General features: G+C 71.5%; 52 protein-coding genes and 1 tRNA gene (2 of these 53 cut by a window edge). 20 read left to right on the top strand and 33 right to left on the bottom strand.

The genetic code is table 11. The annotated features are described in order from the left end of the window. Positions 1 to 541, bottom strand: the start of a protein-coding gene (locus tag ACFC8N_RS03360; RefSeq protein ID WP_376285909.1) for a hypothetical protein. 968 nt of this gene lie to the left of the window's left edge; 541 of the gene's 1,509 nt are visible here — the first part of the coding sequence; it begins with the start codon at positions 539 to 541; the stop codon falls past the left edge of the window. Between the two features lie 209 nt (positions 542 to 750). Between ACFC8N_RS03360 and ACFC8N_RS03355 the strand changes: the two genes are divergently transcribed. Together ACFC8N_RS03355 and ACFC8N_RS03350 are read left to right on the top strand one after the other, a co-directional pair. Further along, positions 751 to 1,155: a hypothetical protein gene (locus tag ACFC8N_RS03355; protein ID WP_356037671.1), complete on the top strand. Its 405-nt coding sequence runs from the start codon at positions 751 to 753 to the stop codon at positions 1,153 to 1,155. Between the two features lie 34 nt (positions 1,156 to 1,189). After that, positions 1,190 to 2,080, top strand: coding sequence for a spermidine synthase (locus ACFC8N_RS03350; protein ID WP_376285906.1), 891 nt, complete (start codon positions 1,190 to 1,192; stop codon positions 2,078 to 2,080). 203 nt (positions 2,081 to 2,283) lie between these two features. Here the strand turns inward: ACFC8N_RS03350 and ACFC8N_RS03345 are convergent, their stop codons facing one another. Then, positions 2,284 to 2,790: a hypothetical protein gene (locus ACFC8N_RS03345; protein ID WP_376285903.1), complete on the bottom strand. Its 507-nt coding sequence runs from the start codon at positions 2,788 to 2,790 to the stop codon at positions 2,284 to 2,286. 100 nt (positions 2,791 to 2,890) lie between these two features. On the opposite strand from ACFC8N_RS03345, the gene ACFC8N_RS03340 reads away from it, so the two are divergent. From ACFC8N_RS03340 to ACFC8N_RS03330, 3 genes are all read left to right on the top strand, one after another. Then, positions 2,891 to 3,628, top strand: coding sequence for a response regulator transcription factor (locus ACFC8N_RS03340; RefSeq protein ID WP_376285900.1), 738 nt, complete (start codon positions 2,891 to 2,893; stop codon positions 3,626 to 3,628). After that, entirely contained in the window at positions 3,625 to 5,010 is a 1,386-nt protein-coding gene (locus ACFC8N_RS03335) for a HAMP domain-containing sensor histidine kinase (RefSeq protein ID WP_356037679.1), read from the top strand. The genes ACFC8N_RS03340 and ACFC8N_RS03335 overlap by 4 nt, the downstream gene beginning before the upstream one ends. A 132-nt stretch (positions 5,011 to 5,142) precedes the next feature. Continuing rightward, on the top strand, positions 5,143 to 6,609 hold the full coding sequence (locus tag ACFC8N_RS03330) for a cellulose binding domain-containing protein (RefSeq protein WP_376285896.1): 1,467 nt from the start codon (positions 5,143 to 5,145) through the stop codon (positions 6,607 to 6,609). Positions 6,610 to 6,669: 60 nt separating this feature from the next. On the opposite strand, the gene ACFC8N_RS03325 is transcribed toward ACFC8N_RS03330, so the two are convergent. The 4 genes from ACFC8N_RS03325 to ACFC8N_RS03310 form a co-directional block, all read right to left on the bottom strand. Beyond that, positions 6,670 to 8,109 carry a GH1 family beta-glucosidase gene (locus ACFC8N_RS03325; protein ID WP_362821228.1) on the bottom strand — a complete coding sequence of 480 codons (1,440 nt, stop codon included), beginning with the start codon at positions 8,107 to 8,109 and terminating at the stop codon, positions 6,670 to 6,672. Positions 8,110 to 8,213: 104 nt separating this feature from the next. Continuing rightward, the gene (locus ACFC8N_RS03320) at positions 8,214 to 9,116 is read right to left on the bottom strand and encodes a carbohydrate ABC transporter permease (protein ID WP_356037688.1); all 903 of its coding nucleotides are present in this window, start codon (positions 9,114 to 9,116) and stop codon (positions 8,214 to 8,216) included. Positions 9,117 to 9,126: 10 nt separating this feature from the next. Further along, a complete protein-coding gene (locus ACFC8N_RS03315; protein ID WP_356037721.1) occupies positions 9,127 to 10,131 on the bottom strand; it encodes a sugar ABC transporter permease in 1,005 nt (334 codons plus the stop codon). Positions 10,132 to 10,136: 5 nt separating this feature from the next. Beyond that, on the bottom strand, positions 10,137 to 11,462 hold the full coding sequence (locus tag ACFC8N_RS03310; RefSeq protein WP_356037691.1) for an extracellular solute-binding protein: 1,326 nt from the start codon (positions 11,460 to 11,462) through the stop codon (positions 10,137 to 10,139). A 313-nt stretch (positions 11,463 to 11,775) separates the two neighbouring features. Between ACFC8N_RS03310 and ACFC8N_RS03305 the strand changes: the two genes are divergently transcribed. Continuing rightward, on the top strand, positions 11,776 to 12,831 hold the full coding sequence (locus tag ACFC8N_RS03305; protein ID WP_356037694.1) for a LacI family DNA-binding transcriptional regulator: 1,056 nt from the start codon (positions 11,776 to 11,778) through the stop codon (positions 12,829 to 12,831). A gap of 20 nt (positions 12,832 to 12,851) precedes the next feature. On the opposite strand, the gene ACFC8N_RS03300 is transcribed toward ACFC8N_RS03305, so the two are convergent. Beyond that, positions 12,852 to 13,217, bottom strand: a complete 366-nt coding sequence (locus ACFC8N_RS03300; RefSeq protein WP_356037696.1) for a DoxX family protein — start codon at positions 13,215 to 13,217, stop codon at positions 12,852 to 12,854. An 89-nt stretch (positions 13,218 to 13,306) separates the two neighbouring features. On the opposite strand from ACFC8N_RS03300, the gene sigJ reads away from it, so the two are divergent. After that, entirely contained in the window at positions 13,307 to 14,272 is a 966-nt protein-coding gene (gene sigJ / locus ACFC8N_RS03295) for an RNA polymerase sigma factor SigJ (RefSeq protein ID WP_356037699.1), read from the top strand. Here the strand turns inward: sigJ and ACFC8N_RS03290 are convergent. Both ACFC8N_RS03290 and ACFC8N_RS03285 read right to left on the bottom strand, forming a co-directional pair. Continuing rightward, positions 14,260 to 15,273, bottom strand: coding sequence for an SDR family NAD(P)-dependent oxidoreductase (locus ACFC8N_RS03290; protein WP_356037701.1), 1,014 nt, complete (start codon positions 15,271 to 15,273; stop codon positions 14,260 to 14,262). The two genes, sigJ and ACFC8N_RS03290, sit on opposite strands and share 13 nt — an antisense overlap. Positions 15,274 to 15,286: 13 nt before the next feature. Beyond that, the gene (locus ACFC8N_RS03285) at positions 15,287 to 16,453 is read right to left on the bottom strand and encodes a glycosyltransferase (RefSeq protein WP_376285888.1); all 1,167 of its coding nucleotides are present in this window, start codon (positions 16,451 to 16,453) and stop codon (positions 15,287 to 15,289) included. Positions 16,454 to 16,516: 63 nt separating this feature from the next. On the opposite strand from ACFC8N_RS03285, the gene ACFC8N_RS03280 reads away from it, so the two are divergent. Together ACFC8N_RS03280 and ACFC8N_RS03275 are read left to right on the top strand one after the other, a co-directional pair. Beyond that, positions 16,517 to 17,236, top strand: coding sequence for a response regulator transcription factor (locus tag ACFC8N_RS03280; RefSeq protein ID WP_362821226.1), 720 nt, complete (start codon positions 16,517 to 16,519; stop codon positions 17,234 to 17,236). After that, the gene (locus ACFC8N_RS03275; protein ID WP_356037709.1) at positions 17,233 to 18,666 is read left to right on the top strand and encodes a HAMP domain-containing sensor histidine kinase; all 1,434 of its coding nucleotides are present in this window, start codon (positions 17,233 to 17,235) and stop codon (positions 18,664 to 18,666) included. The genes ACFC8N_RS03280 and ACFC8N_RS03275 overlap by 4 nt, the downstream gene beginning before the upstream one ends. Before the next feature lie 36 nt (positions 18,667 to 18,702). Here the strand turns inward: ACFC8N_RS03275 and ACFC8N_RS03270 are convergent. The 4 genes from ACFC8N_RS03270 to ACFC8N_RS03255 all read right to left on the bottom strand — a co-directional run bounded on the left by ACFC8N_RS03270 (position 18,703) and on the right by ACFC8N_RS03255 (position 21,509). Then, a tRNA-His gene (locus ACFC8N_RS03270) sits at positions 18,703 to 18,775 on the bottom strand. Positions 18,776 to 18,880: 105 nt separating this feature from the next. Beyond that, positions 18,881 to 19,483, bottom strand: a complete 603-nt coding sequence (gene orn / locus ACFC8N_RS03265) for an oligoribonuclease (protein ID WP_356037712.1) — start codon at positions 19,481 to 19,483, stop codon at positions 18,881 to 18,883. Between the two features lie 153 nt (positions 19,484 to 19,636). After that, on the bottom strand, positions 19,637 to 20,845 hold the full coding sequence (locus ACFC8N_RS03260; RefSeq protein WP_356023261.1) for a helix-turn-helix domain-containing protein: 1,209 nt from the start codon (positions 20,843 to 20,845) through the stop codon (positions 19,637 to 19,639). A 379-nt stretch (positions 20,846 to 21,224) separates the two neighbouring features. Continuing rightward, positions 21,225 to 21,509, bottom strand: coding sequence for a hypothetical protein (locus tag ACFC8N_RS03255; protein WP_376285883.1), 285 nt, complete (start codon positions 21,507 to 21,509; stop codon positions 21,225 to 21,227). Positions 21,510 to 21,885: 376 nt separating this feature from the next. On the opposite strand from ACFC8N_RS03255, the gene ACFC8N_RS03250 reads away from it, so the two are divergent. Continuing rightward, complete coding sequence (locus ACFC8N_RS03250; protein ID WP_356023257.1) at positions 21,886 to 22,413, top strand: universal stress protein; 528 nt, start codon at positions 21,886 to 21,888, stop codon at positions 22,411 to 22,413. 115 nt (positions 22,414 to 22,528) lie between these two features. Beyond that, positions 22,529 to 23,071, top strand: a complete 543-nt coding sequence (locus tag ACFC8N_RS03245) for a GPR1/FUN34/YaaH family transporter (RefSeq protein WP_356023255.1) — start codon at positions 22,529 to 22,531, stop codon at positions 23,069 to 23,071. A 68-nt stretch (positions 23,072 to 23,139) separates the two neighbouring features. On the opposite strand, the gene glmS is transcribed toward ACFC8N_RS03245, so the two are convergent. Next, positions 23,140 to 24,957: a glutamine--fructose-6-phosphate transaminase (isomerizing) gene (glmS, locus tag ACFC8N_RS03240; protein ID WP_362819719.1), complete on the bottom strand. Its 1,818-nt coding sequence runs from the start codon at positions 24,955 to 24,957 to the stop codon at positions 23,140 to 23,142. Between the two features lie 12 nt (positions 24,958 to 24,969). Beyond that, positions 24,970 to 25,227 carry a hypothetical protein gene (locus tag ACFC8N_RS03235; RefSeq protein ID WP_071372151.1) on the bottom strand — a complete coding sequence of 86 codons (258 nt, stop codon included), beginning with the start codon at positions 25,225 to 25,227 and terminating at the stop codon, positions 24,970 to 24,972. 166 nt (positions 25,228 to 25,393) lie between these two features. Between ACFC8N_RS03235 and ACFC8N_RS03230 the strand changes: the two genes are divergently transcribed. Then, on the top strand, positions 25,394 to 26,983 hold the full coding sequence (locus ACFC8N_RS03230; RefSeq protein ID WP_356023251.1) for a metallophosphoesterase family protein: 1,590 nt from the start codon (positions 25,394 to 25,396) through the stop codon (positions 26,981 to 26,983). 40 nt (positions 26,984 to 27,023) lie between these two features. Here the strand turns inward: ACFC8N_RS03230 and ACFC8N_RS03225 are convergent, their stop codons facing one another. Next, positions 27,024 to 27,902: a DUF4429 domain-containing protein gene (locus ACFC8N_RS03225; RefSeq protein ID WP_356023248.1), complete on the bottom strand. Its 879-nt coding sequence runs from the start codon at positions 27,900 to 27,902 to the stop codon at positions 27,024 to 27,026. A 63-nt stretch (positions 27,903 to 27,965) separates the two neighbouring features. Between ACFC8N_RS03225 and ACFC8N_RS03220 the strand changes: the two genes are divergently transcribed. Continuing rightward, the gene (locus ACFC8N_RS03220; protein ID WP_376285878.1) at positions 27,966 to 29,588 is read left to right on the top strand and encodes a beta-N-acetylhexosaminidase; all 1,623 of its coding nucleotides are present in this window, start codon (positions 27,966 to 27,968) and stop codon (positions 29,586 to 29,588) included. A 65-nt stretch (positions 29,589 to 29,653) separates the two neighbouring features. Here the strand turns inward: ACFC8N_RS03220 and ACFC8N_RS03215 are convergent, their stop codons facing one another. The 6 genes from ACFC8N_RS03215 to ACFC8N_RS03190 form a co-directional block, all read right to left on the bottom strand. Beyond that, positions 29,654 to 31,426 carry an IucA/IucC family protein gene (locus ACFC8N_RS03215; protein WP_376285875.1) on the bottom strand — a complete coding sequence of 591 codons (1,773 nt, stop codon included), beginning with the start codon at positions 31,424 to 31,426 and terminating at the stop codon, positions 29,654 to 29,656. Continuing rightward, positions 31,423 to 31,947, bottom strand: a complete 525-nt coding sequence (locus ACFC8N_RS03210) for a GNAT family N-acetyltransferase (RefSeq protein WP_356023241.1) — start codon at positions 31,945 to 31,947, stop codon at positions 31,423 to 31,425. Before ACFC8N_RS03210 ends, ACFC8N_RS03215 begins: the two co-directional genes overlap by 4 nt. Further along, entirely contained in the window at positions 31,944 to 33,227 is a 1,284-nt protein-coding gene (locus ACFC8N_RS03205; RefSeq protein ID WP_376285872.1) for a lysine N(6)-hydroxylase/L-ornithine N(5)-oxygenase family protein, read from the bottom strand. The genes ACFC8N_RS03210 and ACFC8N_RS03205 overlap by 4 nt, the downstream gene beginning before the upstream one ends. Next, the gene (desA, locus tag ACFC8N_RS03200) at positions 33,211 to 34,653 is read right to left on the bottom strand and encodes a lysine decarboxylase DesA (RefSeq protein WP_356023237.1); all 1,443 of its coding nucleotides are present in this window, start codon (positions 34,651 to 34,653) and stop codon (positions 33,211 to 33,213) included. Before desA ends, ACFC8N_RS03205 begins: the two co-directional genes overlap by 17 nt. Positions 34,654 to 34,767: 114 nt before the next feature. Further along, positions 34,768 to 35,589, bottom strand: coding sequence for a siderophore-interacting protein (locus ACFC8N_RS03195; protein ID WP_376285869.1), 822 nt, complete (start codon positions 35,587 to 35,589; stop codon positions 34,768 to 34,770). A 42-nt stretch (positions 35,590 to 35,631) separates the two neighbouring features. Then, a complete protein-coding gene (locus ACFC8N_RS03190) occupies positions 35,632 to 36,678 on the bottom strand; it encodes an ABC transporter substrate-binding protein (RefSeq protein WP_376285866.1) in 1,047 nt (348 codons plus the stop codon). 398 nt (positions 36,679 to 37,076) lie between these two features. Between ACFC8N_RS03190 and ACFC8N_RS03185 the strand changes: the two genes are divergently transcribed. Further along, a complete protein-coding gene (locus ACFC8N_RS03185; protein ID WP_356023230.1) occupies positions 37,077 to 37,259 on the top strand; it encodes a hypothetical protein in 183 nt (60 codons plus the stop codon). A 274-nt stretch (positions 37,260 to 37,533) separates the two neighbouring features. Here ACFC8N_RS03185 and ACFC8N_RS03180 read toward each other — a convergent pair whose 3' ends face one another. The 5 genes from ACFC8N_RS03180 to ACFC8N_RS03160 all read right to left on the bottom strand — a co-directional run bounded on the left by ACFC8N_RS03180 (position 37,534) and on the right by ACFC8N_RS03160 (position 43,729). Beyond that, entirely contained in the window at positions 37,534 to 37,950 is a 417-nt protein-coding gene (locus ACFC8N_RS03180; RefSeq protein WP_376285863.1) for a hypothetical protein, read from the bottom strand. A 109-nt stretch (positions 37,951 to 38,059) separates the two neighbouring features. Beyond that, positions 38,060 to 39,220 (bottom strand): acyl-CoA dehydrogenase family protein, encoded by a 1,161-nt coding sequence (locus tag ACFC8N_RS03175; protein ID WP_356023226.1) that lies wholly within the window; start codon positions 39,218 to 39,220, stop codon positions 38,060 to 38,062. Between the two features lie 5 nt (positions 39,221 to 39,225). Next, on the bottom strand, positions 39,226 to 40,170 hold the full coding sequence (locus ACFC8N_RS03170) for a hydroxymethylglutaryl-CoA lyase (protein ID WP_376285860.1): 945 nt from the start codon (positions 40,168 to 40,170) through the stop codon (positions 39,226 to 39,228). Then, positions 40,167 to 42,101 carry a biotin carboxylase N-terminal domain-containing protein gene (locus tag ACFC8N_RS03165; protein WP_376285857.1) on the bottom strand — a complete coding sequence of 645 codons (1,935 nt, stop codon included), beginning with the start codon at positions 42,099 to 42,101 and terminating at the stop codon, positions 40,167 to 40,169. Before ACFC8N_RS03165 ends, ACFC8N_RS03170 begins: the two co-directional genes overlap by 4 nt. A gap of 11 nt (positions 42,102 to 42,112) precedes the next feature. Next, positions 42,113 to 43,729 carry a carboxyl transferase domain-containing protein gene (locus ACFC8N_RS03160; protein WP_362819708.1) on the bottom strand — a complete coding sequence of 539 codons (1,617 nt, stop codon included), beginning with the start codon at positions 43,727 to 43,729 and terminating at the stop codon, positions 42,113 to 42,115. A 106-nt stretch (positions 43,730 to 43,835) separates the two neighbouring features. Here ACFC8N_RS03160 and ACFC8N_RS03155 point away from each other — a divergent pair, with 106 nt between their 5' ends. The 4 genes from ACFC8N_RS03155 (at position 43,836) to ACFC8N_RS03140 (ending at position 47,212) form a co-directional block, all read left to right on the top strand. Beyond that, a complete protein-coding gene (locus ACFC8N_RS03155) occupies positions 43,836 to 44,441 on the top strand; it encodes a TetR/AcrR family transcriptional regulator (RefSeq protein WP_356023216.1) in 606 nt (201 codons plus the stop codon). A gap of 94 nt (positions 44,442 to 44,535) precedes the next feature. Next, positions 44,536 to 45,693 (top strand): acyl-CoA dehydrogenase family protein, encoded by a 1,158-nt coding sequence (locus ACFC8N_RS03150; protein WP_356023214.1) that lies wholly within the window; start codon positions 44,536 to 44,538, stop codon positions 45,691 to 45,693. 46 nt (positions 45,694 to 45,739) lie between these two features. Next, the gene (gene tesB / locus ACFC8N_RS03145) at positions 45,740 to 46,609 is read left to right on the top strand and encodes an acyl-CoA thioesterase II (RefSeq protein WP_376285853.1); all 870 of its coding nucleotides are present in this window, start codon (positions 45,740 to 45,742) and stop codon (positions 46,607 to 46,609) included. 261 nt (positions 46,610 to 46,870) lie between these two features. Further along, positions 46,871 to 47,212, top strand: a complete 342-nt coding sequence (locus ACFC8N_RS03140; protein WP_362819705.1) for a hypothetical protein — start codon at positions 46,871 to 46,873, stop codon at positions 47,210 to 47,212. Between the two features lie 74 nt (positions 47,213 to 47,286). On the opposite strand, the gene ACFC8N_RS03135 is transcribed toward ACFC8N_RS03140, so the two are convergent. Continuing rightward, a complete protein-coding gene (locus ACFC8N_RS03135; RefSeq protein ID WP_376285850.1) occupies positions 47,287 to 48,081 on the bottom strand; it encodes a phosphatase in 795 nt (264 codons plus the stop codon). Positions 48,082 to 48,152: 71 nt separating this feature from the next. Between ACFC8N_RS03135 and ACFC8N_RS03130 the strand changes: the two genes are divergently transcribed. Further along, positions 48,153 to 48,917, top strand: a complete 765-nt coding sequence (locus tag ACFC8N_RS03130) for an alpha/beta hydrolase (RefSeq protein WP_356023204.1) — start codon at positions 48,153 to 48,155, stop codon at positions 48,915 to 48,917. Between the two features lie 12 nt (positions 48,918 to 48,929). Here the strand turns inward: ACFC8N_RS03130 and ACFC8N_RS03125 are convergent, their stop codons facing one another. From ACFC8N_RS03125 to ACFC8N_RS03105, 5 genes are all read right to left on the bottom strand, one after another. After that, positions 48,930 to 49,913 (bottom strand): carbohydrate kinase family protein, encoded by a 984-nt coding sequence (locus tag ACFC8N_RS03125; RefSeq protein ID WP_376285847.1) that lies wholly within the window; start codon positions 49,911 to 49,913, stop codon positions 48,930 to 48,932. Between the two features lie 163 nt (positions 49,914 to 50,076). Further along, entirely contained in the window at positions 50,077 to 51,303 is a 1,227-nt protein-coding gene (gene metK, locus ACFC8N_RS03120) for a methionine adenosyltransferase (protein WP_376285844.1), read from the bottom strand. Positions 51,304 to 51,378: 75 nt separating this feature from the next. Continuing rightward, the gene (locus ACFC8N_RS03115) at positions 51,379 to 52,026 is read right to left on the bottom strand and encodes a class I SAM-dependent DNA methyltransferase (protein WP_376285841.1); all 648 of its coding nucleotides are present in this window, start codon (positions 52,024 to 52,026) and stop codon (positions 51,379 to 51,381) included. Continuing rightward, positions 52,023 to 53,012, bottom strand: coding sequence for a DMT family transporter (locus ACFC8N_RS03110; RefSeq protein ID WP_356023194.1), 990 nt, complete (start codon positions 53,010 to 53,012; stop codon positions 52,023 to 52,025). Before ACFC8N_RS03110 ends, ACFC8N_RS03115 begins: the two co-directional genes overlap by 4 nt. A 28-nt stretch (positions 53,013 to 53,040) precedes the next feature. Then, positions 53,041 to 54,042, bottom strand: a complete 1,002-nt coding sequence (locus tag ACFC8N_RS03105; protein WP_376285838.1) for a class I SAM-dependent methyltransferase — start codon at positions 54,040 to 54,042, stop codon at positions 53,041 to 53,043. Positions 54,043 to 54,566: 524 nt separating this feature from the next. Here ACFC8N_RS03105 and ACFC8N_RS03100 point away from each other — a divergent pair. Continuing rightward, positions 54,567 to 55,115 carry the 5' portion of a class II aldolase/adducin family protein gene (locus ACFC8N_RS03100; protein ID WP_356023189.1) on the top strand. The gene runs 123 nt beyond the window's last position, so only the first 549 of its 672 coding nucleotides appear in the window; the start codon lies at positions 54,567 to 54,569; its stop codon lies off the right edge, out of view.

Here is a 55,115-nt window from a genome sequence, read left to right as displayed (position 1 = left end):
TGACGGCGGCCATCGTGGCGCCGCCGCCGGTCATGAATGCGCGACGCAGCACGTCGCTCTCCTCGTGGTTCAGGTGGTGGTTCTCGTACGGCTCGCGCGGGGCATACGGCTCGTGCGGGTCGTACGGGTGGTGCGGGTCGTGCCGGTCGTGCTGGTCCTGCGGGTCGCACGCGTCGTGCGGGTCCTGCGTGTCATACGGCCCGGAGGCCGCCCGCGACTCACCGAGCCCGTCCGCGGCGGGGCGCGCCGCCCGCCCGCGCACGGACGAACGCGGCGCGAAGCCGAGGTCGGTGAGCGTGCGGCCGGGGAACATGTGCAGGAACACCCGCTCGTACGCGTAGTTCGGGCAGCGGATCTCACCCGCCTCGACCCTGCCGATGTACCGCGCGTCACAGCTCACCCGCTCACCGATCTCGCGCGCGGCACGCCGTACGAGCGCCGCGAACTCGGCCGGTGAGCGCCTGCCGCGCAACTGCCGGAAGGCGAGGTTGGGCCGTGGTGGCTGTTCGGACTGTGACGAGGTCACGGTTGACGACGCCATGGCCGGGTCCTCTCGTGCGAACCGTCGAACCGGGCATGAACGTACCTGCTGTGACGGACCCGCCACGCGGTGTTTAGCTACAAACCGGATATCTCATCCACGATCTGCCATGAAGTGCCATCCTTTGCGGCGCACTTGCGCCGTAGCCGTTGACGCCCTCGCGCGTTGGAAAGGTTGGACCGCAACAGTGCTGTGTGGTGGAGGCCGGCATGGAGACCAGCCAGAGCAACGAACCGTGTACGTCGTCGCCGTCGGGCGCGGCTGACGAGGCGGTGTGCGACCTCGTGACGGTGCCCGCCCGGCAGGGGCTGGAGGCGGTCGACATCCTGCGGCGCGGCTCCGGCGACGCGATGGGGCCCGTGCTCCACGACGGCGGCTGCGACACTCTCGGCTTCCTGGTCCCGGCCGGCACCGCGGCCTGCTGGGACGTGCCGGGCAGCACCTGCACCGGGACCGACGGGCGCGGTATGCGCCTGGCCCCCGAGCCGCCGGTGGAGGGCTCCGACTGGCTGCTGCCGCCCGGCGGTGCCGACCTCGCCACCGACCCGGTGGTGCTGCGCGAGGCGCTCGGCGAGGCCGCCCGGCTGATCGAGGCGGCCGACAGCTGCCGGTGAGGCACCCGGCCCCGGCACCTGCGAAAATGGGTCGGTGGGCAGGTCGAGGAGTACGAGAGACACGGGGCACACCGGGCGGCGCAGGCCGGCCGCCGCACAGCCCGTGGTGGAGGCGGTCGACGGCGGGCTCGCCGAGCTGGTCCCGGACCCCGACCACGGCCGGGCCTGGACGCTGCTGATCGACGGCGCCCCGCAGTCGCACGTCGACCTGGACGACCCCGCGTACCTCTCCTTCGAGTACCAGCGCCGCCTCGGCCATGTCATCGACCTCGTCGCCCCGCCCGGCAAGCCCGTACAGGCGGTGCACCTCGGCGGCGGCGCGTTCACCCTCGCCCGGTACGTCGCCGCCACCCGGCCCCGCGCCACCCAGCAGGTCGTCGAGCGGGACGCGAGCCTGGTGCAACTGGTGCGCCGGGAACTGCCGCTGGACCAGGGCGCCCGGATCAGGGTCCGTTCGGCGGACGCGCGCGTGGGACTCGCCAAAGTCCCCGACGGCTGGGCGGACTTGATCATCGCCGACGTGTTCAGCGGCGCCCGCACCCCGGCCCACCTCACCTCCACCGAGTTCCTGGACGAGGTTCGCCGGGCGCTGGGGCCCTTCGGGGTCTACGCCGCGAATCTCGCCGACGGCCCGCCGCTCGCGCATCTGCGCGGCCAGATCGCCACCGCCGCCGCCCGGTTCGCCGAACTCGCGCTGATCGCCGACGCGGCCGTCCTGCGCGGCAAGCGCTTCGGCAACGCGATCCTCGTGGCCTCGAACGCCCCGCTCCCGCTCGCCGAACTCACCCGGCGCGCCGCCTCCGACCCGCACCCCGCCCGCGTCGAACACGGCAAGCCGCTCACCGACTTCACCGGCGGGGCCGTACCCGTGACGGACGCGGCGGCCGTGGCCTCCCCGGCGCCACCGCCCTCCGTCTTCCGCTGAGGGCTAGGGGGTGTCGTTTGAATCATCCCGGCGTCGCGGGGTCTGGCACGCGCTCCCCCAGAGGGGGCACCCCCAGCGGCGTCGTCGTCACTCGCCGACTCCCCCACTCTCGGCTTTGCTCGAACGGGAGGGGCCCCACGACCCCGCTCGGGTCGGCCGGCCCGCACTGCTCATCACGGGCGGCCCGATCCAAACGGCACCCCCTAGTAGTTCCCGACCTCGACATGTGGCGGCCCGTCGTGCCAGGTGCAGAACACCGACACGCGGTCCGTGCCCCGGCTGAACTCCACCCGGATCCAGGTGTCGGTCTTCCACACCTGCATCGACCAGCCGGTCCCCGGCGTCGCCGAGACGAGCGTGGCGTCCGCCGCGCCCAGGTCGAACACCGCCCGGCCGCCGCCGGTGTCGTACGCCCTGACCTGGCCGGAGGCGGTCGCGGAGGCGGATGGGCCAGGAGTGCGGACCGGGGTCCGGGCGGGGGTCGGGGTCGGGCTCGGTGAGGGGGTGCGCACAGGGCCTGCGGAGGCGGACGGCGGCGGGGGCGCGGGCGTCGAGGACCGGTCCCGCGCGTCGGCCGCCGTGATCGGCAGGGCGCGCGGCGGGTCGTAGGCCGTCCCCGCCATGACCGTGTGCACACCCCACCACGACAGCGTGACCGCCGCTCCCGTCGCGAGCAGCCACGCCATCACCGGTACGAGTCCTTTGCGCATCGCGGGCCATACTGCCTCAGGACCCGCACGGGTTGTCCACAGGGCTGGAGTTGTCCACAGGCCCGGACCGGGTCCCACCGCATGGCGTACGGTGCGGCGCATGGCAAGTGTGCTCGTGGTCGAGGACGACCAGTTCGTACGCTCGGCGCTCATCCGGCATCTGACCGACGCCGCGCACACCGTGCGCAGTGTCGGTACGGCGCTGGAGGCGCTGCGCGAGGTCGCCCATTTCCGTTTCGACGTGGTCATCCTGGACCTCGGACTGCCGGACCTGGACGGCTCCGAGGCCCTGAAGATGCTGCGCGGCATCACGGACGTGCCGGTCATCATCGCCACCGCCCGGGACGACGAGACGGAGGTCGTCCGGCTGCTGAACGCCGGGGCGGACGACTATCTGACCAAGCCGTTCTCGGTCGACCACCTCTCCGCCCGGATCGCGGCCGTGCTGCGCCGGGCCCGCTCCGCGGGCGGGGAGGCCCCGCCCTCGCCGGTGCTCCGGGTCGGCGGGCTGAGCGTCGACCCGCTGCGCCGGCAGGCCGAGCTGGACGGCGTCCGCCTCGACCTCACCCGCCGCGAGTTCGACCTGCTCGCCTTCCTGGCCGGCCGGCCCGGTGTCGTCGTCCCGCGCAAGGAACTCCTCGCCGAGGTCTGGCAGCAGTCCTACGGCGACGACCAGACCATCGACGTCCATCTGTCCTGGTTGCGCCGGAAACTGGGGGAGACAGCCGCTCGGCCCCGCTATCTGCACACCCTGCGCGGCGTCGGCGTGAAGATCGAACCTCCCGTCGAAGGCGGAGCGGGCGGGGCGGACGGGCCCGGCGGGGGGCCGGCGCGATGAGGTGGGCCCTGGTCAGGGTCTGCCTGGCGGTCACCACGATGGTCGTGGTCGCCTTCGCCGTCCCGCTCGGGCTGGTCGTCCGGGAGATGGCCCGCGACCGGGCGTTCTCGAACGCCGAGCGGGAGGCCGCCGCCGTCGCGCCCGCGCTGTCCATCACCACCGACCGGGACAAGCTGGAGCGGGTGGTGGCCTCGGCCGGCGCCGACTCCGGGATGGCCGTGCACCTGCCCGCCGCCGACGGCCGCTCCGCGCTCGACCTGGGCAGACAGCGCGCCGCCGACCGCGACATCGAGGCCGTCCGCAGCATGGGCCGGGCCTCGACGACGACCGTCTCCGGCGGCTCCACGCTGCTCCAGCCGGTCGCGCTCGGCTCCGGCACCATCGCGGTCGTCGAGGTCTACGTCCCCGAGTCCGAGGTGACCCATGGCGTCGGCACGGCCTGGGCGGTGCTCGCGGGCGTCGGCCTGGCGCTGATCGTCGGCTCGGTCGCCGTCGCCGACCGGCTCGGGGTGCGCATGGTGGGGCCCGCGCAGCGGCTGGTGCGGGGCGCGCGCGAACTGGGCGAGGGCAGGCTGGGCTCCCGGGTGCCGGAGGACGGCCCGACCGAACTCAGACTCGCCGCCGTCGCGTTCAACTCCATGGCCGACCAGGTCGTCCAACTCCTCGCCAACGAGCGGGAACTGGCGGCCGACCTCTCCCACCGGCTGCGTACGCCGCTCACGGTGCTCCGGCTCAACGCGGCCTCCCTCGGCGCCGGTCCGGCCGCCGAGCAGACCCGGGCGGCCGTCGCCCAGCTGGAGCGCGAGGTCGACACCATCATCCGTACGGCCCGGGAGGCCAAGCCGCAGACGGCCATGGCCACGGCCGGGACCGGCGCCGGGTGCGACGCGGCCTCGGTGGTCCGTGAGCGCATGGAGTTCTGGTCCGCGCTCGCCGAGGACGAGGGACGCAAGTGGCGGGTGGCCGGCGTCGACGGTCCGGTGCGCATACCCGTGGCCCGCGCCGATCTGGCCGCGGCGCTCGACGCCCTGCTCGGCAACGTCTTCCGGCACACCGCCGAGGGCACCGCCTTCGCGGTCGACGTGCACAACGGCGAGGACGCGGTGATCGTGCTGGTCTCGGACGCGGGTCCCGGCATATCCGACCCGGAGTCGGCCATGGCCCGGGGAAGCGGCTCCGGGAGCGCCGGTTCGACCGGACTGGGCCTCGACATCGTGCGCCGGCTCGCCGAGTCCACGGGCGGCGACGTGCGCATCGGCTCCTCGGTGCTGGGCGGCACCGAGGTGCGGATCTGGTTCCAGCTGGACGGACGGCGGCCGGCGCGGGGGCGGGTGCACCGGCGCCGAACGCGCAAACCGGTCGCGACTGGTCTCGACCATTAACCGTCCCCGATCCCTTCCTTAAGCGCACCCTAAGGTCTTCAACCACCGTCCCGATCACTCGGTTTGTCCGATTCCGGATCGCTAGCGTGCTGCCGCACCCCACCCCCGTGAACATCGAAGGCAGGCATGCGCATGAGCACGCACCGGCGCAGGATCAGTGGCAGGAACAAGGCGATCGGCGGCCTCGTGGCCGCGGCCGCCGTCGGCGGCGGCGCGGTCCTGCTCACCGGCACCGCGAACGCGGCGAGCGTGAACGCCGCGTACACGAGGACCAGCGACTGGTCGACCGGCTACACCGCCCAGTACGTCGTCACCAACACCAGCGGCGCACCGGAGAAGACCTGGACGCTGGAGTTCGACCTCCCGGCGGGCGCCAGGCTGGGCTCGCTGTGGAACGGCGAGTCGAGTGTGAGCGGTTCGCACGTCACCGTGAAGCCGGCGAAGTGGGACACCGAGGGCCTCGCCCCGGGCAGGTCGGTGACCGTCGGCTTCGTGGTCGAGGGCGCCGGCGCCCCGACCGGCTGCCGTATCGACGACTCCCCGTGCTCGGCGGACAGCGGCCCCACCCCCGAGCCCAGCGGCCGCCCCACCGGGACCCCGTCCCCGGCTCCGACCCCGACGGCCACCAGGACCTCCACCCCCACCCAGAGCGCGACCCCGACCCCGACGCCGACCGCCTCCGGGACGACGGGCAGCGGCACCGCCGCCTCCGCCGGCTTCTCGCCGTACGTCGACACCTCCCTCTACCCGGCCTTCGACCTGGTCGGCGTGGCGAACGCGACCGGGGTGAAGAACTACAACCTGGCCTTCATCACCGACGGCGGCGGCTGCACCCCCAAGTGGGGCGGCGTGACCGACCTGACCGGCGACGCCGTCGCCCAGCAGATCGGCGCGCTGCGCGCCAAGGGCGGTGACGTCCGGGTCTCCTTCGGCGGCGCCTCCGGCTCCGAGCTGGCCACCACCTGCTCCTCCGCCGACGCGCTGGCGGCGGCGTACGGCAAGGCGATCGACGCGTTCAAGCTCACCAAGGTCGACTTCGACGTCGAGGGCGGCGCGCTGCCGAACACGGCGGCCAACACCCTGCGGGCCAAGGCGATAGCGAAGCTCCAGGCGCAACACCCGGGCCTGGATGTCTCCTTCACCCTCCCGGTGATGCCCGAGGGCCTCACCCAGGACGGCGTGAACCTCCTGTCCGACGCCAAGTCCAACGGCGCGAGGATCAGCACCGTCAACATCATGGCGATGGACTACGGCTCCTCCTACAGCGGCGACATGGGCGACTACGCCCAGCAGGCCGCCACCGCCACCCAGGCCCAGATCAAGGGCGTCCTCGGGCTGTCGGACGCCGCCGCCTGGAAGGCCGTCGCCGTCACCCCGATGATCGGCGTCAACGACGTCTCCTCCGAGACCTTCAAGGTCGACGACGCCACCCAGCTGGTGAACTTCGCCAGGTCCAAGGGCCTCGGCGGCCTGTCGATGTGGTCCGCGGCCCGCGACAAGCAGTGCCCCGGCGGCGCGAAGAACTCCGCCGACCCCACGTGCAGCTCGATCGTCCAGTCCCCGTTCGCCTTCTCGAAGGCCTTCGGCGCCGTCAACTGAACCCCGCGACACGGCGGACCGGGCGCGGCACCCCCAGGGTGCCGCGCCCCCGCCGCCTCGTCAGGCGGCGGAGTCCACCGGCGGCAGCGTCCCCGTCCGTGCCACCTCGCCGTACCAGCGGGCGCTCGACTTCGGGGTGCGCTCCAGCGTCGAGTAGTCCACGTACACCGCGCCGAACCGCTTGCCGTAGCCGTACGCCCACTCGAAGTTGTCCATCAGGGACCACAGGTAGTAGCCGCGCACGTCGGCGCCGTCGGTGATCGCGCGGCGCACGGCCGACAGGTGGCCGTGCAGATAGGCGATGCGCTCGGGGTCGTGGACGCGGCCCTCGGGGTCGGGCTTGTCGTCGTAGGCCGCGCCGTTCTCGGTGATGTACAGCGGCAGGCCCGGGGCCTCGTGCGCGTAGCGCGTGATCAGGTCGTACAGGCCCGTCGGGTCGATGGTCCAGCCCATCTCCGTGCGCTCGCCCGGCGTCTGGTGGAAGAGCACGTCGTCGGCGCCCGGCCAGGGGGAGTGCTCGCTCGCGCCGTGGCCGTCCGCCCGGGGGCCCGCGACCGCGCCGGACATGGCCGAGACCAGCGCCGGGGTGTAGTAGTTCAGGCCCAGCGCGTCCAGTTTCGCGCCCGCCGTGCGCACATCGCCGTCGAGGACGTACGACCAGTCGGTGACCGACGCCGTCGCGGCGAACAGCGACTCGGGGTAGGCGCCGTGCAGCATCGGGCCGTGGAAGATCCCGTTGGCGAGGTCGTCGATCCGGCGGGCCGCGGCCAGGTCGGCCGGGTCCTGCGAACGCGGCCGGACCACAGAAGAGTTGAGGCTGACCGCGATCCGGTTGCGGGCCGGCATCACCGAGCGCAGCGCCGAAGCCGCCAGCCCGTGCGCCAGGTTGAGGTGATGGGCGGCACGCAGCGAGGCCTCCGGGTCGGTACGGCCGGGCGCGTGCACCCCGGAGCCGTAGCCCAGGAAGGCGCTGCACCAGGGCTCGTTGAGGGTGGTCCACAGCTCCACCCGGTCGCCCAGCGCCTCGCCGACCAGCCGCGCGTACTCGGCGAAGCGCAGCGCGGTGTCCCGCTCCGGCCAGCCGCCCGCGTCCTCCAGCTCCTGCGGCAGATCCCAGTGGTAGAGGGTGAGCGACGGCTTGATGCCGTGCGCCAGCAGCTCGTCCACCAGCCGGCGGTAGAAGTCCAGGCCCCGCTGCACCGCCGGGCCCCGGCCGGTCGGCTGCACCCGGGGCCAGGAGACCGAGAAGCGGTACGCGCTCAGGCCCAGCTCCGCCATCAGCGCCACGTCGTCGCGGTAGCGGTGGTAGTGGTCGACCGCGATGTCACCGGTCTCGCCGCCGGCCGTCCGGCCCGGCGTATGGCTGAAGGTGTCCCAGATCGAGGGGGTACGGCCGTCCTCCCGCACCGCCCCCTCGATCTGGTACGCCGAGGTCGCCGCGCCCCACAGGAAGGCCGGCGGGAACGTCACGGAGGGGACGGAGGAGACAGACTCAAGCATGGAAGCGCTCCCATATGGGGTCGTAGGAGACCGACGGAACAAAGAAGTGAGGGGGCAGGGGGCGGGGCGGCGGTGCCCCGGCCCCCTTCGGCGGACGCGGGCGCTCAGCCCTTGACCGCGCCCTGCATGATCCCGCCCACGATCTGCTTGCCGAAGACCGCGAACACGAGCAGCAGCGGCAGCGTGCCGAGCAGCGCGCCCGCCATGATCAGGGACTGGTCGGGGGTGTAGCCGCGGCCCAGCGCCGAGACCGCGACCTGCACGGTCGGGTTGCCGTTCTGGGTGAGCACCAGGAACGGCCACAGGAAGTCGTTCCAGGTCTGCACGAACATCAGCATCCCCAGCACCGCCATCGCCGGGCGGGCCGCCGGGAACACGATGTGCCACACCACCCGCCAGCTGCTCGCGCCGTCCACCCGGGCGGCCTCGATCAGCTCGTCCGGCAGCGCCTGCATCAGGTACTGCCGCATGAAGAACACGCCGAACGCGCTGACCAGCGACGGCAGGATCACGGCCTGCAACTGGTCGGTCCAGTCGAGCCTGGCGACCATCATGTACAGCGGGATGACGCTCAGCTGCGGCGGCACCATCATCGTGCCGATCACGATCAGCATCAGGGCACTCCGGCCCTTGAACCGCAGCTTGGCGAAGGCGAACCCGGCGATCGTCGAGAGGAAGACGATGGTCGCCGCCGAGACGCCCGCCACGAACGTGGTGTTGAGGAAGGCCTTGCCCAGATTGGCGTCGTTCCAGGCGACGTTCAGGTTGTGCGCCAGGTTCGAGCCGAACCAGAACGGCGGCGGCGTCTCGGCCAGCCGGTTGTTGTCGCGCGACGCGGCGATCGCCGTCCACACCAGCGGGAACAGCGAGCCGAGCGAGAACAGGATCAGCACCGCGTAGGCGAGGGGGCCCGCGTGCAGCGTCCCGCCGGCCCGCGCCGACTTCGGCCGCCGCGTCCGCCGGGGCTCCTTCGCGGTCGCGTCGGTCGGGGTCAGGGTCGTCGTCACGGCCGTACTCCTAACTACTCTCGCGCAGGCGGCGCGAGATGACGTAGTTGACGATCCCGATCACGATGAGGATCAGGAACATCGTCCAGGCGATCGCGGAGGCGCGGCCCAGGTGCTGGTTCACCCAGCCCTGCTCGTACAGGTACAGGCCGAGTGTCTGGAACTGGTGCTCGGCGCCGCCGGAGGCGCCCTTGTTGGCGTCGAACATCAGCGGCTCGCCGAAGAGCTGGGAGGCCCCGATGGTCGACACGACACAGGTGAACAGGATCGTCGGGCGCAGCTGCGGCAGCGTGACGTGGAAGAACTGCTGCCAGCGGTTGGCGCCGTCCAGCGCCGCCGACTCGTACAGGTCCTGCGGGACGGCCTGCATCGCCGCCAGGTAGATCAGCGCGTTGTAGCCGGTCCAGCGCCAGACGACGATCGAGGAGACCGCGATCTGCGAGGGCCACTTGTCGTTCTGCCAGTCGACGTGACCGCCGCCGACGAAGTGCAGCGCCCAGTTGATCATGCCGTAGTCGCGGCCGAAGAGCAGCACGAAGACCAGCGAGGCGGCGGCGATCGACGTCGCGTACGGCGCCAGCATCACGACGCGGAAGAACGTCGACGCGCGCAGCTTGTAGTTGAGGATGTGGGCGAGCCCCATCGCCATCGCCAGCTGCGGGACGGTCGAGATGATGCCGATGGTCAGGGTGTTCTTCGCCGCGTTCCAGAAGAAGTCGTCGTCGAAGATCCGGGTGTAGTTGTGCAGCCCCGCCCACTGCATGTCGGTCGGCGCGGTCAGCTCCACCGTGTGCAGCGAGGCCCAGCCCGTGTAGATCAGCGGGAAGAGGCCGAACGCCACGAAGAGGAGGAAGAAGGGGGAGACGAAGGCGTACGGGCTCCAGCGGATGTCGCGCTGCCAGCGCCGGGACAGCCGCGCCCGCCGCCGCTCGTCCGTCGTCCGTACCACTTCGGGGCGGGCCGGGGCCGCGCCCCCCTTCGCGGGGGGCGCGGCGGTGTCGTGCCGGGTGGCCATGCCGGTCACTTCTCCAGGTTGTTGTCGATGGTCTTGACGGCCGTGGACCAGGCCTCGTCAGCGGACTTGCCCTTCGTCACCAGGATGACGCCGTTGTCCGTCAGGCCCTGCTGGATGATCTGGTCCTTCGGCCCGATCGGCTGGTTCGGGATGGACTTGGCGGCCTGCGCGAAGATCGCGCCGATCGGGGCGTCCCCGGTCATCTGGTTCTTCGCGCCGGTGACCTGGGACATGGCGTACGCGGGCGGCGCGCTCGGGAAGCTGCCCTGGACGGCGAAGAGCTTGGCCTGCTGGGCGGGCGCGGTCAGCCAGGCGACGAACTTCTCGGCCTCGGTGACGTGCTTGCCGGACTTGGGCACGGCGAGGAAGGTGCCGCCCCAGTTGCCGGCCTGCGGCGCCTGGGCCACGTCCCACTGACCGGCGGCGTCCGCCTTCGACTTGCCCTTGATGTAGCCGAGCATCCACGGCGGGCAGGCCACGGAGGCGAACTTGCTGTTGGAGATCAACTGGTCCCAGCCCGGCTGGAACTGCGGCTGCGACTGCACCAGTCCGTCCTTTGCGGCCTGTGCCGTCAGGTTGAAGGCGCTCTTCACGGCCGGGTTCGTCTTGTAGACGACCTTGCCGGAGGAGTCGTAGAACTTCTGGCTCGCGCTGCTGAGGATCGCGTTGAGCAGACCGCCGGGGGAGTCCATGAAGGTGCTGCCCTTGGGGGCCTTCTTCTGGTACTGCTCGCCGGCGGTGACGAGCTTGCTCCAGTCGCCGGCCCACAGCTTGGACACCTGGTCGCGGTCGGTGGGCAGGCCGGCCGCCTTGAACATGTCCTTGCGGTAGCAGATCGCCATCGGGCCGATGTCGGTGCCGAGGCCGACCGTCTGCCCGTCCTTGGTGGTGGCCTGCTGCCACTTCCAGTCCAGCCAGTTGCCCTTGTCCACGCCCGCGACCTTGGAGAGGTCCTCCAGCTTGGCCGCCTGGGTCTGCACGACCTCGGCGATGTTGCCGACTTCGACCGCCTGGACGTCCTGGAGGCCGCTGTTGGTGGTGAGGTGGTTGACCAGGGCCGGGTAGTAGTTCTCGTTCTTCTCGATCACGTTCTCCTGGATCGAGATGTCGGGGTGGAGCTTCTCGTAGTCGGTGTAGAGCCCGGCCTCCTTGAAGCCCATGGCGCCGAACAGGCCCAGGGTGATCGTGGTCTTGCCCTTGCCGCCGCCACCGCCCGAGGTGTCCGACGAACCGCCGCTGTCCTTGGCGCAGCCGGCCAGCAGTCCCGTGGTCAGCGCGGCCACGGCCGCGAGGGCCCCCAGCCTGCGGGACCGGCGGATGCTCGTGCGCATTGCGTCCTCCTGTTGCCTGACGTGCCGACCCCCCGGCCAACTGCACTGTTGGGCCCGTCTGTCACTCGCTGCGGCTCGGGCGGGGAACGTGCGGGATGTGTATGTGTCAGGTGGTGTGGGAGCGCTCCCACACGTGATGGGTTGAAGAGTCGTCGCTCGGGGGCGGGGTGTCAAGGGAGCGGACACGCGGGAGTGCCTTCGGTTATCGGAGCGTTAGCCGGGGTGGGTCGGCAGCTCCCAGGGGCAGCTGCCGCGGTGAAGGGTGCCTGTTACATTCGGCCAGCACAGACGATGCTGCGGAAAGGCGGAGCCCATGGCAAGCCACGGAGCGCGGGGCCGGAGCGGTGGGCGGCCCACGCTCGAAGAGGTCGCCGCACGGGCCGGGGTCGGCCGGGGCACGGTCTCGCGGGTGATCAACGGCTCGCCCCGGGTCAGCGACGCCACCCGCGCCGCGGTCGAGGCCGCCGTCGCCGAACTGGGTTACGTCCCCAACACCGCGGCCCGCGCCCTCGCGGCCAACCGCACCGACGCGATCGCCCTCGTCGTCCCCGAGCCCGAGACCCGCTTCTTCGCCGAGCCCTACTTCTCGGACATGCTGCGCGGTGTCGGCGCCGAACTCGCCGACACCGAGATGCAGTTGCTGCTGACCTTCGCGGGCAACGCCCGGGGGCGCCGGCGCCTCGCCCAGTACCTCGCGGCGCACCGCGTGGACGGCGTCCTGCTGGTCTCGGTGCACGCCGACGACCCGCTGCCCGATCTGCTGGCCCAGCTGGAGATCCCGGCCGTGATCAGCGGCCCGCGCTCGGCCGGCGAGACGCTCACCTCGGTGGACTCCGACAACTACGGCGGCGCCCGCTCGGCCGTCGAGCACCTGCTGGCCCGGGGGCGCACCGAGATCGCGCACATCACCGGCCGCCTCGACGTCTACGGCGCCCAGCGCCGCGTCGACGGCTACCGCGACGCCCTGCGCGACGCGGGCCGCGAGACGGACGAACTCCTCGTCGAGCCGGGGGACTTCACGGAAGAGGGCGGCAGGCGGGCCATGTCCGTCCTGCTGGAGCGGCACCCCGGCCTGGACGCGGTCTTCGCCGGTTCGGACGTGACGGCGGCGGGCGCCCGCCAGGTGCTGCGCGAGGCGGGCCGCCGTATCCCGGACGACGTGGCGCTGATCGGCTACGACGACTCCGCCATCGCCCGCCACATGGACCCGCCGCTGACCAGCGTCCGCCAGCCCATCGAGGAGATGGGCCGCGCGATGATCGACCTGCTGCTCGCCGAGATCGCCGACCGGCGCCCGGCCGCCTCCCGGGAGCTGGAGCGACGGCATGCGGTGCTGCCGACGGAGCTGGTGGTGCGGGCGTCGTCGTAACGGACTCCGAGGCCATGGCGTCAGAAGCGGCCCCAGGCCACGAACGCGGCCAGCGCGATGTAGGCCAGGTCCACCGCCACCAGGCGGTACTCGTGCCGTCGGGCGCGGGTGAGCGCGGCACCGGTCATCAGCAGCACCAGACCGAGGGCGGCCAGCGGGACCAGCACCGGTGCGATGCCGAGGGCGGCGGGCAGGACCAGGCCCGCCGCGGCCAGGACCTCCAGGACTCCGATGGCCTTCACGGCGCCGGCGCCGAAGTCGTCGACCCAGCGGCCACTGGCCCCGGCGGCGGCGATCTTCTCCTTCGGGGTGATCACCTTGTAGCCGCCGCCCGCCAGGTAGGCGGCGGCCAGCAGTCCGGCGACGATCCACAGGGCGACGTTCATGGTTCTCTCCTCGCGGGGTGGTTGCGCGTGCTGTGCTGTCGCCCCTCTGAGACAGGACACCCGGGCACGCTGTGAAGGAGGAGGATGTGATGTGCGTCTCCGCAGAGACGTCCGCAGGGACGGACGCGTACGCGTACCGGCCGCTGCTGTTCTCCGTCGCCTACGGGATGACGGGCTCCGTGGGCGACGCCGAGGACCTCGTGCAGGACGCCTTCCTCGGGCTGACCCGGGCGCGCCGGGCGGGCACCGTGATCGCCGACCTGAAGGCGTACCTGACCACGGCGGTGACCCGGCTCGCCATCAACCACCTGAAGTCGGCGCGGGTACGACGCGAGACCTACGTGGGCGACTGGCTGCCCGAGCCGGTCGTGGTCGCCGCCGACGGGTCCGGGCCGGCCGAGCACGCCGAGCTGTCCGACGCGCTGTCGATGGCGTTCCTCGTGCTGCTGGAGGTCCTCTCGCCGGTGGAACGCGCGGTGTTCGTGCTGCGCGAGGTCTTCGGGTACGGCTACCCGGACGTGGCGCGGATCACCGGCAAGTCCGAGGCGAACTGCCGGCAGATCTTCGCCCGCGCCAGGAAACGCGTCGCCCCCGGCGCGCGGCCGGCTGGCCCCGTGCCGCTCCCGGTGCGGCGGGCGGAGGGCGCGCGGCTGGCCGACCGGTTCTTCGCGGCCGCCGACAGCGGTGACCTAGACGCCCTGCTCGGCATGCTCGCTCCCGACGTGGTGTTCCAGGGCGACGGCGGCGGCAAGGCGCAGGCGCTCGGGGCGTCGGTGACCGAGCCGCGGCGGATCGTCCACCTGCTCGTCGGCGGCTTCCGCCGGGTCCGGAAGCTCGGTGCCGTCCTCGAACCGGCCTGGGTCAACGGCCGCCCGGGTGGGGTCACTTACGACGCCGAGGGCCGCGTGGCCAGCGTGGTCGTGCTCGACATCGCCGACGGCGCGGTCCGGGCGATCCACGCCGTGTCCAACCCCGACAAGCTCGCTCACCTCGGACCGGTGTCCGGCATCGGGCTGCTGCCGGGACCGCGACCCACCGGGGGTCAGACCGCGTAGCGGCCGGGCGCGAACAGGTGGAGGTTGCCGCGGATCCAGTCCGAGGTGCGGCGCAGGCCCTCGTCGAGGGAGACCTCCGGCTTCCACGAAGCCCAGGCGCGGGCCCGGGAGTTGTCCGACAGCAGGCGGTGCACCTCGCTGCCGGCCGGGCGCAGCCGCGCCTCGTCCACGACGATCTCCGCGTCCCGCCCGGAGACGGCGATCAGCTTGCGGGCCAGGTCGCCGATGGCGATCTCCTCGCCGGTGCCGAGGTTGACGACGTCACCGAGCGCCCGGTCGCACTGCGCGACGGCGAGGAAGCCGCGCGCGGTGTCGGTGACGTAGGTGAAGTCACGGGTCGGGGTCAGCGAGCCGAGGCGTATCTCGTGGGCGCCGGCGTGCAGTTGGGCGAGGATCGTGGGGATCACGGCGCGGGCGGACTGGCGGGGGCCGTAGGTGTTGAAGGGCCGCACGACCGTCACGGGCAGGTCGAAGGCGTGGTGGTGGGAGAGGACCATCATGTCGGCGCCGATCTTCGAGGCCGAGTACGGCGACTGCGGCTGCAGCGGGTGGTCCTCGCCGATCGGGACGGTCAGGGCGGTGCCGTAGACCTCGCTGGTGGAGGTGTGCACCAGCCGGCGCACCCGGTGCCGGCGGCAGGCCTCGGCGATGTGCTCGGTGCCGGTGACGTTGACGGCGACGTAGGCGCCCGGGGAGTCGTAGCTGTAGGGGATGCCGATGAGGGCGGCGAGGTGGAAGACGGTGTCGCAGCCGGCCACGGCGTCCGTCACCCGGCCCGGATCGCGCACGTCCCCCGCGATCAGCTCCACCTGCGGGTGGTCCTGGAGACGGGCGAGGTTGCCCTTCTCGGCGTACGGCTTGTAGTGGACGAGGGCGCGGACGGTGGCGCCCTCGCGGACGAGCAGGTCGACCAGCGTGGAGCCGATGAAGCCCTCGGCTCCGGTGACGAGGACGGTACGGCCGTGGAAGAAGCCGGTCGTGGGGTGGGCGGTCGCGTTCATGGCGGGGCCTTTCTCAGCGGGAGTGGGAAACAGGGGCGGGCAGCGGGTGACCCGCGAGCCGGAGGACCTTGCGGGCCAGCCGGTCGGCCGCGTCCCGGTGCAGCGCGCCGACGCCGGCCGCGGCCGCGGCACGGGACATGGCGTCCAGCCGGCGCGGGTCGTCGAGCAGGGGGCCGGCGAGGGCGTCGAGGGACGCGGCCGTGGTCGCCTCGTCCCGCAGCAGCACCCCCGCGCCGATGCCGGTGAGGGTGCGGGCGTTGTGCGTCTGGTGGTCACCGGGGGCGTGCGGGTACGGCACGAGGACGGCGGGCAGGCCGATGGTGGCCAGCTCGGCGACGGTCGCCGAGCCCGCCCGGCACACCAGCAGATCGGCGGCGGCGTACGTCCGGTCGATGCGGTCCAGGTAGGCCACGGCCTCGGCGACCCGGTCGGCTCCGGCGGCGCGCAGCCGGGCGCGGGCCTCCGCCAGCGCCGCGGGCCCGGTCTTGATCAGCAGCCGTACGTCGGTGCGCTCCCGCCAGCGCTCGGCGAGCCCGAGGGCCGCCTCGGTGAGCCGGGCCGCGCCCAGGCTGCCGCCGTTGACGAGGAGCAGCCGGGTGTGCGCGCCGACGCCCAGTTCCCGGCGGGCGGCCTCGCGCGCGCCCGCCCGGTCGAGGGCGGCCAGCGGGCCGGACAGCGGCATGCCGACCAGCTCGGGCCGGCCGGACGCGGGCAGCCGGTCGCCGCCCGCCTCGAAGGCGAGCGCGATGTGCGGGGTGAGCCGGGCGGCGAAGGCGTTGGCCCGGCCGGGCACCGCGTTGGACTCGTGGATGACGCTCGGCAGCGAGGCGAGGCGGGCGCCGAGGATGACGGGGGCGCTCGGATAGCCGCCCATGCCGACGGCGACCCGCGCGCCCTGTTCCCGCAGGATGGCCCGGCACTGTCCGGCCGACTTCAGCAGCGCGGCGGGCAGGGTGAAGCGTTTCGCGCCGAGGGAGCGGTCGAAGGGAATCATGTCGACCGTGTGCAGCCGGTACCCGGCCTCGGGGATGAGCCGGGTCTCCAGGCCGCGCTCGGTGCCGACGAAGGAGATCACCGCGTCGGGCACCCGGCGGCGCAGCGCGTCGGCCAGCGCGAGCCCGGGGTAGATGTGGCCGCCGGTGCCCCCGGCACCGATCACGACGGAGAGCGGAGTGTCCATGCCCGGCACGCTCGCGAGCCGTTCTAAGAGGCTTATAAGAGAGCGGTTTGGCACGCTGGGGCCATGAACGACGCAGCGTACGCCCCGTCCCCCGGCGCCTTCGGGCGGGTCCTGGTGGTGGACGACGACCCGGAGGTGCGGGCCGCCCTGGAGGACGGACTGACGCTGGAGGGCTTCACCGTGCGCGGCGCGGCGGACGGCCACGCGGCGCTCGCGGCGGTGGTGGACTGGGAGCCGGACGCCCTGGTGCTGGACGTGATGATGCCGGTGGTGGACGGGCTGGCCGTGTGCCGGCAGCTGCGGGCGCTGGGCGACCGTACCCCGATCCTGGTGCTCACCGCGCTCGACGCGGTCAGCGACCGGGTGGACGGTCTGGACGCGGGCGCGGACGACTATCTGGTCAAGCCGTTCGCGCTGGACGAGCTGGCGGCCCGGCTGCGCGCCCTGCTGCGCCGCGCCGGCCCCGGCGAGCTGCCGCAGCCGGACGCGCCGCGCTTCGCCGACCTGCTCCTGGACCCCGAGAGCCGCTCGGCGGTGCGCGCGGGCCGGCGGCTGGAGTTCACCCGCACCGAGTGGGCCCTGCTGGACCTGCTGCTGCGCCACCCGGGACAGGTCCTGGAGCGGGAGACGATCATGCGCTGGGTGTGGGGCCGCGACCTCGGCCCCGACTCCAACTCCCTTGCCGTGTACGTCGGTTATCTGCGCCGCAAGCTGGAGGCGGGCGGCGCCCCGCGTCTCGTGCACACCGTGTACGGCGTCGGCTACGTCCTGGACGAGCGATGACCCGCACCCGACCCCGCCTTCGGCCCCGACCCCGCCGGCACCGCCGCCCCCCGCTGCGCCGCCGGCTGGCGCTCACCGCCTCCGCCGCCGTCGCCGGCGTGGCGCTGGCGGTGTGCGCGGGCGCGTACGCCGTCACCGTCTACACCCTGAACCGGCAGTTCGACCTCCAGCTCACCCAGGCGGCGACGCTGGCGATCCAGCAGCACCAGCAGAACGGGCCCGGCGTGCAGGCCGGCGAGTGCCGCTATCTGGCCGCGCCCGCGTGCGCCCAGCTCGTGCCCGCGTCGGCCGCCGACGACCCGAAGGAGAGCTATCTGCTGCCCGTCACCGGCGCCGTGCGCCAGGTCGCGGGCCGGGACCGGGCGCCGTACTTCAGCACCGCCTCGGTGGCCGGTCACCCGGTGCGGGTGCTGACCACGCCCGCGGGCAAGGGCCTGGCCATGCAGGTGGCGCTGCGCTCCGACGGGGTACGGCGGGCCGAGCGGCAGGTCGCCGGGCTGCTGGCGGTGATCGGCGGGGCCGGGGTGCCGGTGGCCGCGCTGCTCGGCTACTGGGTGTCCCGCTCGGGCCTGGCCCCGGTGGCCCGGCTGACCTCGACGGCGGAGCGGATCACCGCCACGCGCGACGCCGGGCACCGCATCGAGCTGCCGCCCGGGCCGTCCGGTCCGCGCGGCCGGGAGGACGAGATCACCCGGCTCGCGGTGAGCTTCAACACCATGCTCGACGCCCTGGAGGAGTCTCTGGCCGCCCAGCGGCGCCTGGTCGCCGACGCCTCGCACGAGCTGCGCACCCCGCTGACCGCCCTGCGCGCCAACGCGGAGATCCTGCTCCGGGCGGACCGGCTGACCCCGCGCCAGCGGGAGCGCGCGACGGGCGCCCTCACCCGCCAGCTGCGGGAGGTCACGAACCTGGTCAACGACCTGATCGACCTGGCCCGCGACGAGGAGCCGCAGCAGGCGCTGGAGGTGGTGCCGCCGACGGCCCTGCTGGAGCATGCAGTGGCCGCCGCCCGGGACCACTGGCCGCACATCGGGTTCGCCCTGGAGACCGACCCCTCGGCCGCCGCCACCCTGACGGCTGCCGTCCCCAGCCGTCTGACCAGGCTGTTCTCCAACCTCTTGGACAACGCGGCGAAGTTCTCCCCGGCGGGCGGCCGCGTCGAGGTGGCCGCGCTGCACTCACCGCGGGACGGCCGGCTGGAGATCACCGTCCGCGACCACGGCCCCGGCATCGACGCCGCCGACCTGCCCCATGTCTTCGACCGCTTCTACCGCTCCCGCACCGCCCGCGCCCTGCCCGGCTCCGGGCTGGGCCTGGCCATGGCCCGGCAGATCGCCCACACCCACGGCGCCGAGCTGACGGCCCACCAGGCTCCGGGTGGCGGCGCCCTGTTCCGGCTGCGGCTGCCGGCGAACGAAAACAGCCGGTGACCCGTCTCGCGACGGAGTCACCGGCTGATCGATGAGGGTGAGTGACGGGACTCGAACCCGCGACATCCTGGACCACAACCAGGTGCTCTACCAGCTGAGCTACACCCACCACGACCGGTGGTGGAACTTGTCGTTTCCCCGACCGGCCGAGAAGAAGTCTACAGGGTCCGCAGGGGTGCTCGCGCACATGTTTTCGCGAGCACCGGTCCCGGGGCTACTGCGCGGGCAGGACGTACTTGGCGGCGATCGACTTCGCCGTGTCGGAGTCCGGGCCGGGCTGCGGGACGAAGACGGCCTCGCGGTAGTAGCGCAGCTCGGCGATCGACTCGCGGATGTCGGCGAGGGCCCGGTGGTTGCCGTTCTTCTCCGGGCTGTTGAAGTACGCCCTCGGGTACCAGCGGCGGGCCAGCTCCTTGATGGAGGACACGTCCACGATCCGGTAGTGGAGGTAGTCCTCCAGGGTCGGCATGTCGCGCAGCAGGAAGCCGCGGTCGGTGCCGACGGAGTTGCCGCACAGCGGGGCCTTGCCGGGCTCCTTCACGTGCTCCCGCACATACGCGAGGACCTGCTCCTCGGCGTCCTTCAGCGTCGTGCCGTTCGGGAGCTCGTCGAGCAGCCCGGACGCGGTGTGCATCTGACGCACCACCTCCGGCATCGTCTCCAGCGCCCGCTCCGGCGGGCGGATGACGATGTCCACCCCCTCGCCGAGTACGTTCAGCTCGGAGTCGGTGACGAGGGCGGCAACCTCGATGAGAGCGTCGTCGGACAGCGAGAGGCCGGTCATCTCGCAGTCGATCCACACCATGCGATCGTTCATGCGACCACCCTAAATCGGGCTGGTGATTTTCGGTCCCCCCGTGCCGAGTGCTCCGCAGGAGCGCCGGGGACGGCCGTCGGGAGTCCGCGGCTTCGTCGTGGCCGGTCGCGCAGTTCCCCGCGCCCCTGTCGGGGCGCGGGGAACTCGACTCGCTCAGCTGCCGTGCCTGGGCCCCGGCAGCAGACCGACCGCGCCCGCCGCCTGCCGGCGGCTCTGCATCGGGACGCCGCTCTCCGGGTGGAGGAGGGCGGGGACCGGGCCGGTCACCGGGCCCGGTCCGGGCAGGCCGGTCGGGGCACCGGGCTGGGGCAGCGCGGGCTCCGCCTCACCCGGCCGGTCGCCCTGCGGCCGACGGGCGCGGTAGGCGGCCCGGTAGGCGGCGGGGGACGAGCCGAGCTGACGGCGGAAGTGCCCGCGCAGCGCGACGGGGGAGCGGAAGCCGCAGCGGCCCGCCACCTCGTCCACGCTGTAGTCCGACGTCTCCAGCAGCCGCTGCGCCTGGAGCACCCGCTGCGTGATCAGCCACTGCAGCGGCGCGCTCCCGGTCAGCGAGCGGAACCGGCGGTCGAACGTACGGCGGCTCATGTAGGCGCGTGCCGCCAGCGTCTCCACGTCGAACTGCTCGTGGAGGTGTTCCAGCGCCCAGGCGACGACCTCGGCCAGCGGGTCGGCGCCGATCTCCTCTGGTAAAGAGCGGTCCAGGTAGCGCTCCTGGCCTCCTGTCCGGCGCGGTGGGACGACCAGGCGGCGGGCCAGCGCGCCGGCCGCCTCGTTGCCGTGGTCCGTCCGCACGATGTGGAGACAGAGATCGATTCCGGCCGCCGTACCCGCCGACGTGAGCACGTCGCCGTCGTCCACGAAGAGCTCTCGCGGATCGACGTGCACCGACGGATAGCGCTTGGCCAGCGTCGGCGCGTACATCCAGTGGGTCGTCGCGGGACGGCCGTCCAGCAGGCCCGCCGCCGCGAGGACGAAGGCGCCGGTGCACAGCCCGACGATGCGGGCGCCCTCCTCGTGTGCCCGGCGCAGGGCGTCCAGCGCCTCCTCCGGTGGCGGCGAGGTGATCGAACGCCAGGCCGGTACGACGACCGTCCCGGCGCGTGAGATCGCCTCCAGGCCATGCGGTGCGGTCAGTTCCAGGCCCCCTGTGGTCCGCAGTGGACCTTCTTCGCCGGCGCACACCAGCAGTCGGTAGCGCGGCACGCCGGCGTCCTGGCGGTCGATCCCGAACACCGACAGCGGAATGGAACTCTCGAAGATGGGGCCGCCGCTGAACAGCAGCACCGCGACGATCTCCTTGCGGCGGCGCCCGGAGAGTTTCCGGGCCGCGGCTTCCGGCGCGGCAGTGGAGTCGTGGCTCATACTGCTAAGCCCCCCTCGGTGGTCGCGGCTCCTCGGTTGTGTCGCTCCTGCACGTTTCCCCTCGGTCCTGCACGAGTCCCCCGCCGTAAAGACAGTCAAGATCGAATCTACTGGCTACCGCGGTCTCACGGTGGCCGGTTCGACACGCCGGACATTGTCGACATGACAACTTGGCGTGAAGCATTCGATCACGAAGCGTTGCACTCGCGGGGGGTGTAGGGAAGTGCGCCTTGTCGCGGTGGCCGAACCGCGTAGGGTGCGCAGCCGCCGATGGACCCTTTCCGTGCAGGTCAAACGGGGGTTGGGGGGTGGTTGCGACCCCCCTGGGTCGACATTGAGAAGTTGGCTGAAAAGAAACCTTCGGGGGTACGGAAACAGGTCAGTTGACCGGTGTCCGTCCCCGGGGGCGACGTCTGCCGCTTTGCGGGCCGGAACGGTCGGCGTACCGCGCGGCGCACCGCTCCGATCGCCGCAGCAGCACCCGGCACACGGCCGTGACGGCGGCCAGCCCCAGCGCGGCCCCCACGGCGCCGGCCAGCGAGGTGCCGTACCAGACCAGGACGACGGGGACGAGGACGCAGCTGAAGGCGGCCCAGCGGATCACCTCGCCCGCGCCGTCCGGCGGCGCCGGACGTGGCCGTGCGGCGGATCGCGGTCCGGGCATCTCGTACTCCCCTTCGTACTCCCCGGGTGTACTCCTTGGGGGTACGTCCGGGGTGGTGGCTCGCCCGGTTCAACGCCCGTTCGGCCACTCGGTCACCGGTCGATCACGACTCGCGCGGGTGTTAACCGTGTGCAAACCGCCTGTACGGGGCAGCAACCATTGCGTTACGGGCGCGGCTCGTGCATGCTCCGGTGAACCCACTCCCCGACGTCGGGGGACCGCTTACGGAGCGTGCGCGGGATCTGGGCCCGGGAGGCGTGCCGCCGTACCCTTGGGGGTATGGGGTTGGGAAGATGTTTCCCGGACACAGCTCCGTGCCTGCTCCGACGCGCAACTGTCGTCCCCGCCCGTAAAGGATCAAGACGCCGAGACAGCCATGGCCGGTCACGAATTCTTCGACCCAGCGGACCGCAAGCGGCCCGTCGCCGATCCCACGGCGTCCGAGCCCCTGGCGGCGGAAGAGCCACGCCCCTCCTGCGACCCAGCCTTCCGGCACGGAGTCGTCGTCGGCTTCGACGGCTCCACCTCCAGCGAGCGTGCCCTCGCCTACGCCATCGGCATGGCCCACCGCTCCCACGCCGGCCTGATCATCGTGCACGTCGCCAACCGGCTGCCGACGACCGTGTGGGCCGGCTGCGAGCCACCGGTCTTCGTCGACGTGCCGGACCACCGCACCGAGGTCCTCGGGCTCGAACTGGCCTGTGCGGACTATCTGTCCGAGGTGCCCTGGATCCTGGTCGAGCGCGGCGGGGACATCTGCCACGAACTCGAAGAGGTCGGGCGGGAGTACGAGGCGGACGCGATCGTCGTGGGCTCCACGCACGGCATCGTCGGCCGCATCTTCGGCTCGGTCGCCGGGCGGCTCGCCAAGCGGGCGCAGCGGCCCGTGATCGTCATTCCCTGAGTACGCCAACTCCCTTTGTGCAGCGCGAAACTACTCGCGCGTAGAGGTGGTTTGTGCCCTTGTGAAGGGCATATATCGGTCACCCCGCAACGGCACAGCATGAAGGGAGCCCGCCGTGGACAACGGAAGTACTACGGTGGTCGGCCGACTCGCCCTGGGAATCACCCTGTTGGCGTTCGGTCTCGGTACGACAGGCGTGATCCACGGCGTGGCCGCGTCCGACGCCGTGTCAGTGGCCCACTATGTGGGCGGAGTTGCCCTGTTCCTCGTCGGCCTGCTGGCCTTCCGTGGTGGCGACGGCGTTTCCGGTACGGGCTTCGCGGCCCTCGGCGCGCTGTGGTTCACCTGGGCGGTCGGCGGTCACTCCTCCGCCGACGCGGCCGGGCTCTTCCTCCTCCTGTTCGCCCTCGTGGCGCTCACCCTGACCCTCGCGGGCGGGGACAGTCTGGGGCAGGTCATGCACGGGCTGCTGTTCCTGGCGATGCTGGTGCTGGCCGTCGCGGCCTTCGCCGACAGTTCCTCTCTCGCCAAGGTCGGGGGCTGGGTCGCCGCTGTGTCCGGCGCGGTGGCCTGGTACGCGGCGACGGCCGCGCTGGCTCACTGGCCGACGGCTCTTCCCGGTCGTGCCGCGGGCCGGGGGGTGACGGCCGCCGGCTGATCCGAGCAGCACTGAACGGACCCCCACGTGAAGGTGGCCACGTGGGGGTCCGTTCTGCTGTCGCGGAACTACTCCACCGTCACCGACTTCGCCAGGTTCCGCGGCTTGTCGATGTCCCGGCCGAGCGCCTTGGCCGTGTGGTAGGCCAGCAGCTGGAGGGGGATGCCCATCAGGATCGGGTCCAGTTCGTCCTCGTTCTTCGGGACGACGATCGTCTGGTCCGCCTTCTCCTGGTGCTGGTGGGCCACCGCGAGGATCTTGCCGCTGCGGGCCTTGATCTCCTCCAGGGCGGCGCGGTTCTTCTCCAGCAGGTCGTCGTCGGGGACGATCGCGACCGTCGGCAGGGCCGGCTCGATCAGGGCCAGCGGGCCGTGCTTCAGCTCGGAGGCGGGGTAGGCCTCGGCGTGGATGTAGGAGACCTCCTTCAGCTTCAGGGAGGCCTCGCGGGCCACCGGGTAGCCCCGGACGCGGCCGATGAAGAGCATCGAGCGGGCGTCGGCGTACAGCTCGGCCAGCTCCTTGATCTGCTCCTCCTGCTTGAGGATCTCGGTGATCTGGTCCGGCAGCCTGCGCAGGCCCTCGATGATCCGCTTGCCGTCACGGACCGACAGGTCACGGGTGCGGCCGAGGTGCAGGGCGAGGAGGGCGAAGGCCACGGTCATGTTCGTGAAGCACTTCGTCGAGACCACGCAGACCTCGGGGCCGGCGTGGACGTAGATCCCGGCGTCGGCCTCGCGCGCGATCGCCGAGCCGACGACGTTGACGACGCCGAAGACCCTGGCGCCCTTGCGCTTCAGCTCCTGCACGGCGGCGAGGACGTCGTACGTCTCACCGGACTGGGAGACCGCGACGTACAGGGTGTCGGGGTCGACGACCGCGTTGCGGTAGCGGAACTCGGAGGCCGGCTCGGCGTCGGCGGGGATGCGGGCCAGCTCCTCGATCATCTGGGCGCCGATCATGCCCGCGTGGTACGAGGTGCCGCAGCCGAGGATCTTCACACGGCGGATCTGCCGGGCCTCGCGGGCGTCCAGGTTGAGGCCGCCGAGGTGCACGGTGGAGAAGCGGTCGTCGATGCGGCCGCGCAGCACGCGGTCCACGGCGTCGGCCTGCTCGAAGATCTCCTTGTGCATGTAGGTGTCGTGGCCGCCCATGTCGTACGACTCGGCCTCCCACTCCACGGTCGTGGGCTCGGCGGTGGTGCGCGTGCCCTCGGTGGTGTAGGTGCGGAAGTCGTCGGCCTTCAGGGTGGCCATCTCGCCGTCGTCGAGGGTCACTATCTGGCGCGTGTGCATGACCAGGGCGGCGATGTCGGAGGCGACGAACATCTCCTTCTCGCCGATGCCGAGCACGACCGGGGAGCCGTTGCGGGCCACCACGATCCGGTCGGGGAAGTCGGCGTGCACGACCGCGATGCCGTACGTGCCCTCGATCGCCCGGACCGCCTGGCGGACCTTGTCCTCCAGCTTCTCGGCGGCGGAGCGGGCGATGAGGTGGGTGAGGACCTCGGTGTCGGTCTCGGAGAGGAACTCGACGCCGTCCGCCTCCAGCTTGCGGCGCAGGTCGGCGGCGTTGTCGATGATGCCGTTGTGGACGACGGCGACCTTGCCGTCGGCCGACATGTGCGGGTGGGCGTTGACGTCGGAGGGGGCGCCGTGGGTGGCCCAGCGGGTGTGGGCGATGCCGGTGGTGCCCTTGAAGCGCGCCGGGACCTTGGCCTCCAGGTCGCGCACCCGGCCCTTGGCCTTGACCATCTTCAGACCGGGCGTCTTCGGAGAGGAGACGACGATGCCAGCGGAGTCGTAGCCGCGGTACTCCAGCCGCTGCAGCCCTTCGAGCAGCAGCGGGGCGACGTCACGCTTTCCGATGTATCCGACAATTCCGCACATGTATGGGTATTCCTAGCCGTAGACGATGCGGCGCAGCTGCCTGAGCGTCAGCTCGGGCGGTGCCACCGCTCTATACCTGAGGTCCGCCGCGATCCGTTCGAAGATCTCCGCGTTCACCAGGCCCTGTGCCTGCAGCTCGCGGTGGCGGCGACGGACGTAGTCCTCCGTCGACTCGTCGAAGTAGGCGAGCACGTCCTGGACCACCCGCAGCGCCTCGCCCCTGTTCAGGGTCGTGGAACGCGTCAGATGATCAACAAGTTCGTCGTGCACCCGGTAGATCCTGGAGTACGGGGCGCGGTTTCGCAAGAAACGTGCCCGATTTCGGGCAGGGCCCTCCTCCGGACCCTGTTGGATCTCTGTTCCCCGGGCGTCCACCCCGTGTCGTGCGTCTCGTTGCCCGGACCGGCGAGTTTCGGGCGCCATGGACATTCCTCGTATGGGAGTACCCGACCGGCTCGCCGAGCGCATGAGCATGGCCGAGCAGCATGAGTACCTGCGCGCGAGATTCTCGCGCCGGAACCTGATCAGAGGCGGCGCCGTCACGCTGGGCGCCGTCACGGGTGGCGCGTACGTGACGGGTGCCACCGCCCAGGCCGCCGTACCGACCCTGGGGGTACCTCCCACGCAGTGGGGGAGCACCGCCCCGGCCACCGAGCACGTCGACGGCGCCCTCGTCGCCCCCTTCGGCCGGCACCTCGCCTACGGCGCCGACCCGCGCACCGAGATGACCGTCTCCTGGCAGGTCCCGGTCGCCGTGAAGAAGCCGTTCATCCGCATCGGCGCCCGCCCCTGGGACCTCTCCCGCCGGATCGACGCCGAGGTCCGCACCCTCTACACCCCGGCCGGCGTCGGCGCGAGCGGCGACCACACGCAGTACTACCTGCACGCCCGGCTCACCCACCTGCGCCCCGGAAAGACGTACTACTACGGCGTCGGCCACGAGGGCTTCGACCCCGCCGAGCCGCACCTGCTGGGCACCCTGGGCACCTTCACCACCGCCCCCGCCCGCCGGGAGCCGTTCACCTTCACGGCCTTCGGCGACCAGGGCGTCAGCTACCACGCCCTCGCCAACGACAGCCTGATCCTCGGCCAGAACCCGGCCTTCCACCTGCACGCGGGCGACATCGCCTACGGCGACCCGGCCGGCCAGGGCAAGTCCACCGACACGGGCTTCGACTCGCGCACCTGGGACCAGTTCCTCCACCAGACCGAGTCGGTCGCCAAGCAGATCCCGTGGATGGTCTCGTACGGCAACCACGACATGGAGGCCTGGTACTCGCCGAACGGCTACGGCGGCGAAGAGGCCCGCTGGACCATGCCGGACAACGGACCGGACGCCGCGCACCTGCCCGGCGTCTACTCCTTCGTGCACGGCAACACGGCGATCGTCTCGCTGGACCCCAACGACGTCTCCTTCGAGATCCCGGCGAACCTGGGCATTTCCGGAGGTACACAGACCAAGTGGTTCGAGAGTCAGCTGAAGCGGTTCCGGGCCCGTGACGACATCGACTTCGTCGTCGTCTTCTTCCACCACTGCGCGTACTGCACGTCCACGGCGCACGCCTCGGAGGGGGGCGTGCGCCAGGAGTGGGTGCCGCTGTTCGAGAAGTACCAGGTGGACCTGGTCATCAACGGCCACAACCACCAGTACGAGCGCACCGACGTGATCAAGGACAACAAGGTCACCAAGAAGCTTCCGATCGGCGGCACCGCCTACCCCGAGACCGAGGGCGTCGTCTACGTCACCGCCGGCGCCGCGGGCCGCAGCCTGTACGCGTTCACCGCCCCCGACTCCTACGAGGGCCACGAGCACGAGGTCGACTCGGTCGCGTCCTTCGTCAACACCAAGGACGGCAAGGTCAACGAGACCGTCACCTGGTCCCGGGTGCGCTACCTCGACTACTCCTTCCTGCGCGTCGACGTCACCCCCGCACCGCGCGGCCGGCAGACCACGCTGACGGTGTCGGGCATCGCCGAGACCGGTGAGCGCATCGACCGCTTCACGGTGTCCCGCCGGGCGAAGTAACGCCCCGGGCCCGCCGTCGGGCGGTCCTGCGCACGCGCCCTCACAAGCGCTTCAGGACCGCCTGCTTGGCCAGGGCGAACTCCTCGTCCGTCAGCACCCCGTCCCGGCGCAGCTCGCCGAGCTCGCGCAGCCGCCGCAGCAGCGCGTCGTGGTCCTCGCCCCCGGCCGGCTCCTCGGCGGGCGCCGGCCGCTGCGGCGGTACGGCGGCCGGGGCGGGGGCCGCGGGATGCGGCAGCCGGGCCTGTACGGCGGCGGCCACCAGTGCCATCAGCGGGTCCTTCTTGAAGCCCCACAACTCGACCGCGTTCGGGTCGTACTTGGGCGGGGCCGTGATCGGCGCGCCGCGCACCAGGAACCGCAGATGCCCGTTCTCCAGCCCGGCCGCCGGCTGCCACTCCACGCCCGTGATCTCCGCCAGGGGAAGCGTCCGGGGCCCGGCGGCGGCCTTGGCGTCCTCCGTCTTCCAGTTCCACTCCAGCCGCACCTGGTCCCCGTCGAAGCTCGCCGTGCCGTCCCCGGCGGAGGCGGACACCGGCAGCGCCGGGCCCGGCAGCAGGTACCCGTCGGCCGGCTCCGGCGGGACCTGCTCCAACAGCAGCGCGGTGCGCACCTCGTCCGCGACGTACTCGGCGACGCCGTACCGGTCGGTCTGCACCGCCAGCTGATACGGGTCGTCCGCCTCGGCGAGCCGTCCGCCGGTCGCCTGCGTCAACGGGTCGGCGCCGTCGCGCAGCCGCAGCCTCAGCCGCCCCGACCTGCGCCCCTGCTCGAAGGAGACACCGGCCAACGCCCCGATCGGCACGACGAGTTCGCCCAGCTCACGGCGGAGCGGGCTCACGTTCTTGTCCCGGCCCGGGGTGAGCCGCAGGGCGTCGCCGTCGAAGGCCCAGGTGCCGTCCTTCTGGATGATTTCCGCCATGGAGGGATTGTTTCACCGGATCTGCGGGAGAGTGGTCTCGACCACATTTGGAAGGGAGCGCATGTGAGACGCAACCACAGCACGACTCCCCGAACCCCCCGACTGCCCAGGTCCTCCCGTGTGTTCGGGTCCCTGGTCCTCGTGGCGGCGGCCGGTGTCTTCACCCTGGGGGCCGCGCCCTCCGCACGGGCGGCCGTGCCCCCCACCCCGCTCGACCGGGTGATCCCGGCCCCCGCCTCCGTCCAGCCCGGCGGCACCGCGTACCGCCTCGCCCGCGGTACCTCCGTCCGGGTCGACGCCACCCCCGAGGTCCGCCGTGTCGGCGCCTACCTCGCCGGCATCCTGCGGCCCTCCACCGGCTACCCGCTGCCGCTCACCGAGTCCGGCACCGGAGGCATCCGGCTCCACCTGGCGAAGGGCGACTACGGCGCCGAGGGCTACCGGCTGCACAGCGGTGCCGACGGCCTCAACCTCACCGCGAGCACCCCCGCCGGCCTCTTCCACGGCGTGCAGACGCTGCGTCAGCTCCTGCCCGCCGCCGTGGAGAAGCGGACCGTCCAGCCCGGCCCCTGGCAGATCGCCGGCGGCACCGTCACCGACCGCCCCCGCTACGCCTACCGCGGCGCCATGCTCGACGTCTCCCGGCACTTCTTCACCGTGGCCCAGGTCGAGCGCTACATCGACGAACTCGCCCTCTACAAGGTCAACGAGCTGCATCTGCACCTCAGCGACGACCAGGGCTGGCGCATCGCCATAAACTCCTGGCCGCGCCTCGCGACGTACGGCGGCTCCACCGAGGTCGGCGGCGGCAAGGGCGGCTACTACACCAAGGCGGAGTACCGCGAGATCGTCCGGTACGCGGCCTCCCGCTATCTGGAGGTCGTCCCCGAGATCGACATGCCCGGCCACACCAACGCGGCCCTCGCCTCCTACGCCGCCCTCAACTGCAACGGCCAGGCGCCCCCGCTCTACACCGGCACCAAGGTCGGCTTCAGCTCGCTGTGCGCGGCCAAACAGGTGACGTACGACTTCGCGAACGACGTCCTGCGCGAACTGGCCGCGCTCACCCCCGGCCGCTACCTCCACATCGGCGGTGACGAGGCGCACTCCACCAGCCACGCCGACTACGTGACCATCATGGACCGCGTCCAGCCCCTCGTCGGGAAGTACGGCAAGACGGTCATCGGCTGGCACCAGCTCACCGGTGCCCACCCGGTCAAGGGCGCCGTCGCCCAGTACTGGGGCCTGGACACCACCAGCGCCGCAGACAAGGACCAGGTCGCCCAGGCCGCCCGGAACGGCACCGGGCTGATCCTCTCCCCGGCCGACCGGGTCTACCTCGACATGAAGTACACCAAGGACACCAAGCTGGGCCTCGACTGGGCGGGCCTGGTGGAGGTGCGGCGGTCGTACGACTGGGACCCGGGCAGCTACCTCGCGGGTGCCCCGAGTTCCGCGGTCAAGGGCGTGGAGGCACCCCTGTGGTCCGAGACGCTGAAGACGTCCGCCGACCTCGACTACATGGCGTTCCCGAGGCTTCCGGGCGCGGCCGAGCTGGGCTGGTCCCCGGCGGCCACGCACGACTGGGACGCGTACAAGGTGCGCCTCGCCGCGCAGGCCCCGCGCTGGGACGCGCTCGGGATCGGCTACTACCGCTCCCCGCAGGTGCCGTGGCCGGCCGGCTGAGCTGACCGGGCACCCCGGAGGACCGTACTCCGGGGTGCCCGTGTCCCACTGTCGGGATCCCGCGGTCAGCGCCCCGCGAGGGGGTTCTCCAGGGTCCCGACGAGCTGGAGCGCGCCGGACGGGTCGGCGAGGTCCACCATCTGCCGGTTGTCGCGCAGCTGGAGCCGGTTCAGGCAGGAGCGCGCGAACTCGGGGGCGAACATGTCGTACTGCCGGAACCTGTCGGCCAGTTCGGGGTTCGCGTGCTGGTACTCGCGGGTGACCTCGGCGACCGTGCGCCAGAAGCCGTCCTCCGCCAGGATCCCCTCGGCGGCCAGGTGCGCGGCGAGGAAGCGGAAGAAGCAGTCGAAGACGTCGGTGAAGATCGACAGCAGCTTCTTGTCCTCGGGGACCTCGACCGCGATCCGCCGCACCTCCGGCGGCAGTACGGCGTCCGGGTCCATCACCGCGATCTCCTCGGCGATGTCCTTGTAGACCGCCCGCCGTACGACACCGTCCTCCAGCACCAGGATGACGTTCTCGCCGTGCGGCATGAAGACCAGGTCGTAGGCGTAGAAGCTGTGCAGCAGCGGGGTGTAGTACGCCCGCAGGTACCGCCGCAGCCACTCGGTGGGCGCGAGGCCGGACCGCTCGATCAGCGCGCCCGCGAAGGAGGCGCCAGCGTGGTCGACGTGCAGCAGCGAGGCCATGGTCGCGAGGGACTCGCCGCCTTGCAGGGAGGGCACCGGGCTCTCCCGCCACAGCGCGGCCAGCATCTTGCGGTACGGCGAGTAGCGGTCGGTGGCCCGCTCGTACTCCTGGTGCCGGTAGCCGACGGCCGCCCGCTCCCGGATGATGCTCAGGCCCGTCGCCTTCAGCACCGGGTCGTTCTCGATCAGCTGGGCCAGCCAGTCGTTGATCGCCGGGGTGGCCTCCATGTAGGCGGCCGAAAGACCGCGCATGAAGCCCATGTTGATGACGGACAGGGCCGTCTTCACATAGTGCTTGTGCGGGGCGCTGCTGTTGAAGAACGTCCGGATGGACTGCTGGGCCAGGTACTCGTCGTCGCCCTCCCCGAGGCAGACCAGGTGCCGCCGGGCCACCTCGGCGGCGAAGGTGACGGACAGCTTGTTCCACCACTGCCAGGGGTGGACCGGGATGAGGAGGTAGTCGGCGGGGTCGAGGCCCTGCCCGGCGAGGGTCTTCGCGAACCGCTCGACGGTGTCCGCCCCCAGCTCCTGCCGGATGAACTCCTCGTACTCGATGCCCACGCCCGCCGTGAACGCGGCCCGCGAGCGGTGCGCGGCCAGCCACACCAGCCGGACCGGGTTCGCGGTCTCCGGGGCGTACGACAGGTACTCGTGGACGCCGAACCCGAGCCGCCCGTTGTTCGCGACGAAGCACGGGTGTCCCTCGGTCATCCCGGTCTCGATCGCCTGGAAACCGCTCGTGGCCAGCTCCGCGGAGGTGACGCGGGGCTTGGTCAGCTTGTAGCAGGTGCCGGAGAGGGTGGAGGAGATCTCCTCCAGGTAGACCGGCAGGATCTCGTCGGACAGGCCCAGGGACTCCCTCAGCTCGATGAAGAAGTCCAGGGCGGCGAGCGGGAGTTCGTCGTCGCCGCGGTGCCGGGTGATGGAGGCGGCGTCGACCTGCCAGTGGTCGAGGGCGCGGCGGACGGCGCGGAAGCGGTAGGCGGTGAGCCCGTCGTCGCTGCGGACGGCGTACCGGCCGCCGTCCAGGGCCTCGGGGGTGATCAGGCGCTCGTGCGCGAACTCGGCGAGCGCCTTGCGTATCAGCAGCCGGTTGGCGGTGTCCCAGCGTTCGGGGGACAGGTGGGCCACGGCGTCGGTGAGGCTCATGCGGCCACCGCCTGCTCGAAGCGCTCACGCGTGCAGAAGCTCAACAACGCCCTTTTCTCCGGTTTCTCGATCTCCCGCTCGGGCACGAACCCGACGGCCTCGTTCAGGGCGTGCACGGCCGTGTTGCGCACGTCCGGTTCGACGACGACCCGCGCCACGGCCGGGTCCTCGAAGAGCCGGGCCACCACGGCGGTGATGACGGCCCTGGTGAACCCGTGCACGGGCGTGTCGGCCGGCGGGGTCAGGAAGTGCATGCCGATGTCGCCGGGCCGCGCCTCGTACAGACCGGCCAGCTCGCGGTGGGCGGGGTCGTACGTCTCCATGAGGAAGACGGGCTCCCCGTCGCGCAGCCCGAGCAGTGCCTGATGGTGCTCGTCCGCCGCGATCTCCATGTACGCGCGTTCGACGTCCTCCAGCCTCGCGTCCTGCATCATCCAGAAGGCCGCCTTGGGATGGGTGACCCAGGCGTGCAGCAGCTCGGCGTCCCGCAGGGGATCGACGTCACGGAAGGCGAAGGTCATACGGCGAACTCCTGGAAGGCGATGGTCTTCTCGACCGGGTAGTAGGCGGCGCCGAGCAGCTCGCGGATGATGCAGCTGTTGCGGTACGCGCCCATGCCCAGGTCGGGGCTGGTGATGCTGTGGGTGTGGACGCCGGCGTTCTGGAGGAAGACGCCGCGGCCGGTGGTGTCGACGGCGTAGTTGCGGGCGACGTCGAAGCGGCCGTGGCCGTCGAAGCGGAGCCGGTCGCGCAGGGGGGCGAGGAAGGCCGGCGGCGTGTAGTGGTAGCCGGTGGCCAGCACCAGGCCCTCGGAGCGGATCTCGAAGTCCTTGCCCTGCTCGTCCTGGCGGAAGCCGAGGGTGTACGCGCCGTCCGTGTAATGGGCGCTGTGCAGCGAGGAGTTGGTGAGCAGCCGGGTCGGGACCGGACGGTCGCCGCTCTCCACGTTCTTCTGGTAGAGCAGATCGAAGATCGAGTCGATCAGGTCCGAGTTGATGCCCTTGAACAGCCCCTTCTGCTGCTTCTCCAGCCGGTAGCGGGTCTCCTCGGGCAGGGCGCGGAAGTAGTCGATGTAGTCCGGGGACGTCATCTCCAGGGTCAGTTTGGTGTACTCCAGCGGGAAGAAGCGCGGGGAGCGGGTGACCCAGTTCAGCTCGTAGCCGTGTACGTCGATCTCGGCGAGCAGTTCGTAGTAGATCTCGGCCGCGCTCTGGCCGCTGCCGACGACCGTGATGGACCTCTTCGCCTGCAGTTCCGCCTTGCGGTGCATGTACCGGGAGGTGTGCAGGAAGTCGCCGCCGAGGTTCCGGCAGGCCTCGGGGACGAAGGGGACCGTGCCCGTGCCGAGGACCAGGTGCCGGCCGCGGTACGTCTCCCCGCGCTCGGTGCGGACGACGTACAGCTCGTCCTCGTACGTCACCTCGGTGACCGTCGTGCCGAACCGGACGCTGCTCAGCCGCCCCGCCGCCCAGCGGCAGTAGTCGTCGTACTCGACCCGCAGGGGATAGAAGTTCTCGCGGATGTAGAACGAGTACAGCCGGCCCTTCTCCTTCAGGTAGTTGAGGAAGGAGTACGGCGAGGTCGGGTCGGCGAGGGTGACCAGGTCCGACATGAACGGCGTCTGGAGGTGGGCGCCGTCCAGGAACATCCCGGCGTGCCACTCGAAGTCCGGCTTGGACTCCAGGAAGACGCCGTCCAGTTCGGCGATCGGCTCGGTCAGACAGGCCAGGCCGAGGTTGAAGGGGCCGAGCCCGATCCCCACGAAGTCATGGATGCGGCGGGCTTCAGGAAGCGCGGTCAAGGGAGTCTCCCAGGTACTGCTCGGCGTGGCCGGCGATCAGGTCGAGGACGGCGGCGATGTCGGCCGTGGTCGTCTCGGGGTTGAGCAGGGTGAACTTCAGGTAGTGGCGGCCGCCCACCTTGGTGCCCGCGACGACGGCGTCACCGGAGGCGAACAGGGCCTTGCGGGCGTAGAGGTTGGCGCGGTCGATCGCGGCCGGGTCGGTGACGGCGGCCGGGATGCAGCGGAAGACGAGGGTGGAGAGCGAGGGCGCCACGACGACGTCGAACCGGGGGTCGGCGGCGAGCAGCTCCCAGCCCTGTGCCGCCAGGTCGCAGACCTCGTCGAAGAGCTCGCCGATCCCGTCGGCGCCCATCACCCGCAGCGTCATCCACAGCTTGAGCGCGTCGAAACGGCGGGTGGTCTGCAGAGACTTGTCGACCTGGTTGGGGATGCGCTCCTGCACCATGCGGCGCGGGTTGAGGTACTCCGCGTGGTAGGTGGCGTGACGCAGGGTCGCCGCGTCCCGCACCAGGACGGCGGACGAACTCACCGGCTGGAAGAAGGACTTGTGGTAGTCGACGGTGACGGAGTCGGCGCGCTCGATGCCCTCGATGCGGTCCCGGTACCTGAGGGAGGCGAGCAGTCCGCAGCCGTAGGCGGCGTCGACGTGCAGCCAGGTGCCGAACCGCTCGCACAGCTCGGCTGTTTCGGGCAGCGGGTCGATGGAGCCGAAGTCGGTGGTGCCGGCGGTGGCGACGACGGCCATGGGGACGAGGCCGCCCTGCACGCAGCGCTCCAGTTCGCGGGCGAGCGCCACGGTCTGCATCCGCTTGTCGTGGTCGACGGGTATCGGGACGACCGCGTCCGGGCCCAGGCCGAGGAGTGTGGCGGACTTCCGCACGCTGAAGTGGCTGACCTCGGAGGCGAAGATCCGCAGCTTCGCCGGGGAGGTGCTCTTGGCCTCCTCCCGGGCGAGCAGCAGCGCCTGGAGGTTGGACTGGGTGCCGCCGGAGGTGAACACGCCGTCGGCGGCGGGGCCGAGGCCGATCCGCCGGGCCGTCCAGTCGATGAGCCTGCGCTCGATCAGGGTGCCGCCGGCCGACTGGTCCCAGGTGTCCAGGGAGGAGTTGACCGCGGAGAGCACGGCCTCGCCGAGCACCGCCGGTATGACGACCGGGCAGTTGAGGTGGGCGAGGTAGCGGGGGTGGTGGAAGTACACCGCGTCGCGCAGGTACACCTCCTCCAGCTCGTCCAGGGCGGCGGTGGCGCTGCCGAGCGGGCGGTCCAGGTCGATGGCGTCCACGCGGGGGGCGAGGGCGTCCACGGTGACGCCGGTGAACGGGCGGTCGGTGGTGGCGAGTTTGGCCGCCACCCGCTCGACTCCTTCGGTCACGGAGCTGCGGTAGTGCTCCGCGGTGAGGCCATTGAGCAGGTGCGAGCGCATGTGGGGGTCCTCCGAGGGGTGATCGAACTTAGGTAAGCCTAACCTAACTTTTAGGAATCGAGGCATGCCTCACCCGTGATCACTGTCACGGGGCGGTGCGGCGCGGTGCGGTGCCTACTCGGCGGCCCGCAACTGCTCTTCGGTCATCCCCTGCCGCCAGTACCCGACGAAGGTCACCCGGCGCCGGTCCACCCCGCGCTCGCCGACGAAGTGCCGCCGCAACGCCTTGACCTGGCCGGACTCGCCCGCGATCCACACGTACGTCCGCTCGTCGCACGGGAGGGCGGCGGCGCGTACGGCGTCGACGGCCGTGGGGGACCCGTCGTGCCGTACGAGCCAGGTGATCTCCGCGTCCGCCTCGGTGCGCACGTCCTGGATGTCGCGGGCGTCCGGCACCTCCAGCCAGGCCCGGGCGCGGGTGCCGGCCGGGAGGGATTCGAGGATCGCGGTCGCGGCGGGTACGGCGGTCTCGTCGCCCCACAGCACGACGAGGTCGGTGTCGGCGGGCGGCCGGAAGCGGATCGCGCGGTTGTCGGCGAGGACCGGGCCGAGCACCAGGGCCCGGTCGCCGGCGGCGGCGCGGGCGGCCCAGCCGGAGGCGGGGCCCGCCGGGGTGTGCAGGGCGAAGTCGATGTCGATCTCGTCGGGGTTCCGGCGCAGGGACCGCAGGGTGTACGAGCGCATCACGGCCCGTACGTCGTCCGGCAGTTCACGCCAGGCCTGCCACCAGCCGTCGCCGAGGTCCAGAGGGACGGCGGGCTCGGTCTGGTGGGGGTGCGGCAGGAAGAGCGAGAGGGACTGGTCGCGCCCCAGTGACCGGAACGCGGACAGCTCCTCCCCGGTGAAGGTGATCCGGACCAGAGACGGCCCCAGCCGCCTCGTCCGTACGACCTGAAGGGAGAAGAAACGGTACGGGGCGGCTACGGCCGTCGTCATGTCGGCTCCTGAGATGACGTCAGGTTCGGGGTGCTGGCTGGATTAGCTGACCTTCTTCGCCTTCTCCAGGGCCTCGGCCAGGCTCGTGAGCAGCGGCACGCACTTGTCGTAGGACAGGATCGGCTCGGGGGAGCGGGAGATGACCTGGCCCGCCTTCACCGCGGGCAGCTTCTGCCAGGTCGGCTTGGTGATGGCGGCCGGCTGGAGCGCCGAGGAGCGGTCGTCCATCATGATGATGTCGGCCTGGTACTTGTCGACGTTCTCCCAGCTCAGCGACTCGAACCAGCCGCCGGTCGCCTTCTTCGCGCTCTCCGGCGGCTCGACGAAGTTCACGCCGAGGGCCTTGAAGTACTCCAGGTCGACGGAGAGGTTGGTGCCGGAGACGTAGAAGAGCGGGTCGCTCGCGGAGCCGGCCAGCACCTTGATGTCGGGCTTGGCCTTCGCGGCGGCGCGCAGCCGGGTCGCGGCGGCCTCGAACCGCTTCTTGGCGTCGGTCACCGCGGCGGCCTTCATGTCACCGCCGAGCGACGCCGCCAACTCCCACATGCGCTCCAGGGACTTGGTCAGCTGACGGTCGTAGACGGAGACGGCGACGCTGGGGGCCAGCTGGGCGATCTTCTTCTTGGACTCCTCGGGGACGTACCAGAGGGTGCCGGCGTTGTCGAACGTCGTGGAGATCAGCACGTCGGGCGCGAGCGAGGCGTACTTCTCGATGTTGAACTGGCCCCAGGCGTTGCCGAGGACGGTCACCTTGCTGACGTCCATGCCGCCGGCCTGGACGTCGGCCTTGCCGTCCTTGGTCGTGGTCGGGCCGAAGACGCCCTTGACCTGAACGCCGTAGTCGTGGAGCGCGGCGCCGACGCCGGTGAACGCGACGATGTTCGCGGGGACCTTGTCCAGCTTCACGGTCGTACCGCGGTCGTCCTTGAACGACCAGGGCCCGGACCTGCCTGCGGCCGTCCCCTTGCCGGAGCCACCGTCTTTGCCCTTGTCGTCCCCGCAGGCGGCGAGCGCGGCACCGAGTCCGATGGCGCCGCCCGCGGCGAGGATTCCGCGGCGAGTCAGATGGGTGGCACGGGCAAGGGACATGGATATGACTGCTTTCGAACGGGGCGAGGCGCCCGCCGGACAGGTTCCAAGGTAGGTTAGCCTAACCTCACTCGATGTCCAGAGGTGGGTGCACCCCGGCGCCGCGCCAGCTCGGAAAGGGATCGCCCGATACGGCGGACAGCCCGGAGGGGTCACGGCTAGAGTCGTGCGCGCACGGTCGGCTCTGCCGACTGCGACGGGAATGGGTCCGACGTCCCTTTCGGGCGCGGTGTCAGTAGAGGACACCGCGTCAATCGCGACAACTGCACACACGGCCTGTGCGTCGGCAGGGCCTCAGTTGATCATCCGTTACCGGGGTGGTCGGCCTGAGACACCTGCCATCCTCCACGTGGTTCGCCCTCGGTTCGGCCCCCTCCTTCCGTGGAAGGCAGCCGAGCGTGGATCTACAGATCGTCCTGGGAATTCTGGGGACGGCGGGTGTCGTCTCCGCCTTCCTCTTTGCCCTCAAGGGCATCCTCGACCAGGTGCCCGACGTGATCCGTGCCTGGCGTCGCGTCGTGGCCGAGGCCCGCAGGGGCGAGCGGCAGCGGGACGACGCCGACCCTCCGGAGCCGGCATGACCGGCATGGCGCCCCGCTTCGCCGGCGACACCGGGGAGGCCTTTGGACGGCCCTGCAAGAGCGCAGTGCCGGGGCCGAGGAGCAACGCGGCCGGCACGTTCAGCACGGTGGGGTGCGCGATGCCGCGGCCGTGGCACGACACGACGGCTCTGCGCAGGCAGCTTCGATCTCACCCGTGCCCCTCAACCGAGCCCAGGGTGATGCGCGGCGTCGGCCTTCAAAGCCACCAGCATGTCCTGGCGACCGACGCCGCGCGGCGTCTCATCGCACTGCCTCAGCTCACCTCGATGGTGACCTTCCACGGCGCGATGGCACGGGGGCACGCGTGCCCGGGGCCGGCGTGGCACTGCCGCACGGCGGTGATGGTGCTGGTGCCCGGGCCGTCCGCGTGCACGACCGCGTACGCGTCACCGGCCGGTGTCATGCCGCTGACAGTCCGAGTCAGGACGTGGGCGTCGCGAGTGCTCGGCATGCTCCACGTGTACGTCAGGCCCCGCTCGCGGGAGGCCTTCAGGCGGATCTCGGTGTCGTCACCGACCGACCGGGCCACGCTGCGGCCGTTGTCGGAGTCGGTGAGGACGAGGCGGTCGGCCCGAGCCGAGTGCGGCGCGGCGGAAGCGGCCGGGGTGACCAGCGTGGCGGTCACCATCAGTCCCAGCGTCAATCCGGTCGCGTACTTCGCGGCTTCCACGGTTACCTCCAGGCAGATGACGGACGCGCTGACCAACGTCCCGCACGCCCGTCACGCAATGCCCTGCCCCGGGAGAACCACCTGATTCGCCGAAGACCACCCGGTACCTCTAGCTCACCAGCCCCAGCTCACGCGCGATCAGCATCCGCTGGACCTCGCTCGTGCCCTCGCCGATCTCCAGGATCTTGGAGTCCCGCCACATGCGGGCCACCGGGTACTCGTTCATGAAGCCGTAGCCGCCGTGGATCTGGGTCGCGTCGCGGGCGTTGTCCACCGCGACGGTGGAGGAGTAGAGCTTGGCCAGGGCCGCCTCCTTCTTGAAGGGCTCACCGGCGACCAGGCGGCTCGCCGCGTCGCGCCAGGCCAGGCGGGCCGTGTGGGCCTTCATCTCCATGTCGGCGATCTTGAACTGGATCGCCTGGTTGGCGCCGATCGGACGGCCGAACGCCTCGCGCTCCTTCGCGTACTTCACCGACTCGTCCACACAGCCCTGCGCCAGGCCCGTCCCGAGCGCCGCGATGGCGATGCGGCCCTCGTCCAGGATGCGCAGGAACTGGGCGTAGCCCCGGCCCTCCTCGCCCAGCAGGTTGGCCGCCGGGACGCGGACGTCCGAGAAGGACAGCTCACGGGTGTCCGAGGCGTTCCAGCCGACCTTCGAGTACGGCGCCGCCACCGTGAAGCCGGGCGTGCCCGACGGGACGATGATGGAGGAGATGAGCGGCTTGCCGTCCGGCTTGCGGCCGGTGACCGCCGTGACCGTCACCAGACCGGTGATGTCCGTACCGGAGTTGGTGATGAAGCACTTCGTGCCGTTGATCACCCATTCGTTCGTGTCCGCGTCCAGGCGGGCCGTGGTGCGCGTCGCCCCGGCGTCCGAGCCGCCGTCCGGCTCGGTCAGGCCGAACGCGCCCAGGATCTCGCCGGCGCACAGCCGGGGCAGCCACTCGCGCTTCTGCTCCTGCGTGCCGAACAGGTGCAGCGGCATGGCGCCCAGCGAGACGCCCGCCTCCAGGGTGATGGCCACGGAGGAGTCGACCCGCGCCAGCTCCTCCAGCGCGATGCCGAGGGCCAGGTAGTCGCCGCCCATGCCGCCGTACTCCTCCGGGAACGGCAGCCCGAACAGGCCCATGCGGCCCATCTCGCGGACGATCTCGTACGGGAACTCGTGTCGCTCGTAGAAGTCGCCGATCTTCGGCGCCACCACGTCGTGCGCGAACTCCTCAACCGTACGGCGGAGTTCCTCCAGCTCGGGGCTGAGACGGTGGTCCATGCTGATCACTGGTCCTTGTGGGAGAGAGCGCGGACGGTACGGGACGGGCTGGGGCGGCCCAGCCGTTCGGCCATCCACACGCTGGTGGCGGTGAGACGGCCGAGGTCGACCCCGGTCTCGATGCCGAGGCCGTGCAGCATCCAGACGAGGTCCTCGGTCGCGAGATTGCCGGTGGCCGACCTGGCGTACGGGCAGCCGCCGAGGCCACCGGCGGACGCGTCGACCGTGGTCACCCCGTGCTCCAGCGCCGCGTAGGTGTTCGCGAGCGCCTGGCCGTAGGTGTCGTGGAAGTGCACGCCGATCGTGTTCGTCGGCACGCCCTCCTCGTTCAGCAGGGAGAGCAGTTCGAGCACGTGGCCCGGGGTCGCCACGCCGATCGTGTCGCCGAGGCTCAGCTCGTCGCAGCCCATGTCCCGCAGGGCGGTGCAGACGCGGGCCACCTGGTGCAGCGGGACCGCCCCCTCCCACGGGTCGCCGAAGCACATGGACACATAGCCGCGCACGTGCACGCCCTCGTCCTTCGCCCGGCGCACCACCGGCGCGAACACGGCCAGCGACTCGTCCAGCGAGCGGTTGAGGTTGGCCTTCGCGAAGGACTCGGTGGCGCTCGCGAACACGGCGATCCGCTCGGCGCCGAGGGCCAGGGCCCGCTCCAGGCCGCGCTGGTTGGGGACCAGCACCGGGAGCTCCACCCCCGGAACGTCCTTCACCAGCGGGAACAGCTGCTCGGCGTCGGCCAGTTGGGGCACCCACTTGGGGTGTACGAAGCTCGTCGCCTCGATCGTCGTCAGGCCGGCGTCGGCGAGCCGGCGGACGAACTCCGCCTTCACCTCGGTCGGTACGGCCGTCTTCTCGTTCTGCAGCCCGTCGCGCGCCCCGACCTCGTGGATCCGGACCCGCTCGGGCAGGTCGGTGGCCGGTACGACCATGGGCAGACCCTCGGCGGTCACTGCGCCACCTCCCCGGTCGCCCCGTTCTCCTCGTGTGGTGCGATCACCGCGAGCACCTGGTCCATGGCGACCGTCGTGCCCGGCGTCACGTCCAGCTCGGCGACCGTGCCCGCGTGCGGGGCGGAGATGACGTGCTCCATCTTCATGGCCTCCACCACCAGCAGGCTCTGTCCGGCCGCGACCTCGTCGCCGACGGCGACCTTCACCACCGTGACCGTGCCCGGCATCGGCGCGGTCAGCGAGTCGGCGCCCGCGTGCGCGGCCCCGCTCAGGGACGCGGCGACCGGGTCGTGGTCGCGCACCTGCCAGGCGTCGCCGTCGCGCCCGACCCAGTCACCGGCCCGGTGGAAGGTGTGCCGGACGCCGTCCAGCGTGACGCTCACCCGGTCCCCGGTGACGGTGTGGGAGCCCCGGGGGGTGTACGCCACCGGGTCCTGCACCCGCAGATGGAAGACGGGCGGCTTCGGGGTGCCGCCCAGGCGCCAGCCGCTCGGCACCGAGAAGGGGTCGACCCAGCCCTCGGCGCGGGGCTCCAGCGCTGCCGCGCGTACGGCCGCCGCGGCCTCGTACACCTCCTCCGGCACCTGCGCGGGGACCAGTTCGTCCACCACCCGCTCGACGAGCCCCGTGTCCAACTCGCCGGCCACGACCGCGGGATGGCCCAGAAGCCGCCGCAGGAAGCCCGCGTTGGTCGGCACGCCCAGCGTGACCGTCTGCGCGAGGGCCGCCCGGAGCCTCGCCAGCGCCGTCCCGCGGTCGGGGCCGTAGGCGATGACCTTGGACAGCATCGGGTCGTACAGGCTGCCCACCTCGGTGCCCTCGCTGAGCCCGGAGTCCGTGCGGACGCCGTCGCCCCGCGGCTCGTCCAGCAGCAGCACCGTGCCGCCGGAGGGAAGGAAGCCGCGCGCGGGGTCCTCGGCGCAGATGCGGGCCTCGATCGCGTGACCGGTCAGGGTCACGTCCGCCTGTGCGAAGCCCAGTTCCTCGCCGGCCGCCACCCGCAGCTGCCACTCCACCAGGTCCAGCCCGGTGACAAGTTCGGTGACCGGGTGCTCCACCTGGAGACGGGTGTTCATCTCCATGAAGTAGTACTGCGTCGGGTCGCCTCCCGGCACGATGAACTCCACCGTGCCCGCGCCCCGGTACCCGCAGGAGCGGGCCGCCTGCACGGCCGCCTCGCCCATCGACGCGCGCGTGGCCGCGTCGAGGAGCACGCTCGGCGCCTCCTCGACGACCTTCTGGTGCCGCCGCTGGAGCGAGCACTCGCGCTCGCCGAGGTGCACGACGTTCCCGTGGCCGTCGGCCAGCACCTGGATCTCGATGTGCCGGGGCCGGTCGATCCACCGCTCCACGAGCAGCGTGTCGTCGCCGAAGGAGGCGCGGGCCTCGCGTCGGGCGGCGGCGATCTCCTCCTCCAGGGCCGTCATGTCCCGCACCAGGCGCATGCCCTTGCCGCCGCCGCCCGCCGACGGCTTCAGCAGCACGGGGGCGCCCAACGCGCGGGCGGCCTCGGCCAGTTCGGGATCGCGGCCGCCGGGCACCACCGGTACCCCGGCCGCCCGCACCGTCTCCTTGGCGCGGATCTTGTCGCCCATGAGCGCGATCGCGTCCGCGGACGGGCCGATGAACACCAGCCCCGCCTCCTCGCAGGCGCGCGCGAAGGCGGCGTTCTCGGCGAGGAAGCCGTACCCCGGGTGCACGGCCTGCGCACCCGTACGGCCGGCCGCTTCCAGCAGGCGCTCCACCGACAGATAGCTCTCGGCCGCCGGCGCCGGGCCGATCCGTACCGCCGTGTCGGCCTCCCGGACATGCCGCGCGTCCGCGTCGGCGTCGGAGAAGACCGCCACCGAGCGCACGCCCAGCGAGCGGAGCGTACGGATGACGCGTACGGCGATCTCGCCCCGGTTGGCGACCAGCACTGTGTCGAACACGGTTCCCCTCCTCACATCCGGAAGACGCCGAACTGGGGGTCGCCCAGCGGCGCGTTGCCACAAGCCGTCAGCGCGAGTCCCAGCACCTGACGGGTCTCCAGCGGGTCGATCACGCCGTCGTCCCAGAGGCGGGCGGTGGCGTAGTAGGCGTTGCCCTGGCGCTCGTACTGCGCGCGGATCGGTGCCTTGAAGGCGTCCTCGTCCTCGGCGGGCCACTGCTCGCCGCGCGCCTCCAGCTGGTCGCGCTTGACCGTGGCGAGGACGGACGCCGCCTGCTCGCCGCCCATGACGGAGATCTTGGCGTTCGGCCACATCCACAGGAAGCGGGGGGAGTAGGCCCGGCCGCACATCGAGTAGTTGCCCGCGCCGTACGAACCGCCGACCACCACCGTCAGCTTCGGCACGCGCGTGCAGGCCACCGCCGTCACCATCTTGGCGCCGTGCTTGGCGATACCGCCCGCCTCGTAGTCCTTGCCGACCATGAACCCCGAGATGTTCTGGAGGAACACCAGCGGGATCCCGCGCTGGTCGCACAGCTCGATGAAGTGGGCGCCCTTCTGCGCGGACTCGGAGAAGAGGATGCCGTTGTTGGCGACGATCCCGACCGGGTGGCCGTGGATCCGCGCGAAGCCGGTGACGAGCGTCTGCCCGAACTCGCTCTTGAACTCGGCGAACCGGGAGCCGTCCGTGATGCGCGCGATGATCTCGCGTACGTCGTAGGGGGTACGGGAGTCGACCGGGACCGCGCCGTACAGCCCGTAGGGGTCGGCCTTGGGCTCGGCGACCGGGGTGACGTCCCAGGGCAGGGAGCGCCGGGCGGGCAGCGTGGCGACGATGTTCCGCACGATCCTGAGCGCGTGCGCGTCGTCCTCGGCGAGGTGGTCGGTGACGCCCGAGACCCGGGAGTGGACCTCGCCGCCGCCCAGCTCCTCGGCCGTGACGACCTCACCGGTCGCGGCCTTCACCAGCGGGGGTCCGCCGAGGAAGATCGTCCCCTGGCCGCGGACGATCACCGCCTCGTCGCTCATCGCCGGGACGTACGCCCCGCCCGCCGTGCAGGACCCGAGGACGGCCGCGATCTGCGGGATCCCGGCCCCGGACATCCGCGCCTGGTTGTAGAAGATCCGCCCGAAGTGCTCGCGGTCCGGGAACACCTCGTCCTGCATCGGCAGGAAGGCGCCGCCGGAGTCGACCAGGTAGACGCACGGCAGGCGGTTGTCGAGGGCCACCTCCTGGGCGCGCAGGTGCTTCTTCACGGTCATCGGGTAGTACGTGCCGCCCTTGACCGTGGCGTCGTTGGCGACGATCACGCACTCGCGCCCGCTGACCCGCCCGATCCCGGCGATCACGCCGGCGGCCGGGGCCGCGCCGTCGTACATCCCCTCGGCCGCGAGCGGGGCCAGCTCCAGGAACGGCGAGCCCGCGTCGAGCAGCGTGTCCACCCGGTCCCTGGGCAGCAGCTTGCCGCGCGCGGTGTGCCGGGCGCGGGCCTTCTCGCCGCCGCCGAGCGCCGCCGCGGCCAGCTTGCCGCGCAGCTCCCCGACGAGCGCGAGATGGGCTTGTTCATTGGCCCGCCAGGCCTCCGACGCGGGATCTGCCGCGCTCCGGAGCTCCGGTGCCTCCTGCATCCTGCGGTCCCCTCACCGGTGATCGAACCCGTGGATCACGTGTTAATGAGCGTTAACCATTTCCTCCAGGTTAACGACCGCTAACCTCCCTGTCTAGAATTACTGCATGGTCACCAGAACCGACGCCCCCACCCGGCGCGAGCAGATCCTGAAGGAGGCCGCCCGGCTCTTCGCCGAGCGCGGATTCCACGGTGTCGGGGTGGACGAGATAGGCGCAGCCGTCGGTATCAGCGGCCCCGGCCTGTACCGCCACTTCCCGGGCAAGGACGCGATGCTCGCCGAGCTGCTGGTGGGCATCAGCGGCCAGCTGCTGACGGGGGCCAGACGGCGGCTGGCGGAGGCGGACGGCGCCACCGGCGCGCGAGCCGTCCTCGACTCGCTCGTCGAGGGCCACATCGACTTCGCCCTGGACGACCGCCCGCTGATCACCCTGCACGACCGCGAGCTGGACCGGCTGCGCGACAGCGACCGCAAGCTGGTGCGCCAGCTCCAGCGGCAGTACGTCGAGCTGTGGGTGGAGGTGGTCCGCGAGGTGTACCCGGCGCTGACCGAGCCCGCCGCCCGCTCCGCCGTCCACTCGGTCTTCGGCCTGCTGAACTCCACCCCCCACCTCGGCCGCGCCGGCACCCTGCCCGGCCGCGGCGCCACGGCCGCCCTGCTGCACCGGATGGCGTGCGGGGCGTTCGAGGCGGCGGGCGTCGCCGGGGAGTGACGTGCATCTCTGGACGCGGCCGCGTACTGGCCGGTATCTTCGAGTCTGAGCAAGCGCTTAGACAGCCGATGTGCCGAGGTACGTGGAGGTAACCGTGCGCCGTACGGTGTTCAACGAGGATCACGAGGCGTTCCGGGAGACCCTCCGCGCCTTCATCGAGGCCGAGGTCGTGCCGGTCTACGACGAGTGGTTCGCCGCCGGCCAGGCGCCGCGCGACTTCTACTACAAGCTCGGCGAGCTGGGCATCTTCGGCATCAACGTGCCCGAGGAGTTCGGTGGCGCGGGCCTGGACAGCCACAAGTTCGAGGCCGTCCTCTACGAGGAGACCGCGCGCGCGGGCGTCCAGTTCGGCGGCTCCGGCGTGCACGTGCTGCTCGCCCTGCCCTACATCAAGATGCTGGCCACGGACGAGCAGAAGAAGCGCTACCTGCCGAAGTTCGTCACCGGCGAGGAGATGTGGGCCATCGCGATGACGGAGCCGGGCACCGGTTCCGACCTCGCGGGCATGAAGTCCACCGCCAAGCTCTCCGAGGACGGCACGCACTACGTCCTCAACGGCGCCAAGACCTTCATCACCGGCGGCGTCCACGCCGACCGCGTGATCGTGTGCGCCCGCACCTCCGCGCCCACCGCCGAGGACCGCCGCCACGGCATCTCCCTGTTCGCCGTCGACACCAAGTCCGAGGGCTACTCCGTCGGCCGCAAGCTCGACAAGCTCGGCCTGAAGACCTCCGACACCGCCGAGCTGGCGTTCGTCGACGTCAAGGTGCCCGTCGAGGACCTGCTCGGCGAGGAGAACAAGGGCTTCTACTACCTCGGCCACAACCTCGCCTCCGAGCGCTGGGGCATCGCCTTCGGCGCCTACGCGCAGGCCAAGGCCGCCGTCCGGTTCGCCAAGCAGTACGTGCAGGAGCGCACCGTCTTCGGCAAGCCGGTCGCCCACTTCCAGAACACCAAGTTCGAGCTGGCCGCCTGCCAGGCCGAGGTCGACGCCGCCGAGGCCGTCGCCGACCGCGCCACCGAGGCCCTGGACGCCGGCGAGCTGACGCCCGCCGAGGCCGCCTCCGCGAAGCTGTTCTGCACCGAGGTCGCCCACCGCGTGATCGACCGCTGCCTCCAGCTGCACGGCGGCTACGGCTACATGAACGAGTACCCGATCGCCCGCCTGTACGCCGACAACCGCGTCAACCGCATCTACGGCGGCACCAGCGAGATCATGAAGTCCATCATCGCCAAGGACATGGGCCTGTAAGGGCCGTGCAACCCGCCGCCCACGAGTGGCCGGTACAACTGACGCCATGAGCCAGGCACTTCAGGACCTCCTCGATCTGCTCGACCTGGAGCAGATCGAGGAGGACATCTTCCGCGGCCAGTCCCGCTCCGCCGTCGTACCCCGCGTCTTCGGCGGGCAGGTCGCGGCGCAGGCGCTGGTCGCCGCAGGGCGGACGGTCCCCGCGGACCGGCCCGCCCACTCCCTCCACGCGTACTTCCTGCGCCCGGGCGACCCCGGCGCGCCGATCGTCTACACCGTGGACCGCATCCGCGACGGCCGCTCCTTCACCACGCGCCGCGTCGTCGCCGTACAGCACGGCAAGCCGATCTTCCACCTCTCCGCCTCCTTCCAGGTGGACGAGGACGGGCTCGACCACCAGACGCCGATGCCGCCCGCCCCGGACCCGGCGACCCTGCCCACCTCCCAGGAGCGGCTGCGCGGCTACGGCCATCTCGATCCGGCCGTGGTCGAGAAGTTCCTTGAGGCCCGGGAAGCGGTCGATCTGCGCTACGTCGAGGAGCCGCCGTACGGCCGGTTCGGCACGGCGCGCGAACCGCACTCGCAGGTGTGGTTCCGCACCAACGGCAAGCTCGACGACGACCCCCTCCTCCATGTCGTCCTCGCCACCTATGTCTCCGACATGACCCTCCTCGACTCCGTGCTGCTCGCGCACGGCCGTGGTGGCTGGGCCGTGGGGGACGTCGTGGGCGCCTCGCTGGACCACGCGATGTGGTTCCACCGGCCCTTCCGCGCCGACGAATGGCTGCTGTACGACCAGGAGTCGCCGTCCGCGCACGGCGGCCGGGGTCTCGGCCAGGCCCGGATCTACACGCAGGACGGGCAACTCGCCATCACCGTCATCCAGGAGGGCGTGGTCCGCGTCCCACGTGCCTGATTCGTCCCGAGATGCCGGATGGCGGATAGGCCACTACGCTCATTCAGTGAAGCCGCAGTACACGGCGTGACCGACCGGACACGATTCGTGCAAGCGGAACGTGTGATGCCGGAAGGCATGGCCGTGTGGCCAACCTCTGCGGTGACACCTGAAGAGCGCGCCGTGCCTTCCCCCTCCGTGAGCGCGGCGCCCGACCATCCGACCCGCCCCTCCCCTTCCCCGGGACACGCGGCAGATGATGGAAACGAAAGGGTACAACCCATGCGAGCACAGCGCATCAAGCGTTATGTCGTGCTGTCCACTGCCGGCCTGATGCTGGCGGGCGGAGCCTCGATCGGCGCGGCCGGCACCGCTGCTGCGGCGCCCGAGGGCCACCGCGGCGGCCACCACCGGCACCACGAATGCGGCTGCGGCGGCGGCCGTCACCATCACGGCGGCCGTCACCACGGCGGCAACCGCGGCCGCAACGGCGGTGGCGGCGACCGCGGCCGCAACGGCGGCGACAACGGCCGCGGCGGTGACAACGGCCGCGGTGGCGGCGACAACGGCCGCAACGGCGGCGGCGACAACGGCCGCAACGGCGGTGGCGACAACGGTCGCTGACCACTGACGCAGACAGCGCCTACACTGTGCGGCTCCGCGCGCGAGGAGCCGCACAGTGCTGTTGTCCGGTGCTGTCAGTCCGTCACGAGCCCCGACTCCGCCAGCAGATAGGCCGTCAGCGGGTCGTAGTAACGCGGGCTCAGCACATGGTCGTCCAGCGGTACGACGGCCTGGAGGGTGCCCTCGGACTCGGCGAGGAACAGCGCCGGGTCGTTGCAGTCGGCGTACCCGACGGAGTCGACACCGTGCTGCCCGGCGTACCCGGCCCACCCGTGGTCGGCGACGACGAGGTCGGGCAGCGGACGCCCCTCGCGCTCAAGTCCCGTCAGAACGGCCCGCATCGGCTCCCCGGAGTGGGTGTGCCACAGCGTCGCCCCGTGCTCCAGCACCGCCACGTCCGCGAACTGCATGACGTACCCCTCGTCCGTCTGGAGCCCGTCCGGGATGACCACGATCTCGCAGCCGGCGGCGCGCAGCGCGGCGGCCGTGGCCCGGTGCACGTCCAGCAGGCCGCCCGGGTGACCGGTCGCGAACAGCACCCGCTGGCGCCCCTCGGCCGCCTTGCGCAGCCGCGCCGCCATCCGCTCCAGCCCGTCCACGGTCAACTCGGGGTCGATGGTGTCCTGTCCGTACCGGTACTCGGGGTCGTCGTTGACGCCCACCCGCTCGGCCATCACGGCGAGCACGTCCTGCTCGTCCGCCCAGCGGTCGTCCAGCTCCAGACCGAGCCAGAAGTGGCGGTCGCCGTTGGCCAGCTTGCGGTAGTGGGAGAGGTTGTTCTCGCGGGGCGTGGCGACGTCCCCCGCGATACGGGTCCTCACCAGATGGTCGACGAGCTGGGCGCGGCTGGGTGTCCCGGATATCGGCATGCCTTCCATTGTGAGGCAGCGCGGGGCGGGCGTAAGGTATGTCGAATCGACATAGGGGGAGGGGAGCGGACATGCGTGCCGCCGCTGTGACACCCGCGGGTGATCTGATGCGCTGGGTGGAACTGCCGGGGGAGGAGGCGCCCCGTGTGTACGTGCACGGCCTGGGAGCCACCTCGCCGGCGTACTTCGCCGCGGCCGCGGTCCACCCGCTGCTCGCAGGCCGCCGCTCGCTGCTGGTCGACCTGCTCGGACACGGCATCAGCGACCGTCCGACGGACTTCGACTACACGCTCGAATCCCACGCGGACACGCTGGCCGCCGCCCTGACCTCCGCCGGTGTCACGGGCGGCGAACTCGTCGCGCACAGCATGGGCGGCTCCGTGGCGATCGTCCTGGCCGCCCGCCACCCCGGGCTGGTCTCACGCCTCGTCCTGATCGACGCCAACCTCGATCCGCTCCAGCCCCGGCCCCGCGGGGGCGGCAGCAGCGGCATCGCGTCCTACTCGGAGGAGGAGTTCCTGGCGGGCGGCTGGGCGGAGGTCCGCGACCGGGTCGGCCCGCACTGGTGGTCCACCATGCGCCTGGCCGGCCGCGAGGGGCTGTACCGCAGCGCCGCGCATCTCGTCCGCGGCACCACCCCCACCATGCGCCAACTCCTCGTCGGCCTGCCGATTCCGCGCACCTACCTGCTCCCCGAGGCCGATGACGCCTTCACCGGCATCGAGTCCCTGGAGGCGGCCGGCGTCACCGTGACGCGGGTACCGGACTGCGGCCACAACATCATGCTGGACAACCCCGAGGGATTCGCGCGCGCGACGGCGGCCGGCCTGGCGTGATCCCCGGCGGCGTCACGGCACCTGCGCCAGCCGGGGTTCGAGGGCGCGGGCCGTGTCCGCGCCGTACGCCCGGTCGATGCGGGCGACGAGATCCGACGGGATCAGCTTGTACTCCTGGGTGCCGACCGACTCCAGCGCCGTGGTGGCCAGGGCGCAGCCGAGCCGGGCGGACTGTTCCTGCGGCCGGCCCCACGCCGTACCGGCGAGGAAGCCGGAGCGGAAGGCGTCCCCCGCCCCCGTGGGGTCGGCGATCTCGTCCGCGGGCACGGCGGGTATCCGCAGGGCGGGCGCGCCGGAGCGGGCCAGGGACACTCCGGCCTCGCCCAGCGTGGTGATCCAGGTGCCGGTCCGGCCGAGCAGGTGCTCGCGGGTCCAGCCGGTGCGTTCGAGCAGCAGCGCGGCCTCGTACTCGTTGGTGAACAACCATCGTACGCCGTCGACGAGTTGACGGGCCTGCTCGCGGTCGAGGCGGGCGAGCTGCTGGGAGGGGTCGGCGGCGACCGGGATGCCGAGACGGTGGGCCGCGGCGGTGTGGCGCAGCATGGCGGCGGGGTCGTCGGCGCCGATCAGCACGAGCGCGGGCCTGCCGCTGCGCCCGGCGACCGCGGCCAGGTCGATCCGGGACGCCTCGGCCATGGCACCGGCGTAGAAGGTGGCGATCTGGTTCTGGTCCTCGTCGGTGGTGCACACGAAGCGCGCGGTGTGCAGACGTTCGCTGACGCGGACGCCGGACGTGTCGACGCCGTGCGCCCGCAGCCAGGCGCCGTACTCGGCGAAGTCGACGCCCGCCGCACCGACCAGCAGCGGATCGAGGCCGAGCAGGCCGAGCCCGAAGGCGATGTTGGCGCCGACCCCGCCTCTGCGCACCTCCAGCCGGTCGGCGAGGAACGACAGGGAGATCCGCTCCAGTCGCTCCTTGATGAGCTGCTCGGCGAAGCGCCCGGGAAACACCATCAGATGGTCGGTCGCTATCGACCCGGTCACGGCGATACGCATGGACGGCACTCCTTGGTCCTGAGGCCGGGGCAGGGGAGAGAGGGAGAGAGGGGAGGGGAGGTGAGGGAACGGCGCGTGCGGCGCCGTGCGGGGAAGCGGTGCGCGGTCGGGGGAAACCGCGCACCGCCGTCCGTCGCGCCGGACCTCGTCCGGTGGCGCGCCGTCAGCCCGCCGCCACCGCCTGGCGCAGGGCGGCGGCGCGGTCGGTGCGCTCCCAGGTGAAGTCCGGCAGCTCACGGCCGAAGTGGCCGTAGGCCGCGGTCCGGCCGTAGATCGGACGCAGCAGGTCGAGATCGCGGATGATCGCGGCCGGGCGCAGGTCGAAGACCTCGGTGACGGCGTGCTCGATCCTCTCGACGGCGACCGCGTGGGTGCCGAACGTCTCGACGAACAGGCCCACCGGCTCGGCCCTGCCGATGGCGTACGCGACCTGCACCTCGCACCGCTCGGCCAGCCCGGCCGCGACGACGTTCTTGGCGACCCAGCGCATCGCGTACGCCGCCGAACGGTCCACCTTGGACGGGTCCTTGCCGGAGAACGCGCCGCCGCCGTGCCGGGCGTAGCCGCCGTAGGTGTCGATGATGATCTTGCGGCCGGTCAGGCCCGCGTCGCCCATCGGGCCGCCGATCTCGAAGCGGCCGGTCGGGTTGACCAGCAGGCGGTAGCCGTCGGTGTCCAACTTGATGCCGTCGTCGGCGAGTTGGGCGAGGACGTGCTCGACGACGTACTCGCGGACGTCGGGCGCCAGCATTCGGTCCAGGTCGATGTCGCTCGCGTGCTGCGAGGAGACGACGACGGTGTCCAGGCGGACCGGCCGGCTGCCCAGGTACTCGATGGTGACCTGGGTCTTGCCGTCGGGGCGCAGGTAGGGCACGGTGCCGTCCTTGCGGACCTGCGTCAGACGGCGCGAGAGGCGGTGCGCCAGCTCGATCGGCAGCGGCATCAGGGTCGGCGTCTCGGTGGTCGCGTAGCCGAACATCAGGCCCTGGTCGCCCGCGCCCTGCCGGCTCAGCTCGTCGGCCCCGGCCGACGGGGCGGCGCCCGCGACCCTGGACTCGTACGCCGTGTCGACGCCCTGCGCGATGTCCGGGGACTGCGCTCCGATCGACACCGACACCCCGCACGAGGCGCCGTCGAAGCCCTTGGCCGAGGCGTCGTAGCCGATGTCGAGGATCTTCTCCCGCACCAGCGCGGGGATGTCGACGCGGGCGGAGGTCGTCACCTCGCCCGCGAGGTGCACCTGACCGGTGGTGACGAGCGTCTCGACCGCGACGCGCGAGGCGGGGTCCTGACGCAGCAGCGCGTCGAGGACGGTGTCACTGATCTGGTCGGCGATCTTGTCGGGATGTCCCTCGGTCACGGACTCCGAGGTGAACAGGGAGCGGGACATGGCACTCCAGAACGGAAGAGGGGTGGGCGGGTGGTACGCGCTCGGCCGTACCGGCGCGGCTGCGCCGCGCCCTGGTCACCGCGCCGGTCCGGTCTTGCGGAAGACCCAGTAGTCGCCCCCCTCCTCGGCGATGTAGTGGGCGTCGCGGAGCGTGAACTCCAGCGAGACCAGCTCTCGGACCCGGTCCGAGCGGGCGAAGTCCTCGAATCCCGTCGCGGTGGCGTAGCTGCCGCGGGTGGACACCACGATCAGTCCGCCCGGCAGCGCGTACTCGATCAGCGTGAGCAGGGCCGTCGGGCGCACATGGCCGAGGGTGAACACACCGCTGCTGACCACGATGCCGTACCGGTCCAGCCGCTCGTCCCGCCGGGCCACCGAGAGGTCCACGCCGCCGTAGACCTTCCGGTACGCGTTGGTCCTGCCGGCCTCGGCGGCCATGTTCTCCGACAGGTCGACGCCGTCTATGACGTAGTCGCCCAGCGAACGCAGGACGACGCCGACCAGGCCGGTACCGCAGCCGGCGTCGAAGACGGCGGTCTGCGGCGTCGCGTAGGCGTAGGCGAGCAGGTGCACCAGGTTGGCGGCCACACGCGGCGACACCCACTTCTGGTCCGTCAGGTCCACGTCGTACCGCGGCGCCCAGTCCTCGTAGTAGCTCTTCAGGCCGGGGGAGTTGTCGAAGAACACGTGGGACTTCTTGATGTTGGTGAAGGAGTTGCTCATGAAATTGCCTCCTTGTCGGATGACGCCAACGAGCGTGGCCGCTGCGCACTGGGCCCGCTGCGGGAGTTCCTCACGTCGAACACCAGGTAGACGGCGATCCCGCAGAGCACGAACAGGGCACCGCCGACCTCGGTCCAGGAGGGCGTCCGCCGCTCCACCGGCAGGCTCATGACCGCCCCGAAGATGGTCTCGGTGGCGAGCAGCGGCCCGACCAGCGGAACCGGGATGCCCTGCGCCGCCTTCACCCAGATGTACGTCCCCCACCAGGATCCGATGACGCCCAGGAAGACGCACCACGCGATGATCTTGAACAGGGGGTACGGCGTGAACGTCGCGTCGGGCGTGGTGGCGAGGGCGAAGGGGAGCAGGACCATGGAAGCGCCACCGGCGCCCATCGCCACCAGGGCCGCCCAGATGGTGGGGTCCGGCTTCGTCTCCCAGGTGCGCTGCGACTGGGCGTTGCGGACCACGAAGTAGGACCAGGTGAGCATGGCCCCGAGGGCCAGCGCGATGCCGAGGATCGAGCCGTTCGCGCCGTCCGCACGCTGTCCGTGGATGAAGTCCGAGGAGCTGAGGAGGGTGAGGCCGATCAGGATCAGGACGACCGGTGCGACCAACTCGCTCCATGACATTCGCTTTTCGGCGAAATTGCCGGCCACCGCGATCGTGATCGGTGACGATCCCACGACCACGGCGGTGATGAAGCCGCTGCCCATGGTCGCGGAGTACGAGACGCAGACGTAGAAGCAGAAATACCCCACGAAGCCGATGTACAGGCCGAAGAGGACCCGCCGGAGGGGCATCTGCCCGAGCTGGCGCCGGCCCCGGTACAGGACGTAGAGGCCGCACAGCCCGAACAGGGAGTAGCGGCCGGTGACCAGCAGCAGCTCGCTCGCGGGCTTGACGGCGGCCGGCGCGACGAAGGCGAAGGCCCAGAGCAGGGCCGCCGTCAGCGCCGCGGCCACGTTCTTTCGCGTGCTGTCCATCACAGAGCCGTGTTTCGGCCGCCGGAATTCATGAATTCCACCTCGGCGCACCGGAGTCGGGAATCTTTACGGAGTCGAGAACGGCGACCGTGTGCCCGACCCTTTCGCCGCGCTCCACCAGGGCCAGCGCGTCCGCCGCGGATATCTCGAACGGCGAAAGCCTCTTTTCCAGTCGGAGCGCCTGCGCTCCGGCCGCCGCGACCGACAGGCCCTCGAACGCGTCACGCAGAATGTTCACCGGATAGAAGTGGAACGGCCCCAGTCCCTCGCGTTCCCACTGGGCGTAGCCGCCGACGACGTCGCGCGGTTCGGACTGGACCTTCCAGGTGTAGGTCAGGATGCTGCCGTTGTATCCGGCGGCCCCGGAGAGGGCCAGGATCTCGGACAACGGCACGCGCGCACCGATGGACGACAGCACATGGCCGCCGACCCGGAGGAACGGATGCGCCTGCTGGAGAGCCAGATAGTGCAGCGTGACGAGGTTCTTCTCGGCGAAGCCGGGGATCTCCTCGCTGCGCTCCGTGATGAAGGTCGAGCTGGTCTGGCCGGCGGCGAGGTCCCCGCTGTCCGCCATCGGGATGTTGGGGAGGTTCTCGTAGACCACGTCGACCTGGGACAGCCGTCCGGCCATCGGGGCGAGGATGTCCCCGGCGCTGCCGACCAGTTGGACGTCGTCGTCGAGCAGATTGCTCCGGATGTTCTCCCGCGCGTGGGCGAGGACGTCTTCGTGGAGGTCGGTGAAGCCCACCGTCCGTGCGTGCAGGATCTCCACGGCCGCCAGGGCGTCCAGCCCCGCGCCCGTCCCGATCGTGCAGAAGGCGGGGGCGAGGACGCCCATCCGGGCCAGGGTCTTGAACGCCGGCACGGCGACGCTCGCGACCCAGTCGGCGCGCGGCTCGTCCGCCTTCGGAAGGTAGGAGTGGTCCGACAGCCTGAGTCCGATGGATGACCTGATCCGCTTTGTTTCACCGACCTGGAAGAAATCGCCCGGCGACACCACCAGTTCGGCAGATTCTGTGTGTGCACCCATCTAGGCCTCCTCAGACGTGACGACAGCGGCCTGCACCGAAGAAAGGAGTGGGAATCGCATCCCGCTTTTCACGGGGCCGGCGTCCCTGCGGTGGAAGTGGCTTCACTATCGTCATCTCGCGCAACGGCTGTACAGGGTCGGCCTGTTGTCTCTCGACGGGCAACGGCAGAACCGCCGGGCAGGGGACCCGATGTGCTGTACACGTACGACGCCGCATCACATGTGCCGTGCTCGTCTTCTGGCCATTGCGGGGAGGTGGGCGCTCATTTCCGGGCCGCGCCCGCGGTGATTCGCATACCTCCACGAAGCGGACGTCTCGCCGCCTTGCCGGGTCCGGCGGCTACCAGACGGGATGTCAGATTTCAACACCAGGGCCCGATTCGGCCACCCCGGCGCCGCGTCGTTGACACCGGAAAGATCGCCTCCCTAGCATGTAGGTATACCGGTAGGTATACCTCGCCATCTCTCTCCCCCCACGAAGGAGATGTACGCGTGTCGCTCCATCTGTCAGGAGAAGAGCCCCGGTGAAACCCGTATACATCCGCGACGACGCCGAGCTGCAGCGTGCACACCTCTCGCTCGTCGGCCGGTCCCTGCACCGCTCCGGCTGGCTGCCGGGAACGTTCGGCAGCGTCTCGCTCCGCTCGGGTGAAGCGGTCATGATCACGGCGGGCGGTCTGAACAAGGGCGTGATGGATCCGGCGGACACGGTGCTGGTCGACCCGTTCGAGGGCCTGCCGCTGTCCGGGGAGACCGAGTGGCCCCCCGCCGAGACCCCGATCCACCTCGCGGTCCACCGCCGGCTGCCCGACTGCGCGGCAGTGGTCCACGCGCACGCCCCGTACTCCACCGCCCTCGCCACCCTGGCCGCCGGCGACGGGCACATCGGCCGCGTCGTCTTCCGGGACCTGGAGATGGCGAAGGGCCTCGGCAGCCCGGACCCCCGCCTGGTCGCGCTGCCGGTCGTCGCCAACCGGCCCGACGTCTCCCGCGTCGCCGACGACGTGACGCGGGCCCTCGACGCCTCGGCCGCCGACGTGCCGCCGGCCCTGCTCGTCGAGCGCAGCGGCATC

Origin of the sequence: Streptomyces sp. NPDC055966 (genome assembly GCF_042269865.1) — a bacterium.
GTDB lineage: Bacteria > Actinomycetota > Actinomycetes > Streptomycetales > Streptomycetaceae > Streptomyces.
The sequence above is the reverse complement of the archived record's forward strand: the minus strand, read 5'-3'. Positions and strand labels throughout refer to the sequence as shown.

What these genes read in the sequence shown, in the direction of transcription:
- ACFC8N_RS03255 (WP_376285883.1), bottom strand. Translation starts at nt 21,509, where the DNA reads ATGCCCGGACCGCGATCCGCCGCACGGCCACGTCCGGCGCCGCCGGAC.
- ACFC8N_RS03160 (WP_362819708.1), bottom strand. Translation starts at nt 43,729, where the DNA reads ATGCAGGAGGCACCGGAGCTCCGGAGCGCGGCAGATCCCGCGTCGGAG.
- ACFC8N_RS03155 (WP_356023216.1), top strand. Translation starts at nt 43,836, where the DNA reads ATGGTCACCAGAACCGACGCCCCCACCCGGCGCGAGCAGATCCTGAAG.
- ACFC8N_RS03285 (WP_376285888.1), bottom strand. Translation starts at nt 16,453, where the DNA reads ATGGACACTCCGCTCTCCGTCGTGATCGGTGCCGGGGGCACCGGCGGC.
- ACFC8N_RS03330 (WP_376285896.1), top strand. Translation starts at nt 5,143, where the DNA reads ATGAGCACGCACCGGCGCAGGATCAGTGGCAGGAACAAGGCGATCGGC.
- ACFC8N_RS03325 (WP_362821228.1), bottom strand. Translation starts at nt 8,109, where the DNA reads ATGCTTGAGTCTGTCTCCTCCGTCCCCTCCGTGACGTTCCCGCCGGCC.
- ACFC8N_RS03110 (WP_356023194.1), bottom strand. Translation starts at nt 53,012, where the DNA reads ATGGACAGCACGCGAAAGAACGTGGCCGCGGCGCTGACGGCGGCCCTG.
- ACFC8N_RS03140 (WP_362819705.1), top strand. Translation starts at nt 46,871, where the DNA reads ATGCGAGCACAGCGCATCAAGCGTTATGTCGTGCTGTCCACTGCCGGC.
- ACFC8N_RS03300 (WP_356037696.1), bottom strand. Translation starts at nt 13,217, where the DNA reads ATGAACGTCGCCCTGTGGATCGTCGCCGGACTGCTGGCCGCCGCCTAC.
- sigJ (WP_356037699.1), top strand. Translation starts at nt 13,307, where the DNA reads ATGTGCGTCTCCGCAGAGACGTCCGCAGGGACGGACGCGTACGCGTAC.
- ACFC8N_RS03310 (WP_356037691.1), bottom strand. Translation starts at nt 11,462, where the DNA reads ATGCGCACGAGCATCCGCCGGTCCCGCAGGCTGGGGGCCCTCGCGGCC.
- ACFC8N_RS03215 (WP_376285875.1), bottom strand. Translation starts at nt 31,426, where the DNA reads ATGAGCCTCACCGACGCCGTGGCCCACCTGTCCCCCGAACGCTGGGAC.
- ACFC8N_RS03135 (WP_376285850.1), bottom strand. Translation starts at nt 48,081, where the DNA reads ATGCCGATATCCGGGACACCCAGCCGCGCCCAGCTCGTCGACCATCTG.
- orn (WP_356037712.1), bottom strand. Translation starts at nt 19,483, where the DNA reads ATGAACGATCGCATGGTGTGGATCGACTGCGAGATGACCGGCCTCTCG.
- ACFC8N_RS03290 (WP_356037701.1), bottom strand. Translation starts at nt 15,273, where the DNA reads ATGAACGCGACCGCCCACCCCACGACCGGCTTCTTCCACGGCCGTACC.
- ACFC8N_RS03230 (WP_356023251.1), top strand. Translation starts at nt 25,394, where the DNA reads ATGGGAGTACCCGACCGGCTCGCCGAGCGCATGAGCATGGCCGAGCAG.
- ACFC8N_RS03315 (WP_356037721.1), bottom strand. Translation starts at nt 10,131, where the DNA reads ATGGCCACCCGGCACGACACCGCCGCGCCCCCCGCGAAGGGGGGCGCG.
- ACFC8N_RS03280 (WP_362821226.1), top strand. Translation starts at nt 16,517, where the DNA reads ATGAACGACGCAGCGTACGCCCCGTCCCCCGGCGCCTTCGGGCGGGTC.
- ACFC8N_RS03195 (WP_376285869.1), bottom strand. Translation starts at nt 35,589, where the DNA reads ATGACGACGGCCGTAGCCGCCCCGTACCGTTTCTTCTCCCTTCAGGTC.
- ACFC8N_RS03355 (WP_356037671.1), top strand. Translation starts at nt 751, where the DNA reads ATGGAGACCAGCCAGAGCAACGAACCGTGTACGTCGTCGCCGTCGGGC.
- ACFC8N_RS03335 (WP_356037679.1), top strand. Translation starts at nt 3,625, where the DNA reads ATGAGGTGGGCCCTGGTCAGGGTCTGCCTGGCGGTCACCACGATGGTC.
- desA (WP_356023237.1), bottom strand. Translation starts at nt 34,653, where the DNA reads ATGCGCTCGCACCTGCTCAATGGCCTCACCGCGGAGCACTACCGCAGC.
- metK (WP_376285844.1), bottom strand. Translation starts at nt 51,303, where the DNA reads ATGTCCCGCTCCCTGTTCACCTCGGAGTCCGTGACCGAGGGACATCCC.
- ACFC8N_RS03305 (WP_356037694.1), top strand. Translation starts at nt 11,776, where the DNA reads ATGGCAAGCCACGGAGCGCGGGGCCGGAGCGGTGGGCGGCCCACGCTC.
- ACFC8N_RS03345 (WP_376285903.1), bottom strand. Translation starts at nt 2,790, where the DNA reads ATGCGCAAAGGACTCGTACCGGTGATGGCGTGGCTGCTCGCGACGGGA.
- ACFC8N_RS03340 (WP_376285900.1), top strand. Translation starts at nt 2,891, where the DNA reads ATGGCAAGTGTGCTCGTGGTCGAGGACGACCAGTTCGTACGCTCGGCG.
- ACFC8N_RS03105 (WP_376285838.1), bottom strand. Translation starts at nt 54,042, where the DNA reads ATGGGTGCACACACAGAATCTGCCGAACTGGTGGTGTCGCCGGGCGAT.
- ACFC8N_RS03130 (WP_356023204.1), top strand. Translation starts at nt 48,153, where the DNA reads ATGCGTGCCGCCGCTGTGACACCCGCGGGTGATCTGATGCGCTGGGTG.
- ACFC8N_RS03175 (WP_356023226.1), bottom strand. Translation starts at nt 39,220, where the DNA reads ATGGACCACCGTCTCAGCCCCGAGCTGGAGGAACTCCGCCGTACGGTT.
- ACFC8N_RS03275 (WP_356037709.1), top strand. Translation starts at nt 17,233, where the DNA reads ATGACCCGCACCCGACCCCGCCTTCGGCCCCGACCCCGCCGGCACCGC.
- ACFC8N_RS03125 (WP_376285847.1), bottom strand. Translation starts at nt 49,913, where the DNA reads ATGCGTATCGCCGTGACCGGGTCGATAGCGACCGACCATCTGATGGTG.
- ACFC8N_RS03210 (WP_356023241.1), bottom strand. Translation starts at nt 31,947, where the DNA reads ATGACCTTCGCCTTCCGTGACGTCGATCCCCTGCGGGACGCCGAGCTG.
- ACFC8N_RS03250 (WP_356023257.1), top strand. Translation starts at nt 21,886, where the DNA reads ATGGCCGGTCACGAATTCTTCGACCCAGCGGACCGCAAGCGGCCCGTC.
- tesB (WP_376285853.1), top strand. Translation starts at nt 45,740, where the DNA reads ATGAGCCAGGCACTTCAGGACCTCCTCGATCTGCTCGACCTGGAGCAG.
- ACFC8N_RS03190 (WP_376285866.1), bottom strand. Translation starts at nt 36,678, where the DNA reads ATGTCCCTTGCCCGTGCCACCCATCTGACTCGCCGCGGAATCCTCGCC.
- glmS (WP_362819719.1), bottom strand. Translation starts at nt 24,957, where the DNA reads ATGTGCGGAATTGTCGGATACATCGGAAAGCGTGACGTCGCCCCGCTG.
- ACFC8N_RS03115 (WP_376285841.1), bottom strand. Translation starts at nt 52,026, where the DNA reads ATGAGCAACTCCTTCACCAACATCAAGAAGTCCCACGTGTTCTTCGAC.
- ACFC8N_RS03260 (WP_356023261.1), bottom strand. Translation starts at nt 20,845, where the DNA reads ATGAGCCACGACTCCACTGCCGCGCCGGAAGCCGCGGCCCGGAAACTC.
- ACFC8N_RS03225 (WP_356023248.1), bottom strand. Translation starts at nt 27,902, where the DNA reads ATGGCGGAAATCATCCAGAAGGACGGCACCTGGGCCTTCGACGGCGAC.